Source organism: Clostridium sp. DFI.1.208 (assembly GCF_024463855.1).
Classification (GTDB): Bacteria; Bacillota_I; Bacilli_A; order Erysipelotrichales; family Erysipelotrichaceae; genus Clostridium_AQ.
In genome coordinates this window covers 1-44,535 of sequence record NZ_JANGCA010000039.1, presented here as the reverse complement: position 1 = coordinate 44,535, position 44,535 = coordinate 1, and the positions used below count along the sequence as shown (strand labels likewise).

Annotated in this window: 46 protein-coding genes; 29 read left to right on the top strand and 17 right to left on the bottom strand. The window is 42.0% G+C overall.

Annotation, left to right across the window (positions count from 1 at the left end):
• On the top strand, positions 1-197 hold a 197-nt coding region (locus tag NE665_RS17325), incomplete at its 5' end, for an IS3 family transposase (protein ID WP_256302583.1).
• Here NE665_RS17325 and NE665_RS17320 read toward each other — a convergent pair.
• Together NE665_RS17320 and NE665_RS17315 are read right to left on the bottom strand one after the other, a co-directional pair.
• Positions 194-670 (bottom strand): hypothetical protein, encoded by a 477-nt coding sequence (locus NE665_RS17320; protein ID WP_117445109.1) that lies wholly within the window; start codon positions 668-670, stop codon positions 194-196. The genes NE665_RS17325 and NE665_RS17320 overlap by 4 nt on opposite strands.
• A gap of 208 nt (positions 671-878) precedes the next feature.
• Entirely contained in the window at positions 879-1,565 is a 687-nt protein-coding gene (locus NE665_RS17315) for a helix-turn-helix transcriptional regulator (RefSeq protein WP_178760156.1), read from the bottom strand.
• A 611-nt stretch (positions 1,566-2,176) separates the two neighbouring features.
• Between NE665_RS17315 and NE665_RS17310 the strand changes: the two genes are divergently transcribed.
• Positions 2,177-3,256 (top strand): C45 family peptidase, encoded by a 1,080-nt coding sequence (locus NE665_RS17310; protein WP_117443927.1) that lies wholly within the window; start codon positions 2,177-2,179, stop codon positions 3,254-3,256.
• A gap of 376 nt (positions 3,257-3,632) precedes the next feature.
• On the opposite strand, the gene NE665_RS17305 is transcribed toward NE665_RS17310, so the two are convergent.
• From NE665_RS17305 to NE665_RS17275, 7 genes are all read right to left on the bottom strand, one after another.
• Positions 3,633-4,361: an ABC transporter ATP-binding protein gene (locus tag NE665_RS17305; protein ID WP_117443926.1), complete on the bottom strand. Its 729-nt coding sequence runs from the start codon at positions 4,359-4,361 to the stop codon at positions 3,633-3,635.
• Entirely contained in the window at positions 4,358-5,905 is a 1,548-nt protein-coding gene (locus NE665_RS17300; protein ID WP_117443925.1) for a glycine betaine ABC transporter substrate-binding protein, read from the bottom strand. The genes NE665_RS17305 and NE665_RS17300 overlap by 4 nt, the downstream gene beginning before the upstream one ends.
• Positions 5,906-5,959: 54 nt before the next feature.
• Positions 5,960-6,886: a thioredoxin-disulfide reductase gene (gene trxB, locus NE665_RS17295; protein ID WP_117443924.1), complete on the bottom strand. Its 927-nt coding sequence runs from the start codon at positions 6,884-6,886 to the stop codon at positions 5,960-5,962.
• A gap of 16 nt (positions 6,887-6,902) precedes the next feature.
• Positions 6,903-7,229 (bottom strand): thioredoxin family protein, encoded by a 327-nt coding sequence (locus tag NE665_RS17290; protein WP_117443923.1) that lies wholly within the window; start codon positions 7,227-7,229, stop codon positions 6,903-6,905.
• A gap of 3 nt (positions 7,230-7,232) precedes the next feature.
• Positions 7,233-7,670, bottom strand: a complete 438-nt coding sequence (locus NE665_RS17285) for an Rrf2 family transcriptional regulator (RefSeq protein WP_117443922.1) — start codon at positions 7,668-7,670, stop codon at positions 7,233-7,235.
• A 4-nt stretch (positions 7,671-7,674) separates the two neighbouring features.
• Positions 7,675-8,097 (bottom strand): rhodanese-like domain-containing protein, encoded by a 423-nt coding sequence (locus tag NE665_RS17280; RefSeq protein ID WP_117443921.1) that lies wholly within the window; start codon positions 8,095-8,097, stop codon positions 7,675-7,677.
• Between the two features lie 256 nt (positions 8,098-8,353).
• Complete coding sequence (locus tag NE665_RS17275) at positions 8,354-9,400, bottom strand: HNH endonuclease signature motif containing protein (RefSeq protein WP_117443920.1); 1,047 nt, start codon at positions 9,398-9,400, stop codon at positions 8,354-8,356.
• A gap of 128 nt (positions 9,401-9,528) precedes the next feature.
• On the opposite strand from NE665_RS17275, the gene NE665_RS17270 reads away from it, so the two are divergent.
• The 3 genes from NE665_RS17270 (at position 9,529) to NE665_RS17260 (ending at position 11,750) form a co-directional block, all read left to right on the top strand.
• Complete coding sequence (locus NE665_RS17270; RefSeq protein WP_002606536.1) at positions 9,529-10,215, top strand: hypothetical protein; 687 nt, start codon at positions 9,529-9,531, stop codon at positions 10,213-10,215.
• Positions 10,216-10,504: 289 nt separating this feature from the next.
• Positions 10,505-11,071 (top strand): DUF3795 domain-containing protein, encoded by a 567-nt coding sequence (locus NE665_RS17265; RefSeq protein WP_117443919.1) that lies wholly within the window; start codon positions 10,505-10,507, stop codon positions 11,069-11,071.
• Between the two features lie 61 nt (positions 11,072-11,132).
• Positions 11,133-11,750: a manganese efflux pump gene (locus NE665_RS17260; RefSeq protein ID WP_117443918.1), complete on the top strand. Its 618-nt coding sequence runs from the start codon at positions 11,133-11,135 to the stop codon at positions 11,748-11,750.
• A gap of 471 nt (positions 11,751-12,221) precedes the next feature.
• Here the strand turns inward: NE665_RS17260 and NE665_RS17255 are convergent, their stop codons facing one another.
• The gene (locus tag NE665_RS17255) at positions 12,222-13,145 is read right to left on the bottom strand and encodes an Rpn family recombination-promoting nuclease/putative transposase (protein ID WP_233104742.1); all 924 of its coding nucleotides are present in this window, start codon (positions 13,143-13,145) and stop codon (positions 12,222-12,224) included.
• Positions 13,146-13,481: 336 nt separating this feature from the next.
• Here NE665_RS17255 and NE665_RS17250 point away from each other — a divergent pair, with 336 nt between their 5' ends.
• The 11 genes from NE665_RS17250 to NE665_RS17200 all read left to right on the top strand — a co-directional run bounded on the left by NE665_RS17250 (position 13,482) and on the right by NE665_RS17200 (position 24,978).
• Positions 13,482-14,423 (top strand): alpha/beta hydrolase, encoded by a 942-nt coding sequence (locus NE665_RS17250; RefSeq protein WP_117443917.1) that lies wholly within the window; start codon positions 13,482-13,484, stop codon positions 14,421-14,423.
• Between the two features lie 102 nt (positions 14,424-14,525).
• Positions 14,526-16,103, top strand: coding sequence for a 2,3-bisphosphoglycerate-independent phosphoglycerate mutase (gpmI, locus tag NE665_RS17245; protein WP_117443916.1), 1,578 nt, complete (start codon positions 14,526-14,528; stop codon positions 16,101-16,103).
• A gap of 201 nt (positions 16,104-16,304) precedes the next feature.
• The gene (locus NE665_RS17240; RefSeq protein WP_233104741.1) at positions 16,305-16,622 is read left to right on the top strand and encodes a hypothetical protein; all 318 of its coding nucleotides are present in this window, start codon (positions 16,305-16,307) and stop codon (positions 16,620-16,622) included.
• Between the two features lie 174 nt (positions 16,623-16,796).
• Positions 16,797-17,687 carry an ROK family protein gene (locus NE665_RS17235; protein WP_117443914.1) on the top strand — a complete coding sequence of 297 codons (891 nt, stop codon included), beginning with the start codon at positions 16,797-16,799 and terminating at the stop codon, positions 17,685-17,687.
• A gap of 24 nt (positions 17,688-17,711) precedes the next feature.
• A complete protein-coding gene (locus NE665_RS17230) occupies positions 17,712-19,676 on the top strand; it encodes a PTS sugar transporter subunit IIA (RefSeq protein WP_233104740.1) in 1,965 nt (654 codons plus the stop codon).
• A 74-nt stretch (positions 19,677-19,750) separates the two neighbouring features.
• Positions 19,751-20,206 (top strand): fructose PTS transporter subunit IIA, encoded by a 456-nt coding sequence (locus tag NE665_RS17225; protein ID WP_117443912.1) that lies wholly within the window; start codon positions 19,751-19,753, stop codon positions 20,204-20,206.
• Positions 20,207-20,340: 134 nt separating this feature from the next.
• A complete protein-coding gene (locus tag NE665_RS17220) occupies positions 20,341-20,652 on the top strand; it encodes a fructose PTS transporter subunit IIB (protein ID WP_117443911.1) in 312 nt (103 codons plus the stop codon).
• A gap of 21 nt (positions 20,653-20,673) precedes the next feature.
• Entirely contained in the window at positions 20,674-21,762 is a 1,089-nt protein-coding gene (locus tag NE665_RS17215; protein WP_117443910.1) for a PTS fructose transporter subunit IIC, read from the top strand.
• An 18-nt stretch (positions 21,763-21,780) separates the two neighbouring features.
• The gene (locus tag NE665_RS17210; RefSeq protein ID WP_117443909.1) at positions 21,781-22,635 is read left to right on the top strand and encodes a class II fructose-bisphosphate aldolase; all 855 of its coding nucleotides are present in this window, start codon (positions 21,781-21,783) and stop codon (positions 22,633-22,635) included.
• A 20-nt stretch (positions 22,636-22,655) separates the two neighbouring features.
• Positions 22,656-23,522, top strand: a complete 867-nt coding sequence (locus NE665_RS17205; protein ID WP_117443908.1) for a ketose-bisphosphate aldolase — start codon at positions 22,656-22,658, stop codon at positions 23,520-23,522.
• A 226-nt stretch (positions 23,523-23,748) separates the two neighbouring features.
• Complete coding sequence (locus tag NE665_RS17200) at positions 23,749-24,978, top strand: ATP-binding protein (RefSeq protein WP_117443907.1); 1,230 nt, start codon at positions 23,749-23,751, stop codon at positions 24,976-24,978.
• A 169-nt stretch (positions 24,979-25,147) separates the two neighbouring features.
• Here NE665_RS17200 and NE665_RS17195 read toward each other — a convergent pair whose 3' ends face one another.
• Entirely contained in the window at positions 25,148-26,254 is a 1,107-nt protein-coding gene (locus tag NE665_RS17195) for a sugar diacid recognition domain-containing protein (protein ID WP_117443906.1), read from the bottom strand.
• Between the two features lie 122 nt (positions 26,255-26,376).
• Between NE665_RS17195 and NE665_RS17190 the strand changes: the two genes are divergently transcribed.
• From NE665_RS17190 to NE665_RS17160, 7 genes are all read left to right on the top strand, one after another.
• Positions 26,377-27,531 carry a glycerate kinase gene (locus NE665_RS17190; RefSeq protein ID WP_233104739.1) on the top strand — a complete coding sequence of 385 codons (1,155 nt, stop codon included), beginning with the start codon at positions 26,377-26,379 and terminating at the stop codon, positions 27,529-27,531.
• 41 nt (positions 27,532-27,572) lie between these two features.
• Complete coding sequence (locus tag NE665_RS17185) at positions 27,573-28,355, top strand: aldolase/citrate lyase family protein (RefSeq protein ID WP_117443905.1); 783 nt, start codon at positions 27,573-27,575, stop codon at positions 28,353-28,355.
• 110 nt (positions 28,356-28,465) lie between these two features.
• The gene (gene yiaK / locus NE665_RS17180) at positions 28,466-29,467 is read left to right on the top strand and encodes a 3-dehydro-L-gulonate 2-dehydrogenase (protein ID WP_117443904.1); all 1,002 of its coding nucleotides are present in this window, start codon (positions 28,466-28,468) and stop codon (positions 29,465-29,467) included.
• A 218-nt stretch (positions 29,468-29,685) separates the two neighbouring features.
• Complete coding sequence (locus NE665_RS17175; protein ID WP_002606518.1) at positions 29,686-30,423, top strand: GntR family transcriptional regulator; 738 nt, start codon at positions 29,686-29,688, stop codon at positions 30,421-30,423.
• Between the two features lie 46 nt (positions 30,424-30,469).
• The gene (locus NE665_RS17170) at positions 30,470-31,189 is read left to right on the top strand and encodes a hypothetical protein (RefSeq protein WP_117443903.1); all 720 of its coding nucleotides are present in this window, start codon (positions 30,470-30,472) and stop codon (positions 31,187-31,189) included.
• Positions 31,186-31,938, top strand: a complete 753-nt coding sequence (locus NE665_RS17165; protein ID WP_117443902.1) for a class I SAM-dependent methyltransferase — start codon at positions 31,186-31,188, stop codon at positions 31,936-31,938. Before NE665_RS17170 ends, NE665_RS17165 begins: the two co-directional genes overlap by 4 nt.
• A 25-nt stretch (positions 31,939-31,963) precedes the next feature.
• Complete coding sequence (locus NE665_RS17160) at positions 31,964-32,182, top strand: hypothetical protein (protein WP_233104738.1); 219 nt, start codon at positions 31,964-31,966, stop codon at positions 32,180-32,182.
• Between the two features lie 235 nt (positions 32,183-32,417).
• Here the strand turns inward: NE665_RS17160 and NE665_RS17155 are convergent, their stop codons facing one another.
• Both NE665_RS17155 and NE665_RS17150 read right to left on the bottom strand, forming a co-directional pair.
• The gene (locus NE665_RS17155; RefSeq protein ID WP_117443901.1) at positions 32,418-33,347 is read right to left on the bottom strand and encodes a type I phosphomannose isomerase catalytic subunit; all 930 of its coding nucleotides are present in this window, start codon (positions 33,345-33,347) and stop codon (positions 32,418-32,420) included.
• Position 33,348: 1 nt separating this feature from the next.
• Positions 33,349-35,112 carry a class I mannose-6-phosphate isomerase gene (locus tag NE665_RS17150; RefSeq protein WP_117443900.1) on the bottom strand — a complete coding sequence of 588 codons (1,764 nt, stop codon included), beginning with the start codon at positions 35,110-35,112 and terminating at the stop codon, positions 33,349-33,351.
• Positions 35,113-35,298: 186 nt separating this feature from the next.
• On the opposite strand from NE665_RS17150, the gene NE665_RS17145 reads away from it, so the two are divergent.
• Both NE665_RS17145 and NE665_RS17140 read left to right on the top strand, forming a co-directional pair.
• Positions 35,299-35,727 carry a PTS sugar transporter subunit IIA gene (locus tag NE665_RS17145; RefSeq protein ID WP_117443899.1) on the top strand — a complete coding sequence of 143 codons (429 nt, stop codon included), beginning with the start codon at positions 35,299-35,301 and terminating at the stop codon, positions 35,725-35,727.
• A 22-nt stretch (positions 35,728-35,749) separates the two neighbouring features.
• A complete protein-coding gene (locus tag NE665_RS17140) occupies positions 35,750-36,625 on the top strand; it encodes a PHP domain-containing protein (RefSeq protein ID WP_233104737.1) in 876 nt (291 codons plus the stop codon).
• Between the two features lie 66 nt (positions 36,626-36,691).
• Here the strand turns inward: NE665_RS17140 and NE665_RS17135 are convergent, their stop codons facing one another.
• Entirely contained in the window at positions 36,692-37,444 is a 753-nt protein-coding gene (locus NE665_RS17135) for a glucose-6-phosphate isomerase family protein (RefSeq protein ID WP_117443898.1), read from the bottom strand.
• A 339-nt stretch (positions 37,445-37,783) separates the two neighbouring features.
• Here NE665_RS17135 and NE665_RS17130 point away from each other — a divergent pair, with 339 nt between their 5' ends.
• From NE665_RS17130 to NE665_RS17120, 3 genes are read left to right on the top strand one after another with little or no spacing between them, the layout of a single operon-like run.
• The gene (locus tag NE665_RS17130) at positions 37,784-38,263 is read left to right on the top strand and encodes a PTS sugar transporter subunit IIB (RefSeq protein WP_117443897.1); all 480 of its coding nucleotides are present in this window, start codon (positions 37,784-37,786) and stop codon (positions 38,261-38,263) included.
• A 24-nt stretch (positions 38,264-38,287) separates the two neighbouring features.
• On the top strand, positions 38,288-39,082 hold the full coding sequence (locus tag NE665_RS17125) for a PTS sugar transporter subunit IIC (protein WP_117443896.1): 795 nt from the start codon (positions 38,288-38,290) through the stop codon (positions 39,080-39,082).
• On the top strand, positions 39,082-39,885 hold the full coding sequence (locus tag NE665_RS17120; protein WP_117443895.1) for a PTS system mannose/fructose/sorbose family transporter subunit IID: 804 nt from the start codon (positions 39,082-39,084) through the stop codon (positions 39,883-39,885). Before NE665_RS17125 ends, NE665_RS17120 begins: the two co-directional genes overlap by 1 nt.
• Before the next feature lie 353 nt (positions 39,886-40,238).
• On the opposite strand, the gene msrB is transcribed toward NE665_RS17120, so the two are convergent.
• Positions 40,239-41,324, bottom strand: coding sequence for a peptide-methionine (R)-S-oxide reductase MsrB (gene msrB / locus NE665_RS17115; protein WP_117443894.1), 1,086 nt, complete (start codon positions 41,322-41,324; stop codon positions 40,239-40,241).
• Positions 41,325-41,530: 206 nt separating this feature from the next.
• Here msrB and NE665_RS17110 point away from each other — a divergent pair, with 206 nt between their 5' ends.
• Positions 41,531-41,959, top strand: coding sequence for a GNAT family N-acetyltransferase (locus tag NE665_RS17110; protein ID WP_117443893.1), 429 nt, complete (start codon positions 41,531-41,533; stop codon positions 41,957-41,959).
• Between the two features lie 345 nt (positions 41,960-42,304).
• Here NE665_RS17110 and NE665_RS17105 read toward each other — a convergent pair whose 3' ends face one another.
• Both NE665_RS17105 and NE665_RS17100 read right to left on the bottom strand, forming a co-directional pair.
• The gene (locus NE665_RS17105) at positions 42,305-43,570 is read right to left on the bottom strand and encodes a replication-associated recombination protein A (RefSeq protein ID WP_117443892.1); all 1,266 of its coding nucleotides are present in this window, start codon (positions 43,568-43,570) and stop codon (positions 42,305-42,307) included.
• A gap of 71 nt (positions 43,571-43,641) precedes the next feature.
• Positions 43,642-44,205 carry a manganese efflux pump MntP family protein gene (locus tag NE665_RS17100; RefSeq protein ID WP_117443891.1) on the bottom strand — a complete coding sequence of 188 codons (564 nt, stop codon included), beginning with the start codon at positions 44,203-44,205 and terminating at the stop codon, positions 43,642-43,644.
• Positions 44,206-44,535 lie beyond the last annotated feature (330 nt).

Genomic DNA, 44,535 nt, shown 5'->3' with positions numbered 1-44,535 from the left:
TTGGGCATATGAAAGACGAAATAAATATTAGCAGCTGTAACACTTTTAGCGAAGTTAAGACAGTCATAGATGATTATATGGACTATTACAATACAGAACGCTACCAGTGGGACCTTGCGAAACTATCACCTGATGAATATTATCAGTATAGTATTACAGGGAATTATCCGTTAGAAAGAAAAGGCACAGAAGCCTAAAATGCATCTGTGCCATACTGTTCTCTGGAATAAATATAATAATGTAATCTATCATCATCAAGATCCTCTTGTGTCATTTTCGAAGGAAATAGATCATTTTCAAATTGTATCAACTGCCTTGAAAGGCTTTCACATTCGCATTCAAGCCAGAAAGTATACTCTCTTGTGGTGATGAAGTTCTTTCCATCAAAACAGTCCTGCTTAACTTTACCAAACAAATGATCAAGGTCGTGAATTGTACAAATAAGCAAATCAATCAAAACAAAATCGTCAAGAGATGAAGCTAATTGCTCAGTATTCCAAAAATCATCATGGAAATCTGAAAGTTCAACGCTGATACATAGCTGCGGCAATGATAGCCAATTATAATGAGTACCTTTACCAAGAAATCCAATAAGGTTATACCCATCTTTTGATAGCATAAACTCTTTTACTTCTACATTACCAAGAGACTTTAATTCATTATTGTACATACTAATGCACCTCCATGAATCAAAGATAATATATTCTGCTTATTTTTTACACTGGTTTTTTTATCTTTGTCCTTGACATGGGGTACACTTTATATGAAGTTAGGCATGTTATTTCTTCTTTCTTTTTTTCAGCTTAATCATATGAAATGAAGGATGACTGAAGCAATGTCCGGTCTTTTGTTTTGTAAAGCACTTGGGAAGTAAGGTTCTATTCTATAGCGATATGAATATCCATGAATGTCATACCGTCTTTTTCATATACACGTTCAAAGTTATCAATAATATCCTTCGTCATGTTATGTGTCAGATTGTTTACCTCTATGTAACGAAGAAGTGTTTTGAATGCATTTGGAATACTGACAAAGGGCTGATTAAATGGATCGGTAATCGTTAATACAGCATATTTCTGAGCCTTCTGCTGCTGTATCTCTGTACAGGTGAAATCGTAGCCTTCAGGAAGTATGCATGCTGCGGAATAGCCGTGCATATGATAAACATTGATTTGTTCCTGTGAGAGAATCGGAAAATCCCACCCGATAATGTTTGGCTCTACAATGCCGTTCATTGCAGCCCATTCCCGTATGTGATGCAATGCATCGCCTTCCGGATCACAGCTGATAACCACATATCTTATATAATGGAATGCGGGTATTTCTTCGATATGCATATTCTGGTAGGCTGCATCCTCCTGTTGCATATTTTTGCGCATGAGTTCATCCAGAGAACAGGCAAAAAGCTTACACAATAAGAGTGCTTTTTCCATTTCCGGATAAGCGCTCCCCATTTCCCATTTTGATATCGTTTGTCGGGATACATCCATTTTTTCTGCCAGTTCCTCCTGTGTCATTCCTCTATGCATTTTTCTCAGATATTGCAAATTATTCCCAAAGGCCATGCGTGATTCCTCCTATTCTATGTTATATCTTCATTATACAGAGGACAATTCGAAGCGTAAACCAATTTAGACGTGCATTTCTTTTATTTTATGCCACCTGAGGTTGCTGAAATATAATGAAGAGAAAAGCATAGCACTTCCATATACTTTCTTCATGCTGTGAAGGTTGGGTACATGAAATTAAAATCTGCTTGCTTTAGAAGGAACTGAATTAAATGATTAGAACAACAGTTTGGAGGCATTTTGCTTCACGAAACCAACAAAGATCAGAATCGGGTCAGTAAATTTATAAGTTTAAGAAAATAAAATCCACCATTTCAAATGGAGATTAGTTTCTTTCGATTGTACGATTCATAATTATCATTCTAGTTAGACGAATCTTTTTCAAGTGGCATGTGCCGTGCTATTCACCACCGCCTGGAAAGGTATGCAACATGTCCGACCTGTAATCCATAACTGTTAAAATCTTCCTTTCAGTATGGCAATGAATGTAACAGGTCTATTTAAATACCAGAATCGTCAAATGTTTGGTTTTCAAAATAATATGTTTGACAATCAAATTATCTCGTGGTAATATTTTCCCTGCGTGTCATCAGACACAAGGAGGAAGTATGAGCACGAAAGCAAAGAGAGTTATAAAAATTACTGGAATATCTATCATTACTGTCTTACTTGTTCTGGTGCTTGGCCTGTATGCCATGTTCCATAATGAAGTAGCGACCATAAATTCTATTGATAAATTAAACGACTATCCTTTGTATCAAATGGACTATAAAGGAGACTATGGCTTCGACAGTTTCCTTGAAACAGGGGCAAGCAATGATAAGGAGCTGGTGGATTTTGTTGTAAAACGGCTGTTAAAGGGGCTGCCGATTGAAATCAATATACCAAGTCTGGGCTGCTCCACCTTCAGTGCGGAAAATGAAAACGGAAATCGTATTTTCGGAAGAAATTTTGATTTGACCTATTCACCGGGAATGATGGTGAAAACAACACCGGATGATGGTTATGCTTCCATATCCATGGTGAATCTGGCTTTCCTTGGCTATGGTGAGAAAAAACTGCCGGATAGCTTCACAAAGAGTATTACAGCACTGGCTGCGCCGTATGCACCTTTGGACGGAATCAACGAAAAAGGTCTGACGGTCGGTGTGCTACTGATTCCAACAGAGGAAACCAACCAGCAGACAGACAAGGTGGACATCACGACAACCACGGCAATCCGCATGATGCTGGATAAATGTGCTACGGTGGAGGAAGCAGTTGCAATGCTGAAAAAATACGATATGCATTCCAGTGCTAATAGCTGTTATCATTTTCATATCGCTGACAAAAGTGGAGATTCCGTTGTGGTTGAATACATCAACAATGAAATGAAGCTTGTGGAGCCAAAGGACAGCTATCAGGCCGCAACAAACTTTTTGTTAACACCGGGAGATTATGACTTTGGAAAGGGACAGGACCGCTATAAGACGTTGATGACAACCTTAAAGAAAAACAAAGGAGTCATTTCCAATAAGGAAGCAATGAATTTATTGAAGGCAGTTTCACAGAAAGAGCATAAGACAGAAAGTGGTAGACTAAGCTCAACACAATGGTCTGTGGTATATGATACAAAAGAATTAAGTGCAACGATTTCTATGGGAATGGACTTTTCCAAAACATATAAAATCAGTTTGAACGAAAAATAATGCGTGTGCAGAAATCATAATATTGTGGTTTCTGCTTTCTTTTTAAGATAGCAAAGCTTTTTGAAAATCATGAAGATATGAAAAAATATAATGCTGACGGTTAAATTTTAAAGCGTGAGCTTGCACTGATGGAAACCATCAGAGATTACAATCCAAAATATCTGCTTACCATAGTTTATGGCACAATGGTATCACATAAGGAAAGCAAACAGATTTATGCAATAGATAGGCGGTTAAGGCAATAGTATTAACGATTTTTGTAAGTCTGGATGATAATAAAAATGGAGCGTATGGTTGCTGTTATGATTCACAGCATCATCTCTCCATTTTCTTAATTATATTTATAAGGTATTCATAGAATCCTTGATATTCTGTTTTACTCATTCAGATAGGATAACAGCTGTCGGACAAATTCTGTCTGCGGCTGTTTTTTCACAATATCCGGTGTATCAAACTGTTCGATGTTGCCATCCTTCATAATCATGACGCGTGTTCCAAGACGCAGTGCCTCACGGATATCATGCGTGATAAAGAAAATTGTGATGTGCAATTCATGATAAATCCTGAGAATTTCATCCTGAAGAGAGTGGCGGGTAATTTCATCCACGGCACCAAACGGCTCATCCATTAACAGAATTTTCGGATGGGAAGCAAGTGCACGGGCAATACCGACACGCTGCTTCTGACCGCCGCTCAGCTCGTCAGGATAGCGGGTCAGCAACTGCTTCTCCAGCTTCATGATATCCATCATTTCCTTGACACGCTCCTGAATCAAAGCGGAATCCTGTTTCGTCAGAGATAGTACATAACCGATGTTTTCCTCAATCGTCATATGCGGAAACAGACCGATACTTTGAATGACATAGCCGATATTGCGGCGCAGCTCATTCTGATCCACCTTGCGAATATCCTTATCCTGCACATAGATTTCACCTTGATCCGGAATCAGAAGACCATTGATCAGCTTCAGAACGGTTGTCTTCCCGCTTCCGCTTCCACCGATTACACTGATAAACTCCCCGTCGTGAATATCCATACTGAAATCCTTTAGGACAGTATGCTCTCCATAGGAGTGGACGATATGCTCCATTCTTATGCTGCTCATTTTGTCACCTCCAGAAGCTGCTTCTTCACAAGGAAATCTCTTGCGACATCTGCCTCATTTCTGCCCTTGGTTTCAACATCATTGTTCATCTCCGCCATTTCCTTTTCACTGATCTGTCCATTTAACAGCTCCAGAACACTGCGCAGCTGGGGATATGTGGCAAGTGTCTCCTCACGAACAACAGTTCCTGCATAATATTTCTCAAAATAATTGTTTTCATCCTGCAGCACAACGATATCGGGATCACTGATTCTTCCATCGGTTGTGAAAACCAGAATGGCATCCACCTCTTTCTTCAACAGGGCATCATATTTCAGACCGATATCCAGATCAATGCTTTTCTTGAAATGAAAATCATTTGCTTTGACCATAGCATCATATCCGTCATCACGTTCATAATAGTCATATTCTGCGCCAAAGGACATTCGACTGGATACGCTGGCCAAATCAGCATAGGTCTTTAAGTGATAGCGCTGTGCTGTTTCTTTTGTGACCGCGATACCATAGGTGTTATTGAAGCCGTATAAGCCTGTCCATTCCAGATGATACTGCTGCTTATATTCCCTGACAAGCTCCTTGTACAGGATATCGTGTTCAGGTATTTCTTTTTTCTTTAACACAAAGCTCCAAGAGGTTCCAGTATATTCCGGATACATGTCAAAATCACCCTTAACCATTGCCGGATGAATATTGCTTGTACCTCCGCCGACTCCCTTGGTTATTTCAACGGAAAGGTCTGTTCGATCTTCAATCAGCTGCTTCAACATTTCTCCGATGATAAATTCCTCTGTCATTGGTTTTGTGGCGATATGAATGGTATCCTTTTTAGAAGGAATCGTAAGCATGGTCGTGCATCCCGCAAGCAGAATGCAGAGAAGCACAACAGCCACGGCGCGCTTCTGTTTTCTGGAATGCTTCCGTTTTGTGAAAAAGGATTCCAGAATATTCATCAGAATATCAAAGACAAAGGCAAGTACAGCAACTGCCAGACTTCCTGCCAGCGTCATCGTTAAATTATTGGTTGTGATACCGCGGTAAATGGCGACACCCAGACCGCCTGCACCGATAAAGGAAGCAATACCCGCCAGGGCAATCGTCATCACCACCATATTTTTAAAGCCGGATAATATAACCGGCATGGCAAGCGGAAGCTTAATGCGCCAGAGAATCTGTGCAGCGGTACTTCCCATGCCGCGGGCAGCCTCCAGAATATCCTCTTCCACACCGGTGATACCGGTATAGGTGCTACGTATGATAGGGAGCAGTGCATAAATGCTCAATGCGATGATGGCGCTCGTATTACCGATCCCGGTTACCGGAATCAGAAAGCCCAGCATGGAAATAGAAGGAATCGTATACAGAAAGCTGATGATTCCAAGTGTCAGAGAAGAAGCCTTTCGTTTTTCTGCAATGAGAATACCGATACTGACACCCACTATGGTAGCAAAGACAATAGCGATTGCGGATATCTGCAAATGCTCATAAATAAGCGGCAATAGAAAATCCCAACGCTGTGTTATAAAATCAAACAATTCCTGTATCATACGCTTTCCTCCCCGAATGCCGTCACATCCTGCTATGTTTGTTTCATTGTAACTTTATTGCGGCAATCCTGCAAGGAATTCGTCTACAAACTTAGAAGCGACAGCTCCATCACTCACTGCAGTGACGATCTGACGCAGAGGCTTATCACGAACATCTCCAATGGCGAATACACCGGGAATACTGGTGCGTGTTGTTTCATCCGCAACGATATAGCCTGCCTTGTTCACTTCCAGCTGTCCCTCAAAGACTGCTGTATCCGGAATGCGACCGATAGCGACAAACAGCCCCTGTGCAGCTATGACCTGTGTTTCCTTTGTTTTCATGTTTTCAATAACGGCTCCGCTGACCCTTTTATCTGCGAGAATTTCTTTTACACGGCTGTTCCAGACAAACCGGATGGTACTGTTTTCCAGCTGTCTCGCATACACCTTACTTGCTCTGAGCTCCTCGCGACGATGAATCAGAGTAACACTTTTGCATATCTTATCTAGATACAGAGCATCCGCAATGGCGCTGTTTCCGCCACCGACTATAATGACATCCTTCCCTTTATACATCATGCCGTCACAGGCTGCACAATAAGCGACACCGCGCCCTCGCAGACTGGATTCATTTGGAAGACCAAGCTCTCTTGGATAGGCTCCTGTGGCAATGATAACCGTCTTCGCTTCCATATCGCCTTCATCCGTATGTAAAAGCTTTGGCTGCGCTGTTAAATCCGCACCTTCAACACCGGCATAAACGGTTTTTGCGCCAAAGCGTTCTGCCTGCTGCTGCATCTTTTCTCCAAGGTCAAAGCCGTCGATGCCTTCCTCAAAGCCTGGATAATTCTCTACGATTCCAGTGGTTGCCATCTGGCCTCCCGCTGATAGCTTTTCCAGTACGAGAACCGATAATGCACTCCTCGCACAGTATAAAGCTGCACTATAGCCAGCCGGACCGCCGCCGATAATCGCCACATCATATATCTGCTTGTTCATGAGAATACCTCACCTTCTATTCGATTCCTGCAGCTTTTTGTTCTTTCATCCAAGTGATTACCTGCGCTTTTGCCTGCGGTGCAATCAAAGGAGTGGATGGCTTTTCATCATGGAACACCATCATGCAGGGGATCGTTTCCACACCATAGCGATCAGAAAGTTCTTCATAATCATCAATGTTCACCTGTACCAGTGTCAGATCAGGATACTCCCCTGCAATCTGTTTCAATACCGGTGCCAGACGCCTGCAGTATCCGCACCACGGTGCCCAAAATTCCACAACAGTCCCTTCTTTTTCAATTAGTTCATAAAAATTCTCATTATTTGCTGTTACGAGTGCCATACTTCATTCCTCCTTATTTTTATGGTTTTCAATAGCAATCAGCTGTTGGCTGATATCTTCGATCGTGATTTGAGAAAGGGATTGCATACACACCTCATTCAGGGTAGCTTCCAGCGTGTCCACAACAGTACCCATACCCGTAGCTATCATACAATAGGTATTCAGTGTACCGCTTCTCCAGCCGGATTTCGTTAGCGGCTGCTGTAACGCCTGTGCAAGGTCAGAAAGCCTGATTGCGGCAGCATCGCCATGCAGCTCATAGCCGCCACTGTTACCCTCTCTTGTTTCCAGCAGTCCTGCTTTCTTCAGCTTGGCCATCACCTTGCGGATGCGTGCCGGATTTGTACATATACTTTTCGCCAGCTCCTCGCTGGAAACCTTTGTATTGCGATGCCTTAGATAGGCAAGTGCATGCAGAGCAATAATAAATTCGCTATTCATAAGCTTATTCGCTTACGGTATCATACGGCCAGTCATTGATACCACCAAAATCATACACATTCCTATATCCCATCTGTACCAGCTTGTCGCTTGCCTGCTTACTGCGGACTCCCGTTCGGCAATGTACAAGCAATACAGCATCCGGATCCGGATGCTTGTCCTTCGCTTCCTCCTCTATTGTTTCATTCGGAACGAGAATGGCATCTGGTATATGCTTTTCCTTATATTCCTGCTGTGTTCTTACATCAACGATTGTGACCTTTCCGGCATCCATCATTTCTTTTGCTTTCTTCGCGTCTATTTTGTGATAGGCATTGCTGTTTTCCTGTGTTGCTTCCTTATTCTCCTCCAATGGCATATCCTTTGCACAACCCTGCAGTATGACCATGATACAGGCAAATACGGTAAACAAGGCTATTTTTTTCATACGATACCTCCTTTTACTGTAATTATAAAAGTTACAGTTAGGAAAGTCAATTATCCTGCTTCGCTTTTTGAACAGCTCTTTAATCTTAAATGGCCATTTATTATATAAACTGCCATATAAAAAGGAAGCAGTGAGCTTCCTTCATGATATTTTTCTTAGGAACAGCATGCATCATTTCTTTGACAATTTCACATACTATTTTATGTTCTGTTAATATTTACTTTATATTTTGTCTCTATAATAGGGATTGGATATCTTACCTGTTCCTGCGAAAAATAAATTCCCGATGATATGCCATAAACTTCATCCGGTTTTCGCTCAGATAGCAGTCTTGAAGCCTGTAGTTTTTACGAAGACTGTAGGCACTGTCCAGATTCTCTTTATCCAGCAGCTCTTCACTGAAGATGATATAGCCATTTTCGTCAAACGTAAAATAGCCCTGGTCAAAGAGATAATCATGATTGCGGCATAGAAGCAACCCATTATCATGGTCGATTGCCTCATAAATATGTGCACAGTCACGAAACGGCTTGATGTGTGATGCAATCAGCATATGTGGTATATTGATGCCGCAAATCGGACAGCTGTGGTCAAACTCATGAAATAGCGTATCCTTATAAAACACCTGCAGCGCCTTGGTTTCATCTCGGTCATGGGGTATCCCTTTTCTTGGAATGATACCATGTATGATATGCTTATATTTATAATCAATCATACTGTAGCTGGTATTCTTATAATCAATACGCATATCCTCGTGAGCTACGATACTGGAGGTGTACAGCGCAGTCAGTGTGATGGATACCAGCGGTATTTTTTCATCACTGTATTCCTGCAGGATATCCGAAATTCCCTTCAGCAGCCGCGGATGGAAGCGCAGCTTCTCCTCCACGACCTCAAACAGAGTAGTCTGCAGCATGAGCTGAAGGCTTTCTCTGTCAACATATTCCAGGACAAACTGTTTATCACGAAACGGATTTGTCCGCATCTGTTCATGATAGTATCGGAAAATCAAAGGATCCTTGATAAAGCTTTCAAAAATAGACAGAGCCTCCACACCGGAATTCTGGTTGCTTTTGGCATAGATTGTTGCCGCAGGCGTTAAATCAATTCCGCGCGGCGTTGTCTTCAACATTTTCTTTTCATTCAGAAAGCTGATCAAATCCCGAATTTCACTGAGCTTCATGGCATAATACTCGCCTGCAATCTCCTCATAAACACGCAGCGGGGCATCATGTAAGCTTACGCCCTGCAGCTCGATGGCATCCAGGATGCTCAGAATTTTCTTAAATAGCATTTTTCTCATGTCTTCACCACTTCCTAACTCTATTATACACATATTTTTTAAAAAAATTTTCTAACTGGTCAAATTGTGATAGTATTCGACAAATCAAAACATTTACAATGTAAGCAATAAAAGGAGAGTGTTAAAGAATGAAAGGTCCAGGAATTAAAGATTACTTGGAAGTTATTGAAAACATGAAGGTGACTGCACAAAAAGAAGGCAAGGCATTTATAGAAGTAAACTCCAAGGAGCTGCATGCGAACGTGAGCCCGAACCATGCAACGATGCCAACCTGCTGCCAGGCGATCTACAAGCTGATGCTGGAAGGTGATGAGATTCTTAGAAGACCAAAGGGAAACACCGGCTTTGGTTCTCATCTGACCGTACGCTTCTATGTAGAGCAGCTGGAAGAAAGAGAGCGCATGTTTCCGAATAAAAAGCGTGGCAGACCGGCAAAGAGTGAAGAAGAGAAGCTGGCCGCCAGAAAAGCAAAAATGAAGAGAAATACAGAGGATTTATGCAATCTTATCAAATCCTGGCTGGGTGAGCATGGCTGGGAATACATCGAAAATAAGGATTTCATTGAAGCACACAACGAGAGCCAACGCTGGGTGATCAATGTACAGGGAATCAAGCGGGGAAGAAAACAGACACTGCCGGTGAAGCTGAGCGAGGTTTTAAAGCATATCGAGGATACAAATACGCATTACAGTATTGCATTCAACGATTCTGTTTCCTATCGCAGGCAGTGGAATGAAATACCGAAAGCAGTAAAAAACAGCCTGAATATGAGTGTGATTCTGGCTGATAAGAAAGGTAATATTACAGAACTGTAATCTACTTACGGCATGCATACACAATACGACATACATGCTTCGACACAGCACTTGTAAATAAATAACAGGAGGATTGAGCAATTTCGACATCGCTCGCTTCCTGTTTTTTTGTAAGCTTTCAACCGTCCCAGCAAGCGGCTGCTTCGTATTCTAAGGTACGCAAGGATATTGTCTCCTTTCAGCAGGCTAGGGCTGATAATCACATACCGATAAAAGTCATGACTTTCTGATATAGAGATGGTAGAATGAAGACAGAGATGCATCGTTTTATCAAAGCGGAGGTGTGTGTATGAAGGGATTTGAACGTGAGGATCAGCTGTTTTCACTATGCGGCTTAAACTGCGGACTCTGCAGTATGCAGCTGGGTGGTTATTGTCCCGGGTGTGGGGGAGGCGCCGGAAATCAGGCGTGTGCGATAGCACGGTGTGCTATGCAAAGGGAGGTCACACCGCTGTATTGCTCTGCGTGCTCTGAATTTCCTTGTGAGCGGTATGCAGAGCCGGATGCGTATGATTCCTTTATCACGCACCGCAACCGCATGCAGGATTTCCTGCGCATGAAGACGATCGGAGCCACTGCATATCATGAGGAGCAGCAGGAAAAAATCAATTTGTTGAAGGAGCTTTTATCTGATTATAATGATGGCAGACGAAAGACGCTGTTTACACTTGCCGTAAATCTGCTGGAGCTGAAGGAGCTGAGATGTATCATGCAACGTTTATCGGAAGCAAAAACGGATACATATACAAGGAAGGAAAAAGCTGAGCTGGCTGCATCTCTGCTGCAGGAGGCCGCTGCTCAAATCCCTGTTGAATTAAAGCTTCGTAAGAAACCGAAACAGAAATCTGCCGGATAAGAAAACGTTCGTCACATAAATTTTTGGATTCAATATGATAGTAAAGAGGAGTCTGATAAGCATGTGGAATGCCTTTTTACTTGTCATTGCCCTGAGTCTGGACAGCTTTCTGGCCTCTCTTGCCTATGGTGGCGAACATATCCGGATACCCTGGAAATCAGCGGTTTTGATTTCCTCTATCGGTGTGCTGTTTCTGTCATTTTCCCTGTATACAGCAGCGTTTATACAACAGTTTATACCGCCGTATATCTGCCGCATGATATCCTTTGCGATTTTCTTTATGATTGGTCTTAGCTCCTTGTTTCAGGGAACGATCAAGTCGTTTCTTGGCACCTATAAACGGAAAAAGCTAAGTTTTGAATACAGTGGAATATCGTTTGTTCTGGATATATATCTGGATGAAACGAAGGCGGATGCGGATCATAGTAAGCTGCTTTCCCTGAAGGAGGCACTGTATCTGGCGGTGGCTTTGTCGATTGATTCACTGGCGAGCGGCTTTGCGCTGGGAATCAGTATTGTGCAGCCACTGCCGGTGCTGGTCATCAGCTTCTGCGTTGGTATTCTGGCAATTCTGGGGGGATCCTTTCTGGGCAGCAGAGTGCTATCGCTGAAAGAGTGCAGGCTGTCCTGGGTCAGCGGAGTTCTGTTTCTGATTCTGGCTTTTTCAAGAATACTCTGAATACATATCTGTTTGGGATATGTATTTTTTGGTTCTATTGCTTGATATAAATTGCTTCTGTATTTGGCTTACAGCCTGCTTTCCCTTGCTTTTGCATATACGATAGGGCTTTGTGACAGGGACCCATCGAAAAACCTGTTTGGCCGCAATGTGATTCGTTGATGATTACCGTCATATGGATGTATGATTTAGGAGCGGATATTCTTCTTGCAGCCCTGTAAAAGACCTGTGCTGCTTCAGGGGTGATTGGGTGGGTAGCGCTGCTGTTTTCTTTATGCGGGATATACGTGTATGTCTCCGGATAATGCGCAGACTGAAAATGATAAACGAAGGCAGCGAAGCGGATATGCTCAACTGTATGAACAGGGTTGTATTATAGCCTTATATGTTTGAAAGTGTCTGAAAGAGAACAAAAAACTGTTTTATAAACGGTTGCCTATAAAACAGTTTTATTATGTTTGATTCTATGTATTACTTCCTTATCATAATCTGATTCTTCAGCTCCTGGAAAGAATTACAGACCAGGATCAAGCTGGATACGGCTTCGATTTGTTCATTGCTTAAAGATTGCAGCCAGGCTGAGCAATCCTCACGATATTTACTTTCCAGCTGCTTGAGTAACAGCGATATCCTACCTTTTTGTATGCCAATCTTCTCTCCCTCGATTTTTCCTTCTGTTTTTCCTTCTTCAAAGCTATCCTCCAAGCCATAGCGGTAACACGCTTCTCCCATCTGAATAGCCATAGCGGTCGACCACAGCTCATCGTCCTTCTGCATTTCCTCGTACTTGTCCATGAATACCTTCACCAGCCTTTCCTTTGACTTCAGTATATCATTTTTTTCATTGTTTTCAAACAGGTACACCAGCTGTTCAAAGTCATTCAGTCTTTGCAGCTCCTTCTCCTTTACAATGTCATTGATTGCCGGCATATGAATATAGGTGCGAAGGATAAGCGGATAGTAGCTTTCATTCTCTCCCTGCTCATTGCGCATCTGGTAGTGATTGATCAGATTTCGGTTGTTCCAAGCATACTCATCAATGAAAATAATCTGGTATACAGGCTTTAAATCCTTGTACTTCTTTCCACTATTCAGCTGATTGTTCAATGCTCTGGCTCCATAAAATTCAAAACGCATCATTTCCGCTATTCCCTTGTAGGTCGTCTGCATCTCGATATTGAAATGGCGATTCATTTCATCCTTCACATGGACATCCAGAATGATACGCTTCTTTCCAATGATGCCCGGATTCGGATTCAGGACGGTGCTTTCCTTAACCCTGATTCCGGTAGCACGCTGAATAATGGTGTTGCGGGCGTACACGGAGCCTTCGTCCTCACGGGAAAGGGTGTACTTAAAAAATAGATCATTGCTGTAATTCAGTTGATTTGACATCTTCATGTCCTCCATTCTGTAAGGGTTCCTTACACCCCTTTATACGTATGGAAGGTGTGAAATTCCTAAATAATCCACAATTTGTTAATATTTATTGATGTTTTGTGTATGACAAAGAGGGACTAAATGCGCAAAAAGCTTCTCAATGCTATAGGATGGTTTCTGTATGATATATTCGGACCATGCAAAAAGCTGTTAGCTTCATCCTGTACGATCCTGTATGCTTCATAACGATACAACACGAAAAGATATCCAAATCATACTTCATTACTTGCTTTTCAGATAATGTCTGCTATAATAACAAAGTTTGATTATAAAAGTAAATGGAGTGATGATATGAAAAAGAGAACTAAAGTGATTATCGGAATCGGCATGAGTTTACTGATTCTGGTATTGGGCGGTCTTGGATTTGCCGGTAATTATTTCTATACACTGGCGATTGACGCACATAGTGATAAAAGCGTTGTTTTTGGAAATGAAGAGGAGGATCCCAAAGCAGCACAGGCATCGAAGGATTCCTATCATGAAATGATGGCGCGCGATACAAAGGATGTCTGGATGAAAAATAAAGACGGCTATAGGCTGCACGCTTATGAAATCAATCAAACCGGAAATAAATGGATCATTGTCGTTCACGGTTACATCAGCGAAGCAAAAAACATGGCAGCGGTCGCAAATCATTTCGCTGAACAGGGATATCGCGTTCTGGTGCCTGATCTTCGCTCTCACGGACAAAGTGAAGGAGATTCCATCGGTATGGGCGCATGGGACAGCGAGGATATTGTTGAATGGACGAAGTATATTCTGAAGCAGGACAGCTCAGCAAACATTGCCTTGTATGGTGTATCAATGGGAGCCAGCACGGTTATGATGGCGAGCGGAAATGAACAGCTTCCCAAAGCTGTAAAGGTCGCAGTGGAAGACTGCGGCTACACGAGTGCCTGGGATGAATTTAGCTTTCAGCTAGATGATTTGTTCGGACTGCCGTCTTTTCCGGCACTGGATGCCGCAAATCTTGTGACGAAGCTTCGTGCGGGCTACGATTTAAGGGATGCGGATGCGGTATCCGCTGTGAAAAGAAAGAAGGTTCCTATGCTGTTCATCCATGGCGATTCAGATGATTTCGTGCCAACAGATATGGTATACCCGCTTTTTAAGGCTGCAGCCGGTGAGAAGGAGCTTATGCTCGTAAAAGGTGCCGGACATGGAAAGAGCAGGGAGGTCGATCCATTGGCCTATTGGGAAAAGGTGGATACCTTCCTTGAAAAATACATATAGAAGCATATCATTATTTCATACAAACGGCTGAAATTGATATAAAAGGATTCCTAAAACTAGCAAAAAGTGTTATATTATTAGGGAATACAGGAGGTATTGAAAATGAGTAAAAGACCAGTAGTATTAGTGGTTATGGACGGTGTGGGAATCAGCGATTCCGAATTTGGAAATGCCGTAAAAAAAGCGTATAAACCAACATTAGACAACCTGTGGGAAAACAGCCCGCATACAGAAATCAAGGCACATGGTCTTGCAGTTGGACTTCCTACTGATGATGATATGGGAAACAGCGAGGTAGGACACAATGCACTTGGCTGTGGACAGATTTATTCTCAGGGAGCGAAGCTGGTAAATGAAAATATTGAAACAGGCGAGATTTTTAAAACAGAAACCTGGAGCGGACTTGTAAATAACTGTAAGGATGGAAAGATGCATTTCCTTGGATTGCTTTCTGATGGAAACGTGCACTCTCACATCAACCATCTGAAGGCTTTAATCAAAAAGGCTAAGGAAGATGGAGTTAAGGAAGTGCGTGTTCATGCATTGCTGGATGGACGTGATGTTCCGGAAACAAGTGCATTAACCTATGTAGATGATATAGAAGCTTACATGGCTGAGCTGAACGATGACAGCTTCCATGCCTGCATTGCAAGTGGTGGCGGACGTATGACAATTACGATGGACCGTTACGAAGCAAACTGGGCAATGGTTGAGCAGGGATGGCACGTGCATGTTCTTGGAGAAGGAAGAGAATTTGCGTCTGCGAAGGAAGCAATCGAAACCTATCGTGCAGAATCCGGCGTAGTAGATCAGGATCTGCCTGGATTCGTTATCGCAAAGGATGGAAAGCCGGTTGGTACGATCGAGGATGGAGACAGTGTTATTCTGTTCAACTTCCGTGGTGACCGTGCACAGGAAATCTCTCTGGCGTTTGACGGAGATGAAAGCTTTGATAAATTTGACCGTGTCAGAATGCCGAAGGTGATGTTTGCCGGAATGCTGCAGTATGATGCTGACCTGAACATCCCTCATAATTTCCTGACATATCCTCCAAAAATTAAGTATACCCTGACGGAAGAGCTGTGTAAGCATGGTATCCGTGAATATGCGATTAGTGAAACTCAGAAATTCGGACATGTTACGTACTTCTGGAATGGTAACCGTTCCGAAAAGCTGGATGAAAAGCTGGAAGACTACGTGGAAATTAAATCCGATGTAATTCCATTTGAACAGCGTCCTTGGATGAAATCTGCAGAAATTACAGATGTTCTGTGTGCGGCAATCGAATCCGGAAACTATGATTTCCTGCGTACGAACTATCCAAATGGTGATATGGTTGGACATACAGGAAACTTTGAAGCTACCGTGATCGGTGTGGAATCTGTAGATTTACAGCTGGCTCGCGTAAAGAAGGCTGTTGATGCTGTTAATGGTATTCTGATTGTGACCGCTGACCATGGAAACGCTGATGAAATGTATGAAAAGAAGAAAAAGGAAGATGCTCCTGTAAAGGCGAAGACATCACACACACTGAACAAAGTGCCTTTTATCATCTATGGTGCCGATGTGGAATTGAAGCAGGAGGAGCACCTTGGTTTATCCAATGTTGCGGCTACCGTAGCTGATTTGCTGGAAGTAGCACCAAACGAACACTGGAATGAAAGTATCATTAAAAAATAATCATATTGTATAAAATCTGCCTAGGTATATATAATATAGAAGCCAGTCCCCTAGCTAAAAGAGGATTGGCTTTTTTGCATGAAAACTCCAATGATCCATTTGGTGTTTAGCATGATAATTATGAAATGAAAGCTACTGTAATTTTTTTATAAAATAAGTGATTGCTTTATATTTCTTTCTTCTGTATATTCATACATTCGATTGTATTCCAGAGCGGTTGCAGAACAGCTTCAAAAACAGCTGCAGGAGAAGGGAATTAAGGTTACTTTGCAGGAATATAATGCCGAGGTATCAAAGACTGCTGATGCCTACCTGTTCATAGGTACCTACAGCGATTACCTAAAAACGAAGGATATGAGTCCATTTTACCGCTCCCTTCAGGACAACATGGATATCAGCGAATATGACGATTGTCTGGAAACCTATCTTGGTGAACAGGCATGGCTTCTCCCTGTTTACAGAGAAACGATCTGGACAGCGGCGATTCATGGATATGATACACTTTCAGTATTTGAATAAATACACAAAAATTCAGTAAACAGACCTGTTTATAAAGAACGATATACGTTTGATATAAGCGGGTCTTTTTCCAATGCATAGAAAAACTACCTCATTTATATTCCCAATATTTTTTTGAGGGAATAAAGGGTTCGTGATATTCTTAACGTGTAAGTAAATGAAGGAGGGATACGATTGTATACAGCAGGAATTGATATCGGAGGTACAAATACTAGAATCGCACTGATTGATGAAGCATATGAAATTATCGAAAGAATACAGTTTCCTACAGATGTAAACAATCCACAGGCAACACTTCAAAAAATTCAGGAGGCGGTGCAAGGCTTTTCCGTGGCTATTGCAGGAGTCGGTTTATCCTGTCCGGGTCCATTGGATTTGAAACAGGGGATTATTCTGGACACTCCCAATTTAAAAGGAGGCTGGCATGGCCTTGCGGTGAGCAAAGAGCTGAGTGCACGTTTAAAGGTACCGGTCTTTCTGGAAAACGATGCCAATCTCGCATGTCTTGCGGAAGCTGTGCTGGGGCAGGGGAAAGACTACTCCTATGTGCAGTTTCTGACCATCTCCACAGGTCTTGGCTCAGGTCTTGTCATCGATAAGAAAATCTATCAGGGAGCGCATGGCTTTGCGCATGAAATCGCAAATATTCCGTTATGGAGAAACGGTCCCAGCCATGGCTCCATCTATCCTGGCGGTGTGGAAGCCATCTGCAGCGGTACGGCGATTACAACACGCGCCGTAAATGCCGGCTTGGATGTACAGCATGCCGGAGACGTATATTCACTTGCCTGTTCACAAAATCAAACAGCAATCGATATTATGGAGGATGCTAAGGAATATCTTGCGAATACGATTGCCATTATCTATGCGTTTGTCGATCCGGAAATCGTCATTCTGGGCGGCAGTGTCGCAATCAAAATACCGGGATTTGTTGAGGATGTGGAACAGAGGGTGAAAACAAAGGTGTATCCGAATATCCGGCCGCTGGTAAAGGTAGTGAAAACAAACCTGAGTGAAGACAGCGGATTGCTCGGAGCAGCCTGTCTTGCATTTCTACAGGTGTAGAAGCTGCAGACACAGGAGGTGTCTATGAAGTCTGAAAAAGAAAATTATTATATTAAGGAAATATTGAAAATACTGGTACAGGGCGATATTGTAGCAACAGGTAAAATAGCTTCCATGATTGCTCTTTCGGAAAAAGCAACCAGAAATAAACTGGAGCATCTGCAGAGCTATTTGCAGGAAAATCAGCTTGGCTCGATTGAAAAAAAGCCGCGTGTCGGTATCTGGCTGAATATGGATGAACAGCAGAAGGAAAAAATGCTGCGGCTGCTCGATGGTGCTGAGCACTTCAGTGTAGGATACGATGCTACACAGCGAGTCAGAGAAACACTGCAGATATTCTTTCGTATGATGCCCAGAGAAACCATCACAACACAGAAGCTGGCAGAGGAGCTGTATCTCAGTCCGCCAACCGTATTAAAGGTGATCAAGGACTGTGAAAAATGGCTTGCTCCATACGGCATCCAGATCAATAACGAACGAAGCCGCGGCTGTTCGCTGAAATATGATGAAACAAGCTATCGAATTGCATTAAAGGACTATATCATGCTCGATTATGATCTGGATGAAACACGCAGACAGACACAGGAATTTTTCTCCAATATAGATATTGATTTAATAAAGAAAGCGATTATTGAAACGGAGAACGAATGGAATTATCGTTTCACAGATACTTCCTTTTACGAAATACTCATTTACTGCTGTCTGGCATATCAGCGTAAGGATTTCAGTACACCGCTTCGCATTGCACAGGAGGATCAGGAAATTCTGGAACGCTACAACGAATATCCGTTTACGATCGCCATTTTTAAGAAGCTGCATGAGAAGATGCATGTGATCTTCTCCAACGAGGATGTCATGTTTTTGGCAACACAGATTTTGTGCTCGAAATTCATCGGTATCAATAATGCTGTCGATATGATATCCAATATCTCAAAATACGATCAGAAGATACTGAACTTTATTGATGAGATGCTGGTTACGATTGGAAATATACTGGAGGTGGATTTGACGAATGACAGCAAGCTGCGGGAAAGTCTCATCTTCCATATGCGCCCAACCATATTCCGCCTGCGTTACGGCTCTCCACAGAGCAATTCGCTTGTAAATTTTATAAAGACCGAATACAAGACGGTCTTCCGTGCAGCCTGGTCGATTTCCATGATGTTTGAAAATTCGTTCGGTCTGCAGATTACAGAGGATGAGCTTGGCTATATCGTGCTTTACATACAATCTGCGCTCGAAAGAAGAAATCAGAGATACAGCGCCATTCTGCTTGCCGAAGGCAATCTGGGACATGCACAGCTGCTAAGCGAGCGGATTCGCAAAACCGTGCCGGAAATCAGCAATCTGAAGGTCATCAGCCATCATGATTTTAAGCTGTATGAGCATCCGGAGGAGGACATCATCATAAGCTCCAAGCTGTTAAAGGAAACGGACAAGCGTGTCATCGTTATACCGAATCTGTTGAGTGATACAGGTATCGGTATGCTTCGGAATTTCATGGATAATCTGAATCTTCGAGTATCGGAAGAAATCAATCCCTTTGAGCCGATCTGCTTTCAGCTGTTTTCTCCCGAGCTGATGTTTATCAATACGCAATTTGATACGAAGGAAGAGCTGCTGAAGTATATGTGTGAGCGCATGGAGCTCAAGGGTTATGTGACTGGAAAGTTTTATGATTCCGTCATGGAGCGGGAAAAAGCAACGACGACGAGTATCGGAAACCGTGTGGCACTTCCCCATGGAGCCATGAGTGAAGTAAATGAATCTCATGTCGCGATTGCGGTATTACCGGAACCGATCGTCTGGGATGATGATCGGGTGGATGTAATCTTCCTATTGGGCTTTAAAATGTCCACACACGAGGAAATCCGAAGAATACAGTCGTTCTATAAACAATATATATCGCTGATAGAGACAGATGAAAAGGTAAAAATCATACGCAGTAAAAAATCGAATTTGGAGCTGTATCGCTATCTGATACAGTAGCCGACAGAAGTATACGCTACAAACATGAAGATTTGCAATTTATATCATAAAAAATAAACGAGGAGGAACATGATATGCAACTAATAGATGTATTGGATGAGAGAATCATCGACTTAAACGCGGAAGCAGCAAATAAGGAAGAGGTATTAACTTTACTAGCAGGAAAGCTGAAGGATGCAGGGTATATCGCAGATGTAGAGGCTTTCAAAAAGGATATCTATCTGCGCGAGGGCGAGGGTACGACAGGAATCGGTAACTATATCGCCATTCCACACGGAAAAAGTGATTCTGTGACACAGGTCGGTATCGCTATCGCAAAGCTGAAACATGAGATTGAATGGGAGACACTGGACGATAAGGGTGTTCGTCTGGTTTTCCTGTTTGCAGTAAGCAATGATCATGAGTATGCACGCAACCACATGCTGCTGCTGGCGGATATCGCCAGAAAGCTGGGGAATGATGAGGCAGTCGAACGTCTGCTGCAGGTAGAAAATGTAGAAGAACTAAAGGAAATATTTGCAGGAAAATAAAAAGTACCACATTTATCTTCCCATCTGTTTAAAAGGAAAGAAAAAAAGGGCAGTATTAAAAATACCACAATGAATCGGAAGGATCATCGGAAACATTTTATAATATAGACAGTTAAAGAAAGGAGGACGTACAAATGAATATCGTTGCAGTTGCAGCTTGTACATCCGGAATCGCACATACGTATATCGCAAAAGAGAAGCTCATTCGGGCTGCGGAAGGTATGGGACACACGATCCATGTGGAAACACAGGGAACCATCGGTACAGAGGATGAATTAACAGCGGAACAGATCAAAGCCGCAGATGTTGTCATTCTTGCCATTGACATCGCCATTACAGGTACGGAGCGCTTTGAGGGGAAAAAGACAGTGAAGGTTCCTACCAATGTGTGTGTGAAGGCACCGAAACAGCTGATTCAGAAAATCGAAACAGAATTAAACAAATAACGAAAGAGAGGAAAAAGGATTATGAAAAAATTTGGTGCTGAGCTGAAACGCCATGCCCTTACCGCCATCTCCTACATGCTGCCGCTTGTAGTTGCTTCCGGTCTTCTGATTGCCATCGGAAACCTGATGGGCGGAGAGGTAGTTACAGATTTGAGCAAGATGACGATTCCTAGCGCATTGACATCACTCGGTGTACTGGGAATGGGGCTTCTTCCATCATTTATCGCAGGTTATATTTCTTATTCAATCGCAGATCGTCCGGGTATCGCTCCAGGTTTCCTGATGGGACAGATTGCTTCCTTCCTGGGAGCCGGCTTCCTGGGTGGTATGGTCGGAGGTTACATTGTCGGTTATATCGCATTGTTCATCAGAAAGCATTTGAAGGTTCCACACTGGGCAGAGGCACTGATGCCGATGATGATCATTCCAACATTGTCTTCGATCATTGCAGGTTTACTGATGTACTTTGTAATCGGTACACCAATCGTATGGTTAACAGAAGGTCTGACAAACTTCATCACAGGTTTGGATCAGAGCTCTAAGGTTCTGTACGGCTTTATCATCGGTGCACTTGGATGTCTGGACTTCGGCGGTCCGATCAGCAAGGTTCCAAATCTTATTTGCGATGGGTTACTTCTGGAAGGGATTCTGGAGCCGGAGGCTATTAAGGTGCTTGCAGCTATGGTTCCACCACTCGGAATTACATTATCCCTCGTTATCTCTAAATTTATCAAAAAGCGTATTTATACATCAACTGAGGTTGAAAACATCAAGGTAGCCTTCCCAATGGGACTTTGCATGATCTCTGAGGGTGTTATTCCCATTGCAATGAATGATTTGATTCGTACGGTTATCTGTACCTCTATCGGCTGCGGTGTTACAGGCGCTATCAGCTTTACACTGGGCGTGGGAAGTGCTGTGCCATCCGGCGGCGTCTTCGTAATCCCGGCCATGACCAATCCATTCGCAGCTCTGCTCGCACTGCTGGCTGGTACATGTGTGACAGCTGTTCTGCTGGTATTGATCAAAAAGAAGAGAACCGAAGCAGATGAAGTTCAGGTGGAAGAGGTCGAAGAGGAAATGGATCTTTCCGGCATCACATTCTCATAAAAAGAAAGAGGGATCGCAATGTATGTATCAATGAAAGGCATGCTGCAAAGAGCCAACGAAGGAAACTACGCAGTCATGGCAATCAACTGCTTTAATATAGAAACAGCAAGAGCTGTCATAAGTGCAGCACAGGAATTAAGAGCTCCCATCATTGTGAATATCGTTCAGGAGCATATGGTGAATCACTGTGACAGCGAGCTGATTGCACCAATCGTGAAGCTGCTGGCACAGCGGGCCAGTGTTGAAGTCGCATTGAATTTCGACCATGGGGAAGAAATCGGATATTTGAAAAAAGCCCTGCATGACGGATATTCCAGTGTCATGGTGGACGCCTCCCGCTACGATCTGGAAGGCAACATCAAAATGACAAAGGAAATCGTAGAATTTGCCAGACAGTTCGATGCCTCCGTTGAAGGGGAAATCGGATGCATGGGTGGTAGTGAAGGCGGCAATTATACAAACGATGCCATGAAGACAGATCCGCAGCAGGCATTGCGCTTTGCGAAGGAAACCGGCATTGATGCGCTGGCAATTTCCTTTGGTTCCTCTCATGGGAACTATCCGGAAGGCTATGTTCCAGAATTTGACTTTGAACGTCTAAAGGAAATCAAGGAGCTTACCAAAATGCCGCTGGTTCTGCATGGAGGTTCTGGCTCCGGGGATAAAAACATAGAAAATTGTGTAAAATACGGTATTAACAAAATCAATGTCGGCTGTGATTTCATGAATGCCAATGTTGACAGTATCAAAAAGCATCTGGAAAAAGATCCGAACATCAATTACTGGGTCATGATGCATCAGGTTGAAATAGATAGTCGTGAGATTATCAGGCATTACATCAGATTATCAAAATCGGAAGGAAAATCCCTGTAAGGGAAGAAGGAGCTAAACTTATGTTAATGAATATGAAAGATTTACTTGCAGTTGCACAGAAAAATCACTTTGCAATACCTGCATTCAACATCGGAAGCGATCAGCTGTTAAAGGTTGTTATGAAAAAAGTAAAGGAATTAAATTCGCCAGTTATTCTGGAAATGAGTCCGGATGAATTTAACTTTGTAGGAGATGCGCAGATTCAGGCAATGATTTATGAAGCAGCACAGACCGATGTGCCTGTATGTATCCATCTGGATCACGGGGATTCTTATGAAACAGCAGTACGCGCCATCCGTGCAGGTATGACATCTGTTATGATTGATGCATCTACACTGCCTTATGAGGAAAATGTTGCAGTTACAAAAAAAGTAGTGGAAACCGCACATATCGCTAATGTATCCGTTGAGTCAGAATTAGGAACCATCGGTACAACTGGTAATTCAATTGAGGGTGGAACACAGGGTGTTATTTACACGGTTCCTGAAGAAGCAAAGCAGTTCATTGAGGACACAGGAATTGATACCTTCGCCGTAGCTATCGGTACAGCACACGGAATTTATCCAAAGGATATGAAACCGGAGCTGCGTATTGATATTCTAAAAGACATTACCAGCAAGGTGGATGTACCACTGGTACTGCATGGTGGATCCAGTAATAAAGATGAAGAGATCGCTGCAGCAGTTGATAACGGAATTTGTAAAATCAATATCTCCAGTGATATCAAGGTTGCATTCTATACACAGTGCCGCAAGACTCTGAATGAAAATCTAGGTTATCGTGAACCTCTGGAAATCTATCCGGAGGCGATGGAAGCATGTGGAAAAGTTGTTGAGGAAAAGATTCGTCTGTTCAAATCCAATGACAAAGTGAAATATTACTACTAAGTTAAAGATAATTTATTATAAGGATGAAAAGGGATTGGTTCAAGCAATGGAACCAGTCCTTTTCATATAAAAATGCAAAAGGAAAGCGAATGGTAATGATAGGACTCTTTCACGGGTATACTTGAAAAGGAGCTTTCATATATGGATTAATTAAATTTGAAAAAAGAGAAAATTAGTGTTATTATGAAGTAGAACTTAAAATATGTACGAAATGAGGTGGCAGAACATGTTGAAAAGGGCTATAAAACCACATATAGCAAAAGCTTTGGATATGTATCCTGTTGTAATATTAACCGGATCAAGACAGGTAGGAAAATCTACACTTGCTTATGAGTTCGTGAAAGAAAAGGGCTTTGCGTACGTGTCACTGGATAATATTGATCAAAGAAAGCTTGCAATTTCTGATCCTAAATATTTCCTACAGCAGTTTCACACACCGCTGATCATAGATGAAGTGCAGTATGCTCCGGTTTTATTTGAAGTGATAGAAGAGATTGTAAACAGAAAGAGACTGGATACTGGTAATGCCAATGGAATGTATCTGTTAACAGGATCACAGGCATTTCATTTAATGAAAAATGTAACACAGTCTCTTGCAGGAAGAGCCAGTGTTATTCAAATGGTGCCTTTGGGTCTGGATGAAATTCTGGAAAGAGAAACCATACCGTTTGTACCTTCAAAAGATCGCATAGCAATGTATCAGAAAAGTATAAATATTAGTGTAAAAGATGTATTTGAACTGATTACAAAGGGTATGTATCCGGAATTATATCGGATGGATCAAGCGATACCTGACTATTATGAGAATTACGTGAATACGTACATTGACAGAGATATCAGTGAACTGATACATCTAAAGGATAAGCTGAAATTTCATGATTTCCTTCAATATCTTGCTGCACTTACAGGACAGCAGATCAATGCTTCTGAACTGAGCAGAAAACTGGGAGTAAGCAGTAACACGATACAGCATTGGCTTTCTATATTGGAATCTACCGGTTTGATATATTTTCTACAACCGTATAATGATATATCCATAACGAAGCGTGTTGTAAAATCAAGTAAGGTGTATTTCAGCGATACAGGTCTTGCAGCTTACCTGATAAAGCTGAATTATCCCGAAACTCTGCGTATTTCCAATTTATCTGGTGCGTTTTTTGAAACATTTGTAGTGAATGAAATAAGAAAAACCTTTTTAAATAATAAGGAACCATTTCATGCATATTATTATCGAGATCATAAACAAAATGAAATTGACCTTGTCCTGCTTTATAAAGGAAGGCTTTCACTCATAGAAATAAAACAGGGTGTTTCTTTTCAAGCAAGTGATGTAAAGGGATTTGATCAGTTGAAATCCTCGCTATATCAGATTGAAAATCGTATTATTCTGTGTAATACTCAGGAGAATTATCCTATCAATAGGGATGTTCAAGCAGTAGCTTTAACCAGCATATAAGCCTGTTGATTATCGATTATGTATGATAAGACTTTCACCTGAGATAAGCGAATCGGAAGTGAATATAAGGGTATGAACAGGTTACCTACAAGAATAAAAGCACGCGGGAACTCCAATGAGTCAAGGCGTGCTTTTCTCATAAATATCATTTGCATAAAACAGGATTCGTTTAGGAATGCGGTGTATTTTGCTGAAACTGATACAGCACAACAGCAAGCTTCAGCAGTACATAGTCATGGAGGCTTCTTGGATCCAGGCCGGTCTGCTTGCGTATTTGCAGCAGTTTATACTGAAAGGAATTCCGATGCATATTGCAGGCTTTTGCACAATGAAGAATACTGCCGTTATGCTGTTCGTACAGGGTTAATATCATCACGATTTCCGCAATTCGCTCAGCACTGCAATCTTTGAATATCTGCTTTAAGAAATACGTGCTCTCCAACTCATCGATATGCGACAGCAGCATACCGGTCTCAATCTCCTCATAGCAGGAAACACTATGTCCGCTGATCCGGCTGCCCCAGAGGGCAGCTGTTTTTGCTCTGCTATACGAAAGCGGCAAATCGCTTATTTTATCAGTTACAGTGCCGATTCCCCAGAAAATCGCATGCGGGCATATTTCCCGGATACTGCCAATCCATTGCTGAATATAACCCTTGTTCTGTGCAGGGATAATGAAAATCAGCTCCTGCACATACAACGCCTTTTTCTCAATATAGGTGGAAAAGGGAACAGCCTCCAGCAGACGGTGTATACGGTCGATCTGCTCATCCCTCAACTGTCCGTCAATCCTTGCACATACAATCAGTCTTGGACTTTTTTGTGTCAGATTGTCATTTTGAAATAAGGATTCATTCTCAAAATTCCCGCCCAGCACACGTTCAATCAGAATTCTGTCGCTGGAACGCTTCTGATGGCGAATATCGCGATAGTATGCATCCTTAACAAGAATCTGTGTCATCTTCTGCAGGATTTTCCCATATCCGATAACATCCTGTTCCTCACCCGTAATGCCAATCACACCGATAATTTCATCATCAAAGAATACCGGCATATTGATTCCCTTACGTGCACCGTAATATTGTGTGTCGTTTTGTACGCTCAGCTGCTTACGGTTTTGAATAACACTGAGCGCGCCGGTATGCAGACGATGCATACGCTTTGGATCTGTGCTGGCGATAATCAGACCATCTGCATTTATAAAATTGATTTCCTCAGGAATGACTTCATGGATATTATCGACGATAATCTTTGCTAGCTCTTCAGAAATTTTCATAAGCTCTCCTGTTCTCTATCACAAAAATATGTAATAAAACCATAGATATATTTGTATTATAACACATAGGAATATTCTTTACTGCATATTAAAATTATATTGTAAGGGGAAAGGAGATGAACATGAACGTTCTAATAGCGATGGATTCATTCAAAGGTGCGCTGTCCTCTGAACAAGCAGGAAAGGCTCTGGAAAGAGGAATCTTGCGAACAAACGGACATCAGACAATGGTTTGCAGTGTAGCGGATGGGGGAGAGGGCAGTGTCTCTGCACTGGCGGCCTGTGTGAAGGGGGAATACAGGACATGGAAATGCCGGGATGCCTTTCATAAACAAAAAACCGTGCGCACGCTGCTGCTTGAAGAGGAGGAAAGTCTGTGCTGTGCAGTGGAGGCTGCGGATATCTTCGGACTGCATAATAACGAGGTTTCCAGTGCTACTGCTGCCGCTGCATCAACCTATGGACTTGGTGAGCTTCTTGATCAACTGCACGGCTATGCGATTCACAAGGTACTGCTGTTTCTCGGTGGAACTATCACAACCGATGGTGGTCTTGGTGTCCTACAGGGTCTTGGCATCAGGCTGTATGACAGAATGGGAAATCTTCTGCCGAATGATTGCAATCCTCTGTTTGCTTTTGATCACTGGGACGAAGAAGCTTTTCAGACCGTGAAAAAGAAGCTCGGTGGTATGGAGCTTCTTGTAGGCTGTGATGTTTGTGCACCACTGTATGGAAAAGAGGGCTGTGTGTTTACATACTCTGCACAGAAGGGAGCGGATGCCATGCAGATGCGCAAGCTGGAACAGCAGCTTCATGTACTGGAACAGCGAAGCGGCAGAAATCTTCTACAGGAAGGCTGCGGTGCAGGTGGCGGCTGTGCTGCAGCACTGCATATACTTGGTGCGGAATTAACCAAGGGTTATGATCTGATCAACCGTTATGTCCAGATGGAGCAAAAGCTGCGTACTGCAGATCTGGTGATTACGGGAGAGGGACAGATGAATCATCAGACCTTGCAGGGAAAGCTTCCAATACGTATTGCGCAGGCAGCGAAGAAGCAAGGCATTCCTGTGCTTGCCGTATGTGGGCAAAGGGAAGTGGATTGTGATGCACTTACTGCATATTTTCAAGGCATTTTCACCATACAGCAGGGAATATATCCACTTCATGAGGCACTGGCGCATACGGAGGAATATCTGGAGGAAACCGGTTACCAGCTGCTGCGTCTGATTACTATGGCAGCAGGGATACCACACACAGTGTTGAAAGAATCATAATGTAACGATAGCAGAAGATCTCTGCAGGAAAGGAAAGTAATATGATAAATCAGTTAAGAAAAAAATTAAAGGAAAAAGAAGTCATCGTCGCAACGCGTATCGATTTTACATGGCCGCAGCTTATTGAAATCATCGGCAGCAATGAGCTATATGATTATGTGGAATTCCTGGCGGAATATGCCCCCTTTGACCATTACGACCTGGAGAACATGGCACGCGCAGCAGAGCTTCACAATATTTCCATGATTATCAAACCGGACTATCACAATCGTATTTATGTGGCGCAAAAGGCGATGGCATCCGGTTTTGATGGCATCCTTTTCACCGATCATACAACAGCTGCAGAGGTGAGGGAGACCATACGGCAAATTACACCGGCTACACCGGAGGGAGGTGCTCTTGGCTTTGTGAACAGACGCTGGATACGCAATGCTAATCTGTCCAGTCAGATGGATTACGCACGGGATGTTTGTGATATCGTTAAGGGCTTTATGATAGAAAAGGTTGAGGCTGTACAGAATCTGGAAGAGATTTGTCAGGTGAAGGAGGTCGATTTCCTGCAGTTCGGTCCTGCTGATTTCTCCATGAATTCCGGTTTTGATAAAAGCGCACATCTGGATGAGGTCAAGGAGGTTGAAAAATATGTAATCGAAACAGCACTTCGATATGGAAAACGCATCCGTGTAGAAATACGGAGTGCAGCGGATGCTGCCTATTATTATGAGCTTGGCGTTCGTGATTTTGCACTGGGGACAGATTTGCGGATCCTTAAGGATTTTTATAAAAATGAGGGAGATCAGCTAAAGAAAATCGTTATAGACTGACAACCGTGCTCAGGTATGAATATGTGAGAACATAGAGCGAATACATAGAACCATTGTCAGATGGAAACTAGGAAGCAATTAAAAATATCGTGAGGAGGAATGAACCTATTATGCGCGTAAGCTATGATACAATGCTGCAGGAATTCAAACGTGTTTTAATGAAGAAAGGGTTTCAGGAGGACAGAGCAGAGGCTGCTGCGGCAATCTTTGCACAGAATAGTCTGGCAGGAGTCTATTCGCATGGGTTGAATCGTTTTCCAAAGGTTGTGGAGTATTTGGAAAAGGGAGAAATAGATCCGGATAGCAAAGCGACATGTGAGCTGGAGCTTGGAGCCTATGAACGCTGGAACGGACATCGCGGCTTTGGCCCACTGAATGCCAGACTGGCTATGGAAAGAGCCTGTGAGCTGGCAAAGCAGCATGGTATCGGTATGGTGGCCCTGGCCAATAACAATCACTGGATGCGCGGTGGGAGCTATGGATTTCAGGCAGCGGATGCGGGGTGTATTGGTATCTGCTGGTCAAATACAAAGCCGAACATGCCTGCATGGGGTGGTGAGGATCAGAGAATAGGAAATAATCCACTGGTTTTTGCAATTCCGCGCAGCAATGGACAACACGTTGTAATCGATTGCGCGATGTCTCAGTTCTCTTATGGAAAGATTGAAGATTACAGGCTGAAGGGCTTGCAGCTTCCGGTGCCTGGCGGATATGATTCCAATGGACAGATGACAAGGGATCCAGGTGAAATATACAAAACAAAAAGAGTGCTTCCTATGGGCTTCTGGAAGGGGAGCGGGATTTCGATTGCACTGGATATGATAGCAAGTGTGCTGACATACGGGAATGCGGTGCATACAATCGGGACCTTTGAAGATGAGATAGGACTTTCTCAGATTATGATTGCCATAGATCCATCGAAGGCAAATACTGAGGAGCAGACCGATGCCATTGTGGATGGTATCATCGATTATATCAAGGCATCCAAGCCGATCGATGTGACAAGGCCTGTTTTATATCCGGGTGAACCAGAGTGGCAAGCGATGGAGGAGAATAGGAAGAACGGGATCCCTGTTATCGAAGAAAAGTGGAATATGGTTCTTGCAATGTGATGTGCAAGAGGCTTCTATAGGTCCAATCGATGTGTGATGGGCCTTTTTCTATACAGTAGAATGAGTATGACGTCTTTACTGTCAGGAAATAAAGGAATATATCCTATGAATAATATTTTGTATAGACAATCTCTACTCAAGATATATTATCCTGTAAGGTACATACAAATACTGATTTATTTGTTATAATAGGATTAACATACAATGAGGTGAGGTAAATGAAAGAGAGTAAGCCAAAATATTTGGAAATTGCAGATGCTATTCATCAAGAAATACGACAGGAAATATATAAGCAGGGAGATAAGCTGCCTGTTGAGAGGGAACTGCAGGAGCGCTTTGGTGCGAGCAGAATGACTATCCGACATGCCCTGCAAAAGCTGGAGCAGCAGGGCGTGGTACGCATTGATCGTGGCCGGGGTGCATTTGTAATGGATTTGATGATTCAAAGAAGTAAGGAGATTCTGGGTGTTACAGAACTCATGGAACGAAAAGGACTGAAATGCCATAGCAAGGTGCTGCATCTGGAAAGGATAAAACCGGATGAGCATATACGTGAGGCAATGAATCTGAAGGAAACGGATGAAGTCTATTTTCTGCATAGAATCCGTTATGCGAATGATGAAGCAATCGCTGTTGAATATGCACATATCAATGCATTATACTGTCCGGGTCTTGAGATGTTCAACTTTGAAAGCTTTTCTTTATATGATGTTTTCTATGAGCATTATCATCTGGATTTATCATGGGCAAGAGATGATATTCGTGCAGACAGCATTCGCGGAGAAGATGCACATATTCTGTTGCAGGCAAAGTCTGGCCCTGCACTGATTGTTTATAATACAGCTTATGATTTGAATAATAACCCAATCGAATATACAAAAACCATTTACAACTATAAAATGTTTACTTATACGGTTGTAAGTACGGAAACTTCAAAAAAGTATAAAAACAAATAGGCTGAAAGACACTGTACAGTGTCTTTTTGCCGAAGGGGGCATGTGTATGAAAAGTACAGAGGAGCAATTGCGAAAGCGTGGAAAAGCATCATCGGACGATATAGAAGAGCTATCATCTTTGGAAGTGAAGAAGCGCATACTTCTGCTATCACATGAAGCAGCATGGATCAGAAGTGCCGCAGCAATCAGCCTGAAAAAAGATGTGGAGCAGGCTGCTGATGAGCTTCTTCAGCAGCTGGAAAAGGAGCAGTGCTTATACACGCGGATAGCAATTTGTGAAACGCTTGAGACAGGTGATCAAAGAACAGCTGAAAAAATGGCTTTGTATCTGGGAAGGATAGGGACAAACCAGTATAAAACAGTTCCCGAGACAGTATCCGCAAAAAAATCCTATCCACTTCCGCGAGATATAATAGCGCGCTGTATGGGGAAAATGAATTCATGTACAGCCTCAGTTTTAGTAGCCGTTATAGAAGGTGACGATAAAGCAAGAGTGAGTGAGGCTTTGGACGCTATGGGGTTTATGGCCTTTTATCACCCGGATATCGCTTCTCCACAAAATTGTGATATACTTTTGCAATTGGCTGAAAAATGGAAGGAAGACTCCTTGATATTATGGAAGCTGCTTCTTTGCATGTCTGCCTTTACCTGTGAAAAAAGTGAAGCGTTTGTTCAGACATATGCAGAAAAAAACGGTATTTTTAAAAAACAAGCCATACGATCCCTTGGTATAATACAGGATAGAAAAAGGAGAAATATAAAATGACACAGAATATTTTTGATAATGACGAATTTTTTTCTGCATATATGGATTTACGTCTGCATAGGAAAAACTATAATGATTTTATGGAGCAGCCGGAGATGCAGAAGCTGATGCCGGATAGTAAAGGTAAAGCAATACTGGATATTGGATGTGGTTATGGGCATAACTGTCTTCATTTTGCAGAAAACGGCGCCGTACATGTTACCGGAATCGATATCTCAGAAAAAATGCTGGAAGAAGCAAGAAAAAACTATGCGCATCCTGTAATTACATATATGCGAATGGATATGGCAGAGCTTGGCTCCTTAAACAGTACCTATGATCTTGTGTACAGCTCTCTAGCCTTTCATTATGCTGAAGATTTCCCTGCCCTGGTGCATGATATTTATAAGCTGTTACGACCGGGTGGCATCCTTCTGTTTTCACAGGAACATCCAATTATAACGGCTACCTATGACGGAAAGGGGCATTATAATCACGATGAGCATGGAGATTGTATTTCCTATACCTTTTCTGATTATGGAAGGGAAGGAAAGAGAAGCGGCTTCTGGTATGTCGACAATGTGGAAAACTATCATCGCAGGATGGGAACCATCATCACTACGCTTGCACATACTGGCTTTTTTGTAGAAGATATGGTGGAAACGCTGCCGGATGAACATGCGCTGCATGAATGTCCGGGTATGATAAAAGAGTTTATTAAACCAAGCTTTCTTATTGTTCGGGCGAGAAAAATGACAAGAGAAATGTGAAAGGCAATGTGAGGATAAGAAATAGTTGCTTACAACGCCTGATAAAATGACTTTAGCTGAGCATGATGACTGCGATGTTATGCGTGCCCGATACATCATCATGATTCCCAGCGGAGTAAAAAAAGCAGGCAGTATCAAAACACGGTTGGAACAGGTGGTTGATCAGGATGTGTCAGCCTCCATTCTGACATTACATCCTCGTTTTACTCTGATTGTGGATGAAGAAGCGGCATCTCTGCTGTAAAGAATAAGATAAAAACCCTGTAAGTTATGGATATTATGTCCTCTATAACCTCAGGGTTTTATTTTGTAAGGTAAGTTCCAAAATGGTTTATACATTATATATATGTTTTATTGACAGGAGAACTGCAAATACAGCTTAGTATTAAGCAAATAGTTCGGATAAGGCTTTTGCTATTTACAGATAAGCTATAGAACTGGCTTTCGCTATTGTTATGCAGCACACAGCATACATAGAGTTATGTAGCTATGCAGGGAGTCTTTGCTTCTTTGAAGCTCGCTGCCATGATTGTCATATCACCACATAAATGAAGTTTTGTGTCAGCGATCTGAAGAAGTGTATCCCAGGTGTTTATATGCTCGTCGTTAATCGTGCCGTTTCCTTTAATTACCGTTAGGAGGTGGAAATCCTTATGGTGTATCGTGGTATCTCCATGCAGCTCTATCTTCTTTAACATAAAGATGCCAGGATCATTTTGGTATACTGTCTGTATACAATCTCTGCTTTGTATCAATTGTATAGGTGTGCTCTGTTTCAATACTTGCGGATAGTATATATACTTCGCAGCCTGTTCTATATGCAGGGGTCGCTTGTGTCCTGATTCATCTGTTCGTTCATAATCATAAAGCCGATATGTAATATCAGATTGACATGTGAGTTCGTATATCAGAGATCCCTTACCTACCGCATGAACGGTTCCTGGCCGTAAATAGAAATAGTCATAGCTGGCACAGGGAAGATAGCGAACTCCATTAAGAAGCTTATGATGTGCAACCGCATCCAGAAAATCCTGTTTCTTTTGCCAGTTGTGTCCCAGGCATAACCGGGAGCCATCACTGTGAATGACATACCAGGCTTCCGGCTGAGCATCTGTTGTGGATGTTTTATCAGGATGCACCTGAATAGATAAATCCTCATTTGCTGCTATTATATTTATACGCAAAGGAAATTCTTTACATGACAGATGAAAATATTCAGGATGGCTCTTATAAAAATCAGATAAGGTATACGCTTCCTCATATATCTCGCAATCACATGAGGAATTCGCACTGGCACAGCTTATTTCACCTATGGATCTGGTATTTGTGAGATGGAATTGGTCTCCCAGTGTATCACTTCCCCATATCCGGTAATGACCAATCGGCTTAATACGATATAGTCGTTTCATATTAGAAGCGGACAAATGTTTTCATGATAGCGACTTCTTTTCCTTCACTTTCTCCGTATGGTGTAATCGTATAAGACCTTATGGTTGCAGGGATACATACGCTTTCCGCGAAATGAATGATGAATGGCGCAAATTGTCCTTCCGGACTCTCGATGAGAGCTTCCTTACCGCTGATTAAATTCAGAGCATTGGTTTCTCCATCTGTGCAATGCGTTGTTTTTCCAGTCATCCAGATTCTTCTGCATTCCAGAAATTGAAGTTCACACAATCCCGTACGTTCTTCTTTATGAACATTGTCTTCTTCTATCAATACCGGATCAAAAGCACATTTTTCTTTAATCCAGCCGGTATGCTTATCCCATTGTATGTTCTTCATACCATGATCAATATGAACAGGTCTTGGAAGTCCATCTAAACCAATTCTTCCCCAATCCCATAATTTAAAAGTGAAAATACAAGGTGAGGAGGAAATTTCTAAGACCATTGTATTAGCTCCGGAACAATGTACTGTACCTGCCGGTATGCTGAAGTGATCATGTTTTTTAGCTGGCAGTTTATTTGCGTATTTTTCAGCTGGAAAATCAATTTTTCCTTCAGATGCCAGTCTGAGATCACGTTCCATCTCTTCACGGTTAGCTTCATCAGTCAAACCGAGATATATGTAAGTTTCTTCATCACTTGCACAATCAAGATAGTAATAGCTTTCATCCTGTGTAAAAGGCATCGCAAAATTTTGCACCATATATTGCTGGTTTGGATGTACCTGCAGGGATAGGTTTCCACCTTCCATCGTATCCAGGAAATCATACCGGATCGGATACTCTGCACCAAATCTGGCAAAGCCTTTTTCACCAATCAGCTGCTTTGGAAAACGCTGCATCAAAGTATAGCCTGGAATATTTACTGAAATATCTTTAAATGTGATGTTTACCTCATTTTCCTGGAACAATAGATTATAACTCCATGCGTAATTGATTCTGTCTTTATCCTCCACATCACAAACTTCCTTCATCCACTGACCGCCCCAGAGTCCTTCATCGAAGAACGGTACTGTTCGAAACGGCTGCTGTAAAAGCTGTGTTAGACCATCCTCAAATGCTTCTCTGTCGATCATGCGCGGATCATTATGCTTTACAGTATCCAGATAGAAGTCAAATTTATCATATAGGCTTTGCTTGTGTACATTACCTATTCTCCAGTCAATGAAATATCCACGTTTGAATTTTCGTATCATGTCTTCATCTGCATTATCTGTATGGAAGTTTGGCAGATGTTCATGACGGTAGCGCATCTGAATTTCCCAGATTGTCATATCCGCAAGAACAAGAATATCACTCTTTGTGATATAGTCTGCAGCAGTACCAAGAATCAAAACATTTCCAGTGGCTGTATCTGCTTCCTCACGGGCATTTGCCAGTCTTTGCGGATCTACTAAATCCATCCACTTTCCATAATAAGCAATTCCATATACACGGTCATCGGTAATGTTACGCTTTAAAAGCTCATAGATCTTATCATTATCATAGAAAATCGTGTCACTGCGAATAATTTTATCAAAAGTCAGATATTTACATAAACCTTCCAGCAGTTCCTCCTGATCTACGCCAATATAGCAATCGACACAAACAATGTTGCGTTCTTTGGTCATTTTGGTTTTGATCCATTTACATATGTCCTCATAACCTTGTACGGCTTGATTGTCATGCCCCTGTATGACAGTGGTGGGGTGCTTTTCGTAATTAGATGCTGATGTTAAATACTTCATATGATATCCTATCCTTTCTGATCCAATATTGCTTATATCATGGGATCTTTACAATTGCATTATAGCATTGAAAAAATATATTGTCTATACAAAAGTATTAGTGTATGCATTATTTTTTATATGTATAAACAAATTATTGACTGCAGGAAAAATTCAAGGTATGATGTAGAAAAGGAGGAAATTATAATGATAGGAATACTTTTGATTTCACATGGACCTCTGGCTCAGGGACTAAAAGAAACGTATTGTTTTTTCAATGACGAAAGTGATTTTCTGGATGCTTTATGTTTACAGGAGAAGGACGATCCGGCAGATTTTCATAAAAAATTATCCTTGAAATGTGATGAGCTGGATCAAGGTGACGGTATTTTGATATTTTGTGACATACCGGGAGGATCTCCTGCAAATCAGGCTCAGATACTACAGGCGCAGGGAAAACATGCGCTTCATATTATTTCCGGCTGTAATCTCATCATGGTACTGGAAGCATATATATCCAGAAACTTTATGGATCTGGATGCATTGTGTAAGCATTGTATCGCAAAGGGAAGAGAAAGCATTATGGAATTGCAGCTCTCAAATGTAGATGAAGCTGATGAAGATGCGGAATTCTAATCGTGTAAGCAAGGATCTTCATATGCATTCTATCTGGAGTATCGATGGAGAGCATGAATGCACTGCATTAATTGAACTTGCAAAGAAAGCAGAACTGGATACGGTTGCTCTTTGTGATCATAATTGTATGCAGGGAATTGATGTAATGTATCGGGAAGGAAAAAAACAGGGAATCGATGTGTTACCTGCGATTGAATTTGATTCTCTGTTTCATGGATATGAAACGCATATCATCGGTTTTCAGCAGCAATATCATACCCCGGTATTCGAACATCTTCATGAAAGAATAAATGAACTGGAATTTGCGGCTCTCAAAAGCAAGGCACAGCGTCTTGAGGAGCTGTACCATGTTGATATGCAGGTTGATACGCTTATGGAAAGGTGCAGAAAGGAAAATCCTTTTCAGGTTATTTATGGAACGTTTTTAGCTCATGCGCAAAGAGAGAATCTGCAGCAGCTGCAGGATTATTATGAAGGTGGTAAGAGGGCGGATAATGCAGTCGTCAATTTCTACTGGGATTTCTGTTCTTATGGGAAAGAGGCGTTTGTTCCTGTACCATATCCGCAGGCAGAGGATGTAATACAATTGATACATGAGTATAAAGGAATTGCAGTCCTTGCCCATCCCGGTGTTGCTTTTTTCAAGAAGGATGCTTTGCTGAATGAAATTTGTTCCATGGGGCTGGATGGCATTGAGGTATTTACAACCTATCACACCATGGATCAGCAGAACTATTTTAAGGAATATGCATTACAAAAGCATTTGCTGATTAGTGGCGGCAGTGATTTTCATGGCAGCTATAAACCGCATATCCGGATGGGAGAGTATGGAATGCGGAAAGAAGATGAACATTTGCTTGATCCGTTACTGGAGAAGCTGAAGTGTCAAATACGATAGGAATGAAAAAAAAGAGAAATCGCGACTGGATTTCTCTTTCTTTTACTGCAGGTTTCTTTCATTGTGTTATTTTAGGAAGCTGAATGCATCCGGATCCGAAATGAAATGTGCATATAAAGGGATTGGATCAACTGGATTTTCCCAAGGGACCTCTTCTGCATTCAATTGCGTTATTCTGATTTCATGTTCATGATACTGTTTATTCAATACGAATTCCGGCAATCCTGAGGCACCTTCCATAACATAGACCGGAGCACCTTTCATTTCCTTCAGATGTCCATATTCACTATTGGCATCTTCAATAATCAGATCACCAAATATAAACGGATCTTTTCCCGTATTGATGGATAAATGGTAATAACCGCTAGGAATGATCAGATAATCCCCAGGCTTCACATTTAACATAATGACCTGAATACTGTTTTCTTCATAGGCAAATAATTCAAAAAATCCTGTACCCTGAAGAACCTCATATGCTTCAATGTGTCTTGTTTTCTTAATCGGATGCACGCCATGAATATGACCGTGAGCTTTCATCATTTCTTTATGAATCGTCTGTGGCATCAGAATGGTATATTCATAACGGATATGCTGACTCTTAAAAATCTCTTTGTGGGCGCTGCGGTAGATACCGTTATACATGTAATACAGAGGATAATCATCATCATAATTTTCAGAATTACGGAATAATTCACGCATATCCTTCATTCTGCGGATTGCGATTTCCTCAATCACAGTATCCGGTGGTACCTGCAATTCTCTTGTTTCGTCATCGAATACAGATGGGATAGTGGATGCTTTTCCAAAATCATAATTCATAATATGACCTCCAATCATTTCTAATTTCATTATTATCATGCTCTGATTTTATTGTCAACCTAGGTGTTTTTATTGCCTTTATATATACAAAGCAGAGGATTGTATGCTATTTTTTTATAGATTTCCGAAAAAACGTAGTTTTATAATATTTTATTTTCTTTATGTTCTAGGACAATGAAGAAGAATGTCTAAAAATCAGCAAAATAAAAAATTTTAAAATTGATAGTACCTTTTTTTATAGCATAACAAATTTAATAAATTTCTATTTTTGTATAGACAATAAAATAATTGTATGTAATAATTTGATTAAGGTTAGTACAAAAAAAGGAGGCTGAACGTATGTCATTTGTTTTTACAAGAGTGGATGATCGGGCAATACATGGCCAAACAGTTACCATGTGGAGCAAGATTTTCCAGAACAACGGTATTCTGCTGGTGGATGATGAAATATCGAATGATCCAACAATGCGTCAGATTTACAAAAATGCTGCAGTGGGAATGAAAGTTTATATTTATACCGTTGAGCAGGCATTGATCAAGGCGAAGCAGGCATCAGAGAGTGAACGAAATTATATTCTGATAGCCAGATCACCTATTGTGTTCGAGAAGCTGGAGAAAGGCGGTGTAAATGTAGGTAATAAAATCACTCTCGGACCGGTATCACAGGAAGAAGGCAGAACCCTTCTAGCTCAGTTTACAGCATTAAATGATGAAGAAATACAGGCGTGCGATTATCTTTCTGAAAAAGGTAAAGAAATCGTATTCCAGAATATTCCTTCTACACAGGCAGTTGATTGGAAAACCGTACATCATAAATAAAAACATAGGAGAGGAGTGAGTCGTGTGAGTATATTACAGGCAGTACTGATTGCTCTGTTCAGTTATTTAGCAGCAGAGTGTGTACCAGTTCTTATGGGGGATTTTGGAGGATATTATGTTTTAAGTAAGCCGCTGGCTTCCGGATTGATCGTTGGAATTATTCTTGGGGATGTTTCAACAGGTGTCACTGTGGGAGCAGCTGTTCAGACAGTATATCTTGCCACAATGTCTGTTGGTGGATCCATTCAAACAGATATCGCAGTTGTTGCTTATCCTGCTGTAGCACTCGGAGTAGTATCAGGTGGAGATGCCAATGTTTCTATAGCACTTGCCACAACCTTAGGAATCGTTGGTATACTAATCTGGAATGGTATGGAATTCTGTAATGTGTTCTGGGGCAATATGGCTGTGAAAGCTGCAGAAAAAGGTGATTATAAGGGTGTTATTAAATATCATGTCTTTGGTGCACAATTAACTACCTTCCTGCTTCGTTTTGTTCCGGGATTTCTCGTTTTGTACTTTGGTGCAGACTATGTAATCAATCTGACGAATGCTGCACCGGCTTGGACCATTCATGCACTGGAAATTGTAGGTGGCGTATTACCAGCTGTTGGTATCACAATGATTACCAGCTTGTTAATTAAGGATGGAACATACTGGGTATATTTCCTGACAGGCTTTATTCTCATAACCTATTTTGAACTAAGTATGGTTGCTGTGGCTGTAATTGCTGTGATTTTTGCGGTAATCGCATACAAGCTTCTAGGCAGAAGTACTCCTGCTGATCAGGAGGAAGACGATATGGAGGTTGAATTCTAATGGAACAGAAGAAATTAAAGAAATCAACATTGATGAAGAGTTATTTAAACTGGTCATTTTTCCATCTTACATCTCTTGGCTTTGAACGTATGGAGGCATTTGGCTTCCTGCATAGTATGCTGCCAATCATAAAGGAATTGTATGGAGACGATAAGGAAGAGGAAATAAAGGCATTAAAGCGACATAGTGTTTTCTATAATGTTGAGCCGATTCTAGGCAGTGTGGTACCCGGTATTGTTGCGGCACTTGAGGAGAATCGTGCCAATGGTGCAGAGATTGATGATGGTATGATTAATGGTGTGAAGGTTGGTCTTATGGGACCGCTATCAGGAATAGGAGATAGCTTTTTCCAGGGATTGATGTGTCCGATTTTCTTGAGTATTGGTATCTCTCTTGCAGCTGATGGAAGTATTGTAGGTCCTCTGTTCTACATATTTACCATGTTTCCTCTGATTGTTGCATTCTCTTATATTGTATATTTTAGAGGGTACAGGTTAGGAATTGAATCGGTCAATATGTTTCTGGGGAAAAATGCGAAACGGATACAGGAGGCATTCTCTATCCTTGGTCTGATTGTAACGGGTGCAATAGGTGCCAGCTTTGTGGCATTGAGTGTAAATATCACCATAGTAAAGGATGTAACTGTACAGGGATTTTTGGATGGTGTATTCCCATCTGTACTGCCTTTGCTGCTGCTGATTGTGACTTGGATTCTGATGGTAAAAAAACATGCAAAGGCAACGCATCTGATCATTATCTATATTATACTGGCATTTTTAGGAGCCTTTACAGGCATTATTTAAATCATAGGTGCTGCTGAAGACTTAGTATAGGGATAAGCATCCATGATAAATACATTTTAGCTCTTCATTTTTATACGAATAAAAGGGAGCTTTTACTTCCATATTACTCCTCCCCTGAGTACCGCAAAGGTATAAGGAACAACACTGGTAGAAAAGAGATAATGAAAAAACGAACAGGTACATGAACATACATATAGAAAAAGAACATGAAACAGGCTCTGCTTCACTCTCGAATATTATAAAAAGGGTAATTCTAATAGTGGCTGATACGACAGCCTAGAATTACCTTTTTCTAAATTTGAAAATCAGCATACTCTCATATTTTTTTTGCATCATGCGTTAAATCGCATACTTCATTCAGTAGTCTGCTGGTTTTCCTGCTGTAAAAGCGCCAGATAATCACCATAGCCCTTTTCCTCCATCTCATAGATGGGAATAAACTTCAATGCCGCACTGTTGATACAATAGCGCATCCCGCCGCAGTGCTGCGGGCCATCATCAAACACATGTCCCAAATGGGCATCGGAATGCGTACTGCGCACCTCTGTTCGACGCATACCTCCACTTATATCACTTTTTTCTTTAATCAAATTACTATGAATCGGCCTCGTAAAGCTCGGCCATCCGCAACCGGAAACGAACTTATCCGTAGAAACAAATAGCGGTTCTCCACTGACGATATCGACATAAATTCCTTTATCAAAGGTATCCCAGTAGGCATTTCGATAAGGTCGCTCTGTCGCATTTTCCTGTGTTACTGCAAATTGCTCTGCACTCAGTCTCTGCTTCAGCTCCTGCTTATCAGGCACCGGGAAACGGTGGGGCTCTGCTGCTTCTTTCTTTTCAAATTTCCAGGCGGGTATATGACAATAACCATCCGGATGCTTATCCAGATAATCCTGATGACAGGTCTCTGCGGAATAGAAATTCTCCAGAGACTGATGCTCTATAGCAAGCGGCTGATCATAGGATCGTTGGAGCTTATCTAAGGATTGCTGTATGATCTCTGCGTCTCTGGGATTTGTATAATAAATACCGGTGCGATATTGAGAGCCGATATCGTTTCCCTGACGATTCACGGATACTGGATCGATGATGGTGTAAAACTGGCTCAAAAGCTTCTCCAGCGAAAGTGCGTTTCTATCATATAGGACATGTACGCACTCTGCAAAGCCTGTATCATTCGTACAGACATCCTCATAGGTTGGATTATCAGTCGTTCCGTTCGCATAACCACACTCCGTAAAGCGGACGCCTTCAAGGGAGGATAGGAATTTCTGTACACCCCAGAAGCACCCGCCAGCCAGAAATATCTCTGCTTCTTCATCATGCTGTATGTCTGCCTGAATATTTACCTTCTGAACCGGCTGTTCGCTTTTTCTTGTAAACAAATAAAACAGTAAAAGTATCCCTGCGGCGGCGAATATTAAAAGTACCATGTCATATCATCTGCCTTTCTTTCATATAGTAGCTGTTGTCATCATAAACTGCATGTGCACGCTTCAACACTTACAGCATCCCCAGTGGATAAAAAATTATACATCAAGGTATAAAGGAGAAAAATGCGGCAAGAATTGTATAAGAAACTGTTACAATCACAGCAATTCTATGATAGACTAAAGCTGAAATGGAAAGGAGTATTGCTATGGAGTTTAGAAGAATCAAGCCGGAGGATTATAAGGACATCCATGCACTGAATGAGAAGCTGGGGTATTCCTATGATGAGGACAAGGTGTATGAACGCATCATCTCCATCCTGGAAACAGGAAGTGACTTTATCACAGTTGCGGAGGATGAAGGTAGAGTCATCGGTTATATTCACGGCTCACCTTATGAAACACTGTATTCAGATAAGCTGGTTAATATTGTTGCTCTGGTAGTTAGTGATGATTATGCGGACAACGAGGAAGTACGTCAGATTTATGATGTGTTTGAGACCAGAGTACGGAAAAACGGATATCGCGGTCTTCGTATGACTGCGAACATCAGAAGAAAAAATCTTTTCAAGCTGCTGAGCCAGCATGGATTTGAGAGTCACAGCGATCTGAAGCATTATTTAAAGTATTTCGATTAGTATTGATGGTTATTGAGGGAAAGAATGCGACTGCGATATAACAGGGATTATATCGTTTTTATTTTGCTTTCACATACCGTAGTATCCTCAAAAAGCATTGCATTTCGTGAATATGGGACTGCAGGAGCGTATGGGTGAAGCAGCAAGACGTATTGAGGTCGTTTTTTTGAATTAAGCGGTGTGAAAGCATTCCTATTATGTAAAGACTTCCGATGATATACAGATAAAAAAGGAAGCGCAAGCGATTGTATCAAACAATAGAGCCTGAACTTCCTTATCTCAAGCAGAAGGTAATAACAAAGTACCTGCTGGCTTCGTTTATATGTATTTTATATGCGCTACCTATTATCGGCTACTTTGTTTTTTTAATGCCTTCAGATTGCTGGATCTTGGGACCTTTCTCAGCTTCTCCAGATTTTGCGCCAGTATCTTTTCATAGGAGGATGTCAGCTCCGGTTCATAGAAACGCTTATGTTTCAGCCTGTCCGGCAGATACTGGATACGATTCCAGAGATCACTGCGTTCATAATCATATGTTTCATCCTCATCCATATTAACCGGTGTGAATCGCAGATAATCCGGCACACTGTAGGAGGTATGGCGAAGGGTGCTCATAGCGGCATCGATTGCATGCTCTGCACTTTTTGATTTCGGAGATAAGGTCAGATCGATAACAGCGGCCGACAGGATGATGCGCGCCTCAGGAAAGCCGACTCGCTTTGCAGCATCAATCGCTGTTGCGCACCGTGCCACCGCAGCAGGATTTCCCAGACCGATATCTTCATAGGCGGTCACAAGCAGTCTTCGCTCGATACTGTCCATATCATTTGCTTCAATCATGATGCCCAGGTAATACAGGGCAGCGTCTACATCACTGCCGCGAATGGATTTCTGAAAACCGCTTAAAACATCATAATAGCCGTCTCCATCGCTGTCCATGCTCATATTTGGAAATTGGGAATATTGAGAAACAAGCTCCTGTGTGATGATACCGTCACTTGCGAGTGCACATATTTCAAGAATATTGAGGGAGTAACGAATATCTCCATTGCTGTGCCGTGCTATGATATGCAGTGCTTCCTCCTCAATCTGAACACTGTCATTAAGACCGTCAGGATGATGAATGGCTTTCATCAGTGCCTGCTCGATATCCGCTTGCTGTGCCTGCTTGATTTCAAACAGATGACAGCGGGAACGGATGGCTGGATTGATGGCATGAAGCGGATTGCTGGTTGTTGCGCCAATCAGTGTAATATTGCCGTTTTCGACATGAGGAAGGAGAAGGTCCTGCTTATCCTTATTTAACCGATGCACCTCATCAATAATTACGATAAGACCTTCATAAAATTTTGCTTCCTGAAAAATGGTTTCCAGATCTTTCTTATTTCCGGTAACTGCATTAAACATCCGAAACGGCAGCTCCAGCTCATTTGCAAGCACCATGGCGAGCGTTGTTTTTCCGGTGCCTGGTGGTCCGTAGAAAATCATGGAGAATAAGCGTTTTTCAAGAACACACCTGCGAAGAACCTTGCCTTCACCAATCAGGTGCTGCTGTCCGATAATATCATCCAAATGCTGCGGTCGCATCCGAAACGCCAGTGGCTGCTTCATACACATTCCTCCCTTCATGTACGTACTATTTTATCATAAAATCAAAGAAAAAGGGGCATCGGCAGGGAATTCTACCCAAGCAGATGCTCCAGAAGGATTTTTGTTCCAATCAATATCAGAATGATGCCTCCCAGAATGCCGGCATATTTCTCCAGGAGATTGCCGAGACGATTTCCCAGATAGACCGCAAGGAAGCTGAGAACAAAGGTAGTCAGTCCGATGATGACGATCGCAGTCCAGATATGTACCTGTAAAAATGCAAAGCTGATACCGACTGCAAGAGCATCAATGCTAGTCGCAACGGCCAGAATCAGAATAGTTTTTAATGTCAGTGATTTATCATCACAGGCCTCTTCCTCACCGCGAAAGGATTCCCGTATCATATTGCTCCCGATGATAGCCAATAAGCCAAATGCAATCCAGTGGTCAATGGAAGCGATGAATTCCTGAAAACAGCTGCCTGCCCACCAGCCAATCAGTGGCATAACAGCCTGAAATATGCCAAAGAAGAAGCCGAGTGTGAGTGCATAGCGCAGAAGCTCCTCTTTCTTCATTGTCATACCTCTTGCGACGCTGACCGCAAATGCGTCCATGCTCAGCCCGATACCGATCATGAAAATAGAAAATAAACTCATATCCTTATCCTCCTGAATGAAAAAGAGACTCATACGTGAAAAACACACGCATAAGTCTCGTTATTTAATACTTAAGCCAGATTCACTGTGAATCATTATGTTGACCTAACTACTCAAATGTGAGCTAACTACTCCCTTATAAGCCTGTACATCATATCAGATATAAATGAAAAATGCAACCTCAGAGTGCATTTTCATTACTTAGCTGAAGTGAAAAGTTAAATTCCACTTTCAAAGTAGCTAAGTAGAAAAGACTCTTACACAACAATCTAGTTGAATTTACACTTACAATTGCATTTAGTCTTTCATATATCCTTTTTTATATCTATG

What these genes read in the sequence shown, in the direction of transcription:
- NE665_RS17280 (WP_117443921.1), bottom strand. Translation starts at nt 8,097, where the DNA reads ATGAAAAAAATAGCCTTGTTTACCGTATTTGCCTGTATCATGGTCATA.
- NE665_RS17270 (WP_002606536.1), top strand. Translation starts at nt 9,529, where the DNA reads ATGAAAGGTCCAGGAATTAAAGATTACTTGGAAGTTATTGAAAACATG.
- NE665_RS17250 (WP_117443917.1), top strand. Translation starts at nt 13,482, where the DNA reads ATGAAAAAGAGAACTAAAGTGATTATCGGAATCGGCATGAGTTTACTG.
- msrB (WP_117443894.1), bottom strand. Translation starts at nt 41,324, where the DNA reads ATGGTACTTTTAATATTCGCCGCCGCAGGGATACTTTTACTGTTTTAT.
- NE665_RS17155 (WP_117443901.1), bottom strand. Translation starts at nt 33,347, where the DNA reads ATGAAACGACTATATCGTATTAAGCCGATTGGTCATTACCGGATATGG.
- NE665_RS17170 (WP_117443903.1), top strand. Translation starts at nt 30,470, where the DNA reads ATGAAAAGTACAGAGGAGCAATTGCGAAAGCGTGGAAAAGCATCATCG.
- NE665_RS17110 (WP_117443893.1), top strand. Translation starts at nt 41,531, where the DNA reads ATGGAGTTTAGAAGAATCAAGCCGGAGGATTATAAGGACATCCATGCA.
- NE665_RS17150 (WP_117443900.1), bottom strand. Translation starts at nt 35,112, where the DNA reads ATGAAGTATTTAACATCAGCATCTAATTACGAAAAGCACCCCACCACT.
- trxB (WP_117443924.1), bottom strand. Translation starts at nt 6,886, where the DNA reads ATGAACAAGCAGATATATGATGTGGCGATTATCGGCGGCGGTCCGGCT.
- NE665_RS17165 (WP_117443902.1), top strand. Translation starts at nt 31,186, where the DNA reads ATGACACAGAATATTTTTGATAATGACGAATTTTTTTCTGCATATATG.
- NE665_RS17135 (WP_117443898.1), bottom strand. Translation starts at nt 37,444, where the DNA reads ATGAATTATGATTTTGGAAAAGCATCCACTATCCCATCTGTATTCGAT.
- NE665_RS17200 (WP_117443907.1), top strand. Translation starts at nt 23,749, where the DNA reads ATGTTGAAAAGGGCTATAAAACCACATATAGCAAAAGCTTTGGATATG.
- yiaK (WP_117443904.1), top strand. Translation starts at nt 28,466, where the DNA reads ATGCGCGTAAGCTATGATACAATGCTGCAGGAATTCAAACGTGTTTTA.
- NE665_RS17190 (WP_233104739.1), top strand. Translation starts at nt 26,377, where the DNA reads ATGAACGTTCTAATAGCGATGGATTCATTCAAAGGTGCGCTGTCCTCT.
- NE665_RS17255 (WP_233104742.1), bottom strand. Translation starts at nt 13,145, where the DNA reads ATGTCAAATCAACTGAATTACAGCAATGATCTATTTTTTAAGTACACC.
- NE665_RS17205 (WP_117443908.1), top strand. Translation starts at nt 22,656, where the DNA reads ATGTTAATGAATATGAAAGATTTACTTGCAGTTGCACAGAAAAATCAC.
- NE665_RS17285 (WP_117443922.1), bottom strand. Translation starts at nt 7,670, where the DNA reads ATGAATAGCGAATTTATTATTGCTCTGCATGCACTTGCCTATCTAAGG.
- NE665_RS17315 (WP_178760156.1), bottom strand. Translation starts at nt 1,565, where the DNA reads ATGGCCTTTGGGAATAATTTGCAATATCTGAGAAAAATGCATAGAGGA.
- NE665_RS17220 (WP_117443911.1), top strand. Translation starts at nt 20,341, where the DNA reads ATGAATATCGTTGCAGTTGCAGCTTGTACATCCGGAATCGCACATACG.
- NE665_RS17320 (WP_117445109.1), bottom strand. Translation starts at nt 670, where the DNA reads ATGTACAATAATGAATTAAAGTCTCTTGGTAATGTAGAAGTAAAAGAG.
- NE665_RS17210 (WP_117443909.1), top strand. Translation starts at nt 21,781, where the DNA reads ATGTATGTATCAATGAAAGGCATGCTGCAAAGAGCCAACGAAGGAAAC.
- NE665_RS17175 (WP_002606518.1), top strand. Translation starts at nt 29,686, where the DNA reads ATGAAAGAGAGTAAGCCAAAATATTTGGAAATTGCAGATGCTATTCAT.
- gpmI (WP_117443916.1), top strand. Translation starts at nt 14,526, where the DNA reads ATGAGTAAAAGACCAGTAGTATTAGTGGTTATGGACGGTGTGGGAATC.
- NE665_RS17305 (WP_117443926.1), bottom strand. Translation starts at nt 4,361, where the DNA reads ATGAGCAGCATAAGAATGGAGCATATCGTCCACTCCTATGGAGAGCAT.
- NE665_RS17100 (WP_117443891.1), bottom strand. Translation starts at nt 44,205, where the DNA reads ATGAGTTTATTTTCTATTTTCATGATCGGTATCGGGCTGAGCATGGAC.
- NE665_RS17105 (WP_117443892.1), bottom strand. Translation starts at nt 43,570, where the DNA reads ATGAAGCAGCCACTGGCGTTTCGGATGCGACCGCAGCATTTGGATGAT.
- NE665_RS17290 (WP_117443923.1), bottom strand. Translation starts at nt 7,229, where the DNA reads ATGGCACTCGTAACAGCAAATAATGAGAATTTTTATGAACTAATTGAA.
- NE665_RS17215 (WP_117443910.1), top strand. Translation starts at nt 20,674, where the DNA reads ATGAAAAAATTTGGTGCTGAGCTGAAACGCCATGCCCTTACCGCCATC.
- NE665_RS17265 (WP_117443919.1), top strand. Translation starts at nt 10,505, where the DNA reads ATGAAGGGATTTGAACGTGAGGATCAGCTGTTTTCACTATGCGGCTTA.
- NE665_RS17130 (WP_117443897.1), top strand. Translation starts at nt 37,784, where the DNA reads ATGTCATTTGTTTTTACAAGAGTGGATGATCGGGCAATACATGGCCAA.
- NE665_RS17185 (WP_117443905.1), top strand. Translation starts at nt 27,573, where the DNA reads ATGATAAATCAGTTAAGAAAAAAATTAAAGGAAAAAGAAGTCATCGTC.
- NE665_RS17120 (WP_117443895.1), top strand. Translation starts at nt 39,082, where the DNA reads ATGGAACAGAAGAAATTAAAGAAATCAACATTGATGAAGAGTTATTTA.
- NE665_RS17145 (WP_117443899.1), top strand. Translation starts at nt 35,299, where the DNA reads ATGATAGGAATACTTTTGATTTCACATGGACCTCTGGCTCAGGGACTA.
- NE665_RS17140 (WP_233104737.1), top strand. Translation starts at nt 35,750, where the DNA reads ATGCATTCTATCTGGAGTATCGATGGAGAGCATGAATGCACTGCATTA.
- NE665_RS17195 (WP_117443906.1), bottom strand. Translation starts at nt 26,254, where the DNA reads ATGAAAATTTCTGAAGAGCTAGCAAAGATTATCGTCGATAATATCCAT.
- NE665_RS17310 (WP_117443927.1), top strand. Translation starts at nt 2,177, where the DNA reads ATGAGCACGAAAGCAAAGAGAGTTATAAAAATTACTGGAATATCTATC.
- NE665_RS17260 (WP_117443918.1), top strand. Translation starts at nt 11,133, where the DNA reads ATGTGGAATGCCTTTTTACTTGTCATTGCCCTGAGTCTGGACAGCTTT.
- NE665_RS17225 (WP_117443912.1), top strand. Translation starts at nt 19,751, where the DNA reads ATGCAACTAATAGATGTATTGGATGAGAGAATCATCGACTTAAACGCG.
- NE665_RS17300 (WP_117443925.1), bottom strand. Translation starts at nt 5,905, where the DNA reads ATGATACAGGAATTGTTTGATTTTATAACACAGCGTTGGGATTTTCTA.
- NE665_RS17275 (WP_117443920.1), bottom strand. Translation starts at nt 9,400, where the DNA reads ATGAGAAAAATGCTATTTAAGAAAATTCTGAGCATCCTGGATGCCATC.
- NE665_RS17230 (WP_233104740.1), top strand. Translation starts at nt 17,712, where the DNA reads ATGAAGTCTGAAAAAGAAAATTATTATATTAAGGAAATATTGAAAATA.